The sequence below is a fragment of the Streptomyces sp. NPDC015127 genome (assembly GCF_043080095.1).
Classification (GTDB): Bacteria; Actinomycetota; Actinomycetes; order Streptomycetales; family Streptomycetaceae; genus Streptomyces.
In genome coordinates, this window is record NZ_JBIBVE010000002.1 from 1 (window position 1) to 56238 (window position 56238).

Consider the following 56238-nt stretch of genomic DNA (forward strand, 5'->3'; position numbering starts at 1 on the left):
GGGCATACTCAAAGGCTTGCTCCGCGCCCCGAAAACTGGTGCCAACCCGCGACCATGATCGGGGCTCGCGTACCAGCCTTCGCGTCCCATTAGGCGTACTCGTCACGCCGGAACCGGCGTCACCTGCGCAGACGCCAGATCAAGCACACGATCCCCACCCCAGAGACCAGAGGGCCAACCGTCGGTGCCGCGGCAGCCAAGGCGGCCGGCCCGCAGGGTTCGACAAGACGATCTACCGCCGCCGCAACGAAGTTGAGCGGACCACCAACCGGCTCAAGAACTTCCGGTCCATTGCCACGCGCTACGACAAGAGGGCGTACGTCTTCCACGGAACGGTCACCCTGGCCGCGATCCGGCTGTGGCTCCGTCCCTGAACAGCCGCCAAGGATACGTCTCCTCCGGCACGAGCACGCCCAGCTCGACTTCCTCGAACACTCGTGACCACCAGGATTCCTCGTCCGAGAAGGCCCGCGGATCCGCTTGCCGAGCCCGGTCGATCACGTCGTGTGCCCAGTCGTCGTAGGCGTCCTCCAGGTCGCTCTTGCCGGAGTAGACGAACGCCTCCCAGACCCGCAATACCTCCACCAGGTGGTCCACCGATGAGTTGACCAGGCCGTACTGGTCGTCCGGATCGCATTCGTAGCCTCTGACCATCCAAACCTCACCGCTGTCGGTCAGCAGTCAGTACGAGTTGACACCGTCCTCGAAGGAACCGAGGAACACTGCCCGGCCGGCGGCAAGCTGGCGGACAGACAGCTCCTTGTCCGGGTCGCGCATCTCCCGGTGCGGGACGTTCTCGCGGCCCACGGCCGGCGACGGCGTCCGCGAGGCCCGCAGCCAGGTCTCCGTGGTCTGTAGAGTGCGGAAATGACAAGAAGCGAGCGGCTCGCGGGGCAGTTGGACCGGCACTGGCGCAAGAACCTGCGGCCGCGGCTGGACGGTCTTGCCGATGACGAGTACTTCTGGGAGCCAGTGCGCGGCTGCTGGAGCATCCGCCCACGTGGCAGGTCGGCCGCACCGATGTCGGCAGGTTCGGGGGAGTGGAGGATGGACTCCGCGTCCCCTGACCCGGTGCCGGCGCCGGTGACCACGATTGCCTGGCGGCTGGCGCACATCATCGTCTCGTGCCTGGGCTATCGGGTCGCATGGCACTTCGGCGGCCAGGACGTCGACTCCCAGACATTCGCCTACGCGGGGACCGCTGACGAGGCGCTGAAACAGCTCGATGAGATGTACGGGAGATGGAACGCGGGGGTCCGCGAACTCTCGGACGCCGACCTGGAGAATCCGCCCGCGGTGGGTCCCGAGCGGATTCCCATGGAGGTCATCGTCCAGCACGTCAACAGGGAGCTGATCCATCACGGCGCCGAGATTGCCCTGCTGCGCGACCTCTACCGCTGGCAGGACGGAGCCGTACCGCGCCGAATATGACTTTTCGCTTAGTCAACGAGGAGCCGTAGTACTCCACCGCTCACACGGCAGGCAACGAGACGGTGTTCGTCATACGGCAATCAGGTCGCGTCACCCATGTCCATCATTCCGTCCTTCGCGTTCGACCGCTGCGGACTGATCTTTCCGGGCCAGCCGCACGACCCCATGGCGGTGCGCAGCCCGGCTCCGGTCGATCGCCCTCGCCCCCGACCGCCGCCCAGACCGCCGGAGTGACGGTGATCAGGGATGCCCGTCGGAGGGTGCTGCGTAGGCTTGTGCAGTCGTCGCGGTGGGGTCCAGCAGGGCGGGTGAAGCTCTCCTGCAATCGCCTGACGATGTGTCAGAAAAGTAGGCAAGTGGTCAGCATCATTCCCTGAAAAACCTGGGGAGGGCTGACCGGAACTGCGATTCGCTGTAGGGTAGGGAAACCGCCCTTGACCTGCATAAACGCAGGCAGGGAGCCTAGTTTCGGGAGTGCCTTCATGCTGCGCACCATGTTCAAGTCCAAGATCCATCGCGCGACCGTCACCCAGGCCGACCTGCACTATGTCGGCTCCGTCACCGTCGATCGCGATCTCATGGACGCCGCCGATCTCCTGCCCGGCGAGCTCGTGCACATCGTCGACATCACCAACGGCGCCCGCCTGGAGACCTACGTCATCGAAGGCGAGCGCGGCAGCGGGGTCATCGGCATCAACGGGGCCGCGGCCCATCTCGTCCACCCCGGCGACCTGGTGATCCTCATCAGTTACGCCCAGGTCGACGACGCCGAGGCACGCACCCTCGTGCCCAGCGTGGTCCACGTCGACGCCGACAACAGGATCGTGGCCCTCGGCTCCGACGCGTCCGCCCCCGTGCCCGGCACCGACACCGCGCGCAGCCCCCACGCCATCGTCTGACCCTCCCGTCCCACCGCCGGCGGGGACCGCCCGCCGGCGGCCCCCCGTCCGACCCGTCGAGGAGAGAGCCGCCGTGGGAACGATCGAGATGCGCGACAACCGGCCCGCAGGGCTGCTGGAAGCACACGTGGACGGGGAGGTGGCCGGCCGCATCGCGTACTTCGTGCTGGCGGGGGACACCGCCGCCCTCGTCGCCGTGCACACCGTGGTCGAGCCGGCCCACGAGGGCAAGGGCATCGCGGGCGCCCTCGTGCGCGAGTTCTACGCGACGGCGGCCCGCGAGAACGTCCCCGTCGTACCGCTGTGCCCGTACGCCGCCAAGTGGGCGCAGAAGCACCCTGACGAGGCGCCCGCCGCGCCGGCCGCACTCGTGGCGGAGGCAGAGGAACAGCTCAAGGCCCACCCCGAACTCTGACGGCCGCGGCACCATGAGCCCCGGGACCGGCGTGACCACCGCCGGTCCCGGCGCATGCCAGGGCCCCCTGCGGGCAGCGGGGCCGGGCCCGCAGGAGGACACTGTGAAACAGAACTCATGATGACGGCCCGGGGGCGGCATGCCTGTCCGGCACGGGGCCTGTGCGCGACCGCGGCACCATGAGCCGCGATCCGATCCCTGCTCGTGGGGGTTCCCGGAGAAGTCATGGCCATTCACAGAATCGGACACGAGATCAGCGTCCTCGGCGACCACCTGCCGGTACCCGGCATCGGCTACCTCACCGTCAACGCCTTCGTGCTCCACGCCGCCGAACCCGTCGTCGTCGATACGGGACTCGGCCTGTCGGACCGCACCTTCCTCGACATGGTCGGCAGCGTCGTGGATCCCGAGGACGTGCGCTGGATCTGGCTCACACACCCCGACCGCGATCACACGGGCGGCCTGTTCGAACTGCTGGCCGCGGCCCCTCGGGCGCGCCTCGTGACCACGTATCTGGCGGTCGGCATCATGTCGACCGAGAAGCCGCTGCCGCTGGACCGGGTCTTCCTGCTCAACCCGGGCCAGTCCCTCGACGTCGGTGACCGAGTCCTTCACGCCTTCCGGCCACCGCTGTTCGACAACCCCGCCACGGTCGGCTTCTACGACGACAAGTCGTCCGCCTGCTTCAGCTCCGACTGCTTCGGCGCCCCCATCGCCAGCGCCGACCTCGCATCGGGAGCCACCGCGGGCGACATCAAGGACGACGAACTGCGGGCGGGGCAGCTGCTGTGGGCGGCCGTGGACAGCCCCTGGATCCACTGCGTCGACCGGGACCGGTACGAGGCATGGGTGCAACCACTGCGCGAGATGGCGCCCGAAGCCGTCCTGAGCACCCATCTGCCGCCCGCGGTCGGCCTCGCCGCGCAGATGATCGACAACATCGCGGCGGCACCCGAGGCGGACCCGTTCGTCGGTCCCGACCAACAGGCGCTGGAGCAGTTGCTCGCCGAATTCGAACCGGGAGCCGCCGCTCGATGAGCTGCCGCTCGATGAGCTGCCGTGCCGCCCTCCGCCGTGCGGGGCGGCACCGCCTAGGATCCGGGCATGCTGGCACTGCTGCACACCTCCCCGGTCCACGTCCCGGTCTTCGACGCCCTGCGCGACACGCACCACCCCGCCCTGCCGCTGCGTCACCACGTCCACGAGGACCTGCTCGCACGCGCCCGGCGCGACGGTCCTGAGGCCGTCGCCCCCGCCGTCGCGGACGTGATCGCCGGCGCCGTCGCGGACGGCGCCCGTGCCGTGCTGTGCACCTGCTCGACGATCGGCGGCGTGGCGGAGGCGGCCGCGGAGCGGGCCGGCGTCCCGGTGCTGCGCGTCGACCGGCCCATGTGCGCCGCCGCGGCCCGCGAGGAGCGGATCGTGATCGTGGCCTCGGTCGCCAGCACCCTGGAACCGACCGCCGCCCTCATCCGCGAAGAGGCCGAGAAGGCCGGGGGCCGGGCGCCGCGGCTGCGGACGCTGCTCGTCGAGGACGCCTGGGAGCGCTTCGAGGCGGGGGACCGGGACGGCTACCTGAACGCGGTCGCGGCCGCCGTCGACGGGGTGCGCGACGCGGATGCCGTCGTGCTTGCCCAGGCGTCCATGGCGGACGCGGCGGCCCGTACGCGCACGGCGCTGCCGGTGCTCTCCAGCCCGGAGCCCGGCCTACGCGCCGCGGCCGAGGCCGTCACGTCCGAGGCCGTCGCGTCCCAGGCCCCGGGCCTGGCGTCCGAGGCCGTCACGTCCGAGGCCGTCGCGTCCCAGGCCCCGGGCCTGGCGTCCGAGGCCGTCACGTCCCAGGCCGTCGCGTCCGAGGCCCTGGCCCTGGCGTCCCAGGCCGTTGCGCCTGGTGGCGGGGCGTCGGGCAGGTAGCGCGTACGGCGGCACAGCGTCTGGTGGCAGGCACCGGGGGCAAGGGCGTCCGGCGGCGGGCATCCGCGGCACAGCGTCGGCGGCCGGCGATCCCGCGACACGGCGTCCCCTGGCACGCCCAGCGACACAGCTGCCCCTCGTGCCGGACGCGGGTACGACGACTGGACCCGGCCGGCGTGGGAACGCGCACCGTAGAGAGACTTCGCACCCAGGGAGGTCCGGCATGACCCACCCCTACCCCGATCCCGCACCGCCCGTCCCCACACCGGATCCCGGCGTGCCCCCCGATCCGGGGCCGCTGCCCGGGCCGGTGCCGACGCCAACGCCCCAGCCGGGCCCTGCACCGGATCCCATCCCGCAGCCGCCGGGGCCGAATCCGGAACCCGTACCGCCTCCCGAACCCCAGCCGGGCCCGGCCTGACACCGGACCGGCTGCCCGGCCCGACCGGCCGCACGGCCGTCGGGCCGGGGCCCGGAGCGCACCCGTCAGCACACCCCACGGCCGTCAGGCCGTAAGCGGCCTCAGTCCGACCGCACCTCCGAGCGGTCACCGCCCCACAGCGTGTGGAACGAACCCTTCCGATCGGTCCGCCGATACGTGTGCGCGCCGAAGAAGTCGCGCTGGCCCTGCGTCAGCGCCGCCGGCAGCCGCTCCGCGCGCAGCGCGTCGTAGTAGGCGAGCGCCGCCGAGAACCCCGGCGTCGGCACACCCTGCCGCGCCGCCGTCGCGACCACCTCGCGCCAGTCGTCCTGCGCCGCCCCGATCTCCTCAGCGAACTGCTTGTCCGCCAGCAGGCTCGGCAGCTCCGGCTGTGCCTCGTACGCCGCACGGATACGGTCCAGGAACGCCGCCCGGATGATGCACCCGGCCCGCCAGATCGCCGCGACCGCTCCCGCGTCGACGTCCCAGCCGTACGTCTCGCTGCCCGCGCGCACCTGGTGGAAGCCCTGCGTGTACGACACGATCTTGGACGCGTACAGGGCCTGCTCGACCCGGTCGGCGAAGCGGGCCGCCTCGTCCGCGCCCAGCGGGCGCGCCGCCGGCCCGGGCAGCGCCCGCGAGGAGTCGCGCAGTCCGGCGTGGCCCGACAGCGAACGGGCGAACACCGCCTCCGCGATCCCCGGCACCGGCACGCCCAGGTCGAGCGCCATCTGCACCGTCCAGCGGCCCGTGCCCTTCTGCTCCGCCTGATCGGTGACCACGTCCACGAACGGCCTGCCCGTGGCAGCGTCCGTGTGCGCCAGCACCTCGGCGGTGATCTCGATCAGATACGAGTCCAGCCGCCCCTCGTTCCAGCTGCGGAACGTCCGCGCGATCTGCTCCGGTGAGTACCCGGCGACCGCGCGCAGCAGGTGGTACGCCTCGGCGATCAGCTGCATGTCGGCGTACTCGATGCCGTTGTGGACCATCTTGACGAAGTGGCCCGCGCCGTCCGGACCGACATGGGTGACGCACGGTGTGCCGTCCGGGGCCTTGGCGGCGATCCTCTCCAGGAGCGGGCCCAGCGAGGCGTACGACTCGGCCGATCCGCCCGGCATGATGCTGGGCCCGTTCAGCGCGCCCTCCTCGCCGCCGGAGATGCCCGCGCCCACGAAGTGGATACCGCGCTCCCGCAGGTCCTTCTCCCGGCGGCGGGTGTCGGCGAAGTGGGCGTTGCCGCCGTCGATGATGACGTCGCCCTCGTCCAGCAGCGGCGCGAACTCCTCGATCACCGCGTCCGTCGCCTCGCCCGCCTTGACCATCACCACCAGCCGTCGGGGCCGCTCCAGCGCCGCGACGAACTCCTCCGCCGACTCGGCCGCGACGAACGCGCCCTCGTCACCGAACTCCTCGACCAGCGCGCGCATGCGTGCCGCTGTCCGGTTGTGCACGGCCACGGTGAGGCCGTTGCGCGCGAAGTTACGGGCCAGGTTGCGGCCCATCACCGCGAGACCCGTGACACCGATCTGGGCTGTACCACTCATGCGTGTGCTCCTGGATGTCCGTCGGAAGATCCGTCCGTGCCGTCACTGCCTGCCCGCCCGTACGGATACGCATACGCGCGGGCGGGCCGGGCCACTCACCGATCGTCGGCGTACGGGCGGCGTTCCGCACCCTGCCCCGGCCCCTGTGCCCGCACCCGGGCGCCGTTCGGACTCCGTCAGGTGCGAAGCGGGCGCCGAAAGGACCCGTCGCGCCCGCACGGAGGTCGCTGACCAGCGACGACGTGCTCGGAGAAACGGGCAGGAACGGGCACAGGGCACCGGGCGAAGACGCTGGTCCAGCGGCCCCGGTTGCTTGTACAAACGACGCATGGGCCCGAACGGACGACGGGCCGCTCATGCAGTACCAGCACAGCAGGGATGTGTGCCGTGGACACCGAGGAACGCCGACGGGCCCTTCTCGACACGGCCCGGCAGGACGGGTCGGTCGAGGTCAACGCGCTGGCCGACCGGTTCGGTGTGGCCAAGGAGACCATCCGCCGCGACCTCCACACCCTGGAGGAGCACGGACTGGTCCGGCGCACGCACGGCGGGGCGTACCCGGTCGAGAGCGCCGGCTTCGAGACGACGCTCGCGATGCGCACGACCCGCCACGTGCCGCAGAAGTCGAGGATCGCGGCGGCCGCCGCCGAACTCCTCGGTGACGCGGAGACCGTCTTCGTCGACGAGGGGTTCACCCCCCAGCTCGTCGCCGAGCACCTGCCGCGGGACCGGCCGCTGACCGTGGTCACGGCCTCGCTGGCGGTGGCGACCGTCCTCGCGGACGCGGAGCAGACGGCCGTCCTGCTGCTCGGCGGCCGTGTCCGCGGCCAGACCATGGCCACGGTCGACCACTGGGCCACCCGGATGCTGGCCGACTTCGTCATCGACCTGGCGTACGTCGGGGCCAACGGCATCTCCCGCGAGTACGGCCTGACCACGCCCGACCCGGCCGTCGCCGAGGTCAAGGCGCAGGCCATGCGCAGCGCACGGCGGCGGATCTTCGCCGGCCTGCACACCAAGTTCGGGGCGGTCAGCTTCTGCCGCTTCGCCGACGTCGGGGACTTCGAGGCCGTCGTCACCGACACGGGCCTGTCCTCGGCGGAGGCCCAGCGCTACTCCCTCATGGGGCCGCAGGTCCTCCGCGTCTGACGCGCGCCGCCGAAGCCCCGCACCACATCACCTACCTCATCAGCCGCACCCGGGCAGCCGGGCGGGTCCGGCGTGCCCCGAAACGCCCGGCCCAGGCTCCGAGCCGCTACGAACGATCAGGAGAACACATGCCCCACCAACGACGACGACGTGGCATCCGCGTGCGGGTGGGGGCGGGCGCGGCAGCCGTCGCCCTCGTCGCCACGGGATGCGCCGGAGCCGGCGGCACCTCCTTCGGCGGCGGCGACGCGCTCAACGTGCTGATGGTCAACAACCCGCAGATGGTCCAGCTCCAGAAGCTGACCGCGCGGCACTTCACGAAGGAGACCGGCATCAAGGTCAACTTCACCGTCCTGCCGGAGAACGACGTCCGCGACAAGATCAGCCAGGACTTCTCCCACCAGGCGGGCCAGTACGACATCGCCACGATCAGCAATTTCGAGGTCCCGTTCTTTGCCGACAACGGCTGGCTCCGCCCCCTCGATGCGTACGCCGAGAAGGACACGGCCTTCGACCAGGACGACATCCTGGAACCGGTGGCCCAGTCACTGACCCACGACGGCACGGTGTACGCCGAGCCGTTCTACGGCGAGTCCTCCTTCCTCATGTACCGCAAGGACGTCTTCGCCGCGAAGGGCCTGACGATGCCCGCGAAGCCCACCTGGCGCCAGGTCGCCGACCTCGCCGCGAAGGCGGACGGCGCCGAGAAGGGCATGAAGGGGATCTGCCTGCGCGGACTGCCCGGCTGGGGCGAGGTCATCGCCCCGCTCACCACCGTCGTCAACACCATGGGCGGCACCTGGTTCACGAAGGACTGGCGGCCGCGGCTGGACTCGCCCGAGTTCACCAGGGCCACCGAGTTCTACGTGGACCTGGTGCGCGAGCACGGCGAGTCCGGTGCCGCCCAGTCCGGCTACGCCGAGTGCCTCAACAACATGACGCAGGGCAAGACGGCCATGTGGTACGACGCCACCGCCGGAGCCGGATCGCTCGAAGCGCAGGGCTCCCCGGTGAAGGGCCGGATCGGATACGTACCGGCGCCCGTCGAGAGGACCGACAGCTCCGGCTGGCTCTACACCTGGGCCTGGGGCATGCAGAAGGCGTCCAAGAAGCCGGACCAGGCATGGAAGTTCATCTCCTGGGCCTCCGGCAAGGAGTACGAGACGCTGGTCGGCGAGACGAGCGGCTGGGCCGACGTCCCCGCCGGAAAGCGGGCCTCCACCTACGACCACCCCGCCTACCTCAAGGCGGCGGGTGCCTTCGCCGAGGTCACCGAGCAGGCCATCGCGGGCGCCGATCCACTGGATCCGGGCACCCAGCCGCGCCCCACGGCCGGCATCCAGTTCGTCGGCGTCCCCGAGTTCACCGACCTCGGGACCAAGGTCTCCCAGGAGATCAGCGCGGCCATAGCCGGCCGCCAGTCCGTAGCCCAGGCCCTGAAGACCTCGCAGTCTCTGGCCGAGAAGGTCGCCAAGGAGTACCGGTGAGTACGTCCCTCAGCACACCGTCGGGCCCCCGGGCGCGCACCGCGCCCCCGGAGCCCCCGAAGTCCGCGCCGCACACCGCGCGCCGTGCCGGGAGAAAGCACGCCTGGGCCACCCGGGCACCGCTGCTGCCCGCACTCGTCTTCCTGATCGCCGTGACCCAACTGCCCTTCGTGGCCACGCTCGTGATCTCGCTCTTCGACTGGAACTCGCTCGATCCCGACGAGCGCGCCTTCAGCGGCCTGTCCAACTACGCCTCCCTGTTCACGGATGCCGCACTGCGCGAGTCCGTTGTCACCACCGTGCTGCTGACCGCCGGCGTCGTCGTCACCTGCGTGGTCCTCGGACTCCTGCTGGCACTGCTGCTCGACCGCACCTTCCTCGGCCGCGGAATGGTGCGCACCCTGCTCATCACGCCGTTCCTGCTGGTGCCCGTCTCCGCGGCGCTGCTGTGGAAGCACGCCCTGTACAACCCCGAGTACGGCCTGCTCAACGGCGCCCTCACCTGGGCCTTCGGCCTGTTCGGCGCCGAGAATCCGGCGCAGCCCGACTGGATCTCCGAGATGCCGCTGGTCGCCGTCGCGGCGGCTCTCGTGTGGCAGTGGACGCCGTTCATGATGCTGATCCTGCTCGCCGGACTGCAGAGCAGACCCGCCGAGACGACGGAGGCCGCCCGGCTCGACGGCGCGAGCGCCTGGCAGATCTTCCGGTACCTGACGCTTCCGCACCTGCGCCGCTACCTCGAACTCGGCATCCTGCTGGGCTCGGTGTACATCGTGCAGAACTTCGACGCCGTGTTCACCCTCACCTCGGGCGGCCTCGGCACCGCCAACCTGCCGTACACGATCTATCAGACCTTCTACCAAGCGCACGAGTACGGACTGGCCTCCGCCGCGGGAGTCGTCGTGGTGATCGGCACCATCGTCGTCGCGACCTTCGCACTGCGGGTGGTCTCGTCCCTCTTCCGTGAGGAGGCGACCCGCGCATGACCACGGCCGCAATCACCCCGCGCCCCCTGCCGCCGGCCGCCCGCCGGGCCCGGTACCGCTCCGCCGCCCTCGGCCTGCTGGCCTGGACCGCCGGCATCACGTTCTGCCTGCCCGCCCTGTGGATGGTGCTCACCTCCTTCCACTCGGAGGCCGACGCCGCCACCAACCCGCCCTCGCTCGCCGCCTCGCTCACCCTCGACGGCTACCGGTCGTTCTTCGGCGGCGCGGGCGGGCCCACCCCCTGGCCCCCGCTGATCAACTCCCTCTCCGCGTCCGTCTTCTCGACGCTCCTCGTCCTGGTGCTCGCCCTTCCGGCCGCGTACGCGCTCTCCATCCGGCCGGTACGCAAGTGGACGGACGTCATGTTCTTCTTCCTGTCCACCAAGATGCTGCCGGTCGTCGCCGGACTGCTCCCCGTCTACCTGTTCGCGAAGAACGCCGGGATGCTCGACAACATCTGGCTCCTGGTCCTCCTCTACACCTCGATGAACCTGCCGGTCGCGGTGTGGATGATGCAGTCCTTCCTTGCCGATGTGCCGGTCTCGATCATCGAGGCCGCCCAGGTCGACGGCGCCCGGCTGCCCACCGTGCTGGCGCGGGTCGTCGCGCCCGTCACCGCGCCGGGCATAGCCGCGACCGCACTCATCTGCTTCATCTTCAGCTGGAACGAGCTGCTGTTCGCCCGGGTGCTCACCGGCGTCGTCGCCCAGACCGCACCCGTGTACCTGACGGGATTCGTCACCAGCCAGGGCCTCTTCCTCGCCCAGCTGTGCGCCGCGTCCGTCGTCGTGTCCCTGCCGGTGCTCGCCGCCGGTTACGCCGCCCAGGACAAACTCGTCCAGGGCCTGTCTCTTGGAGCCGTCAAATGAGGGCAGCGCTCGTCGAAGCACCCGGCAAGGTCGTCGTCACGACCGTGCCCGACCCCACGCCGGGCCCGCGCGACGTCGTCGTCGCCGTGGCGTCGTGCGGGCTGTGCGGCACCGATCTGCACATCCTCCAGGGGGAGTTCGCGCCCACCCTGCCGATCGTGCCCGGCCACGAGTTCGCCGGCGAGGTCGTCGGCATCGGCAAGGACGTCACCGAGCTGGCCGTCGGCGACCTGGTCGCGGTCGACCCGTCGCTCCACTGCCACGAGTGCCGCTACTGCCGCAGCGGGCGCGGCAACCTCTGCGACCGCTGGGCCGCCATCGGCGTCACCGTCCCCGGCGGCGCCGCCGAGTACGCGGTCGCGCCCGTCGCCAACTGCGTGAAACTGCCCGGCCACGTCGACGTCAGGGACGCCGCCCTCATCGAGCCGCTGTCCTGCGCCGTGCGCGGCTACGACGTGCTCAGCGGCACCCTCGGGGCCGAGGTCCTCGTCTACGGTTCGGGCACGATGGGCCTGATGATGCTGGAGCTCGCCAAGCGCACCGGCGCGGCCGGTGTCGACGTCGTCGACGTCAACCCGGACCGGCTCGCCACCGCCGGCCTCCTCGGCTGCTCGCGTACGGCGGCCAGTGCCGACGAACTCGAACGCCCCGGAGGCTGGGACGTCGTCATCGACGCCACCGGCAACGCCAAGGCCATCCAGGACGGCCTCGGCCGCGTCGCCAAGGGCGGCACCTTCCTCCAGTTCGGCGTCGCCGACTACGCGACGACCGCCGTCATCGAGCCGTACCGCATCTACCACCAGGAGATCACCATCACCGGCTCGATGGCCGTGCTGCACAGCTACGAGCGGGCCGCCGCGCTCTTCGCGACCGGAGTGCTCGACCCGTCGGTGTTCATCAGCGACCGGCTGCCGCTGGAGCGGTACCCGCAGGCCATGGAGCAGTTCCGGGCGGGCCGCGGCCGCAAGATCGTGGTGGAGCCGTAAGCCTCGCCCGGCCCCGGCGGGTGACGTGCCGCCGGGGCGGGGGAAGCTTTCCGGACACTCTCGGTCTGAAACCTTGTCACGCTCCGTATTCCGCCCCTACGTTGGCCGCCTGCGGTATGACCTGCATGTGTGATTTACGGGTAGTGGGGGAGTACGCCATGGCCGGAACCGGTCGGCACCGTCGTTATCAGCCGAGTCGCATCAACCGCGCTTCACTCACCGTCACCGCAGGCGGCGCCGGGATGGCGCTGCCTCTCATCGGTGCAGGATCGGCCCACGCGGCTTCCGTCGACGCCTGGGAGAAGGTCGCGGCCTGCGAGTCCACCGACAACTGGAAGATCAACACCGGCAACGGCCACTACGGCGGACTCCAGTTCAGCCAGTCCACGTGGGAGGCATACGGCGGCACCCGGTACGCCGCGCGCGCCGACCTCGCCACCAAGGACCAGCAGATCGCCGTCGCCGAGAAGGTCCTCGAAGGGCAGGGTCCGCGCGCGTGGCCCACTTGTGCGCAGCGCGCCGGACTCACCCGGGGCGGGGAGGCGCCGGGCATCGCGCCGGCCGGACCCGCCGAGCCGGAGCGGCTGCGCGGATCAGAACGTGCCGCGTCGCCCACGACCGTGCCGACGCGGCGCGAGGGGTACACGGTCGCCCGCGGGGACTCGCTGTCCCGCATCGCCGAACAGGAGAGGGTCAGCGGCGGCTGGCAGCGGCTGTATGCGCAGAACCGCGCGGTGGTCGGCGACGACCCCGACCTGATCTTCCCCGGCCAGCGGCTGGTCCTGCGCGCCCCGGCCGCCCCGGTGAAGGAGCGTCCCGGCGCCCGGGAACGCACCACCGGAGAACAGCGCACCGACACCCAGCGCTCCGGCAGCTGGGAACGAACCGCCGCCCCGCAGCCCAGCGGGCCCGCCGCGAAGCCGAACGACGCGAAGCCGAAGGAGCGGACGGCGCCCCAGCGGCAGGCACCGAAGCCGCGGACCGGGCGCGAGAAGCGGACCGGGACCGAGCCGGGGCGCGACCGGCGCGCCGGTTTCAGCGCCCCCGTGGCCGCCGGCCCGTCGACCGCCTACCGCAAGGCGGGCTCCTCCTGGTCGAGCGGGTACCACACGGGGGTGGACTTCCCCGTGCCCACCGGGACGTCGGTGAAGGCCGTCGCCGCGGGCACGGTCGTGTCGGCCGGCTGGGGCGGCGCGTACGGCTACGAGATCGTCATCCGCCATCGCGACGGCAGGTACAGCCAGTACGCCCATCTGTCGGCGCTCACCGTGCGCACCGGCCAGCAGGTGACGTCCGGTCAGCGGATAGCCCGGTCAGGATCCACCGGCAACAGCACGGGACCGCATCTGCATTTCGAGATCCGCACCGGACCCGGATACGGATCCGACATCGATCCCCTCGCCTACCTCAGGGCCGGCGGCGTGTCGATCTGACCCGGTGCGCGAGGCCGCGACGCGATCTCCCCGCACTGCCGCGCCTCCCTCCGGCCGAACCCGGGGGGCGTGGCGGTGCGGGGGGTGCACACCATTGCCCAGCCGCTCGATCGTCAGCAGGATCAGGCCGCCCGCTGCCACGACACCGCAGCCGAGCGCCAGCACCGTCCCCGCCACGCCGTAGCGGAAGTCCTCGCCGAACAGCGTGAGCCCGACCGCCGCCGCGACCACGGGGTTGACCACCGTGACGGTGGCGAGGGGCGCCGCGAGGCCCGCTCCGCGATACGACGCCTGGGACAGCAGGAGGCCGCCGACCGCGAACACGGCCATGACGAGAAGGCTCGGCCACTGGGTCAGCGGCGTGCTCCAGTCCCAGTCGACCGCGACGGTCTTGGTGAACACCGAGGCGATACCGAAGGCGACGCCCGCCGCGCCGGCCAGCAGGACGCTGCGGACGATCGGCCGGTGCACGCCCTGCGCGCCCAGGAACAGCAGGGTCACCGTGCCGAGCGTCACCGCCGCGAGCACCGCGCGTTCCGCGCCGCCCAGCGACTGGGACGCGGAGCCCCCGGTCAGCGCGAGGAGCCCCGCCAGTCCCACGGTCGCCATGATCGCGCCGCGCCACGCGGTCGCCCCCGCCCCGCGCCGCACGAACATCGCCGCCATCGGCAGCGCGAACACGATCGTGAGCGCGCCGAGCGGCTGCACGACACTGAGCGGCCCGTACGCCAGCGCCATGACGTGGAGCACCGCGCCCGCGCCGTTGAGCACGACGGCGACCCACCAGCGGGCGTTGTTCAGCGGCGCGTAGGGGCGGGACGGCGTGGTGGTCGCCACGTACTCCTGGAGGATGGCCCCGGCCGCGTAGGCGACCGCGGAGACCAGTGACAGGAGCACGGACAGCGCGAGGGAGCTCATGGTGACCACCCTGTCCCCCTTCTGCTTTCACGTCGTCGTTCTCCAGCACGCACTTGTCCGTACTGCCGGGGTAGTACGGGAGGACGTCCCGGTCCCCCTTCCGGCGGGGGTGCGGGCGGGCCGGGGGGACCACCGGCCCGCTCGGCGCACGGTTTCATCCCCAGTATCCGATTTGCGCCTCTGCCGCGCGCGCGGCATGGCCGGTGACGATCGCATGCGCGAGGCACCGGTGTCGTCCGCCGCCGGACACCGCGCCATCCTTACGGTGATCCGGTGCGGCGTCACCGGGTTTTCGGAGGCCCGGTGCGGGCGGGAGAGCGGGGGAGCGGCATGGATCCGGCGCTGTTGGCCGAGACGGCGTCCGTGGGCGGGTTCTTCGCGCTGCGCGCCGGCGAGCCGGAGCCGGGGCACCGTCCGCTCGCCGACGTCTACGCGGGCCGGAACTCCGTGCTCACCGCACGGGTCGACACGGTCGCCGCGAGGCTGCGGGCGCCCGAGCGCCGCGTCGCCGCGTCGGTCGCCCATCTCGGGCTCGCCGCCCGGCTGTGGTCCGTGGCCCTCGGGTCCGCGGCGCTCCACGGCGCGGTGCCCGACCTGGACCCGGCCCTGCTGCACTGGGACCCGCGCCGCGCCGCCCCCGACGATCTGGTGCTGCGGGAGGTGCGCGGGCTTCCCGGGGACGCGGACACCGTGCGCGCGACCGTCCAGCTGTGCAACCTCGTGCCCCTCGCCGACGCGCTGCGCCGCGACACCCGCGTCTCGGCGCCGCTGCTGTGGGGCAACGCCGGCTCCGCCCTCGCCGGAGCCGTGCGGGAGCTGGCGGCGTGGTCGCGGCGGACCGGGCGGCCGGAGGCCGCCGACCGTGCGGTCGCCCTCGCGCGCGAGCTGTTCGCCCACCCCGAACTGGCCGGGACGGTGCAGGGGCCCGCGCTGCGGCGCCGTACCTGCTGCCTGTACTACCGCTGTCCGTCCGGCGGTCTGTGCGGGGACTGCGTGTTCGACCGGCCGCCCGGGCCCCGGTAGGGAGACCGGTCCCGTCCCGCGGGCATGCCCGGCCCCGACGTGACGCCCGTCATTTGGTCGCCACCCCATCACTCGGTAAAATCGCGCTTTTGAAACTCCGGCATTCGAGTGATCGAGGAACAACACAGGCCATGACCGTCACAGAGGACAGCCCGGTATACGGACCGGGCATCGACCCCGAGCGTCTGGCCGTCTGCCTGAGCGTGCTCGAAGAGCTCGACAAGCTGGAGATCGACCACCCCGACGCGATCGCCGTGCGCCGTGCGACCGCGGGCATCTACCGGACGGTCAAGCAGCGCCGCAGGCAGGAGCGCCGCGCCGCCAAGACCGCGCACGACAGGGCCGTCACCGAGGCCACGGCCACCGGCTCCGCCGAGCGCATCGACGACGAGACGCAGGGGCTGCTGCCCTCCTCGTCCGTCGTCGGTGAGATCGCGGGCATACTCCAGCGCCCCCGTTCCTGCTACATCTGCAAGGCCCGCTACGTCGAGGTCGACGCCTTCTACCACCAGCTGTGCCAGAAGTGCGCCGCCGACAACCGTGCCCGCCGCGACGCCCGCACCGACCTGACCGGCAAGCGCGCCCTGCTCACCGGCGGCCGGGCCAAGATCGGCATGTACATCGCGCTGCGGCTGCTGCGCGACGGGGCGCACACCACGATCACCACGCGGTTCCCCAACGACGCCATCCGCCGTTTCAAGGCCATGCCGGACAGTGACGAGTGGATCCACCGGCTCAAGATCGTCGGCATCGACCTGCGTGACCCGGCGCAGGTCGTCGCCCTGGCCGACTCCGTCGCCGCCGAGGGCCCGCTCGACATCCTGATCAACAACGCGGCCCAGACCGTGCGCCGCTCGCCCCAGGCGTACCGCGAGCTCGTCACCGCCGAGTCGGCCCCGCTGCCGGCGGGCGAGCTGCCGCCCGCGCAGGTCATCGGCACGTTCGGCAGCGGCGCGGTGGACGCCGTCGCCGCCCTGCCCTCGTCCCGCGGTGAGGGGCTGAGCGCCCAGGACGTCACCGACCTCGCGCTGGTCAGCGGCTCGGCGTCGCTGGAGCGCATCGCGGCCGGTACCGCCATCGACGCCGGCGGCCTGGTCCCCGACCTGCACGACACCAACAGCTGGATCCAGACGGTCTCCGAGGTCGACCCGGTCGAGCTGCTCGAAGTGCAGCTGTGCAACTCCACGGCGCCGTTCATCCTGATCAGCAGGCTCCGCCCGGTGATGGCGGCCGCCGCGGGCCGGCGCAAGTACGTGGTGAACGTCTCCGCCATGGAGGGCGTCTTCAGCCGGGGCTACAAGGGCGCGGGTCACCCGCACACCAACATGGCCAAGGCCGCGCTCAACATGCTCACCCGCACCAGCGCGCAGGAGATGTTCGAGTCCGACGGCATCCTGATGACCGCCGTGGACACGGGCTGGATCACCGACGAGCGCCCCCACCCGGACAAGATGCGCCTGGCGGAGGAGGGCTTCCACGCCCCGCTCGACCTCGTCGACGGAGCCGCCCGCGTGTACGACCCGATCGTCCGGGGCGAGAGCGGTGAGGACCTGTTCGGCTGCTTCCTCAAGGACTACTCTCCCGCAAACTGGTAAAAGTCGGGCAACTCGCCCTTTCTTCCCTCCTCTTCGGCCGGTGCACCAGCAGGTGCACCGGCCGTTGTCCATTCAGAGGGGGTTGTTGGCGTGAATTGAGCCGAATTACTGGCCCCATCGAGCACGGGTCCGCTCATTTGGTTACCCTGGGGTGAACGGACGGCCTCCAAGGGATCTACCAGTCCCCTACGGCCCTCCTGGGACAGGTCTGCAACCAGGCCGCGGTCCCGCCCGAGTTGACGGCGCCACCGCGACCCAACTGCCCCTGTCCCACATACGCGACACAGAGGAGTGCGCGGTGACACCAGATGTGAAGCATGAGAAGCGGCCGTCGGAGAACGGCACCGAACGGCCTGGCAAGGCCGAGGAGATCCGCAACCTCGAGGTCTGGGCCCGTTCGGCCCCGATCCGGCTGGCCGGATACGAGGACGACCTGGCCGAGCCGCACATCCTTCCCAGCGTCGACTGATCTGCGCTTCGCCCCGTGCCCCCTGCCCTCCGGCAGGGGGCACGGACCTGTCCAGGGTGCCCTCGCACGAGGCCGACTGCGTGCTCCCGGCGCACGGTCACGGCCGGGCCGCGTTCAGCGCAGCCGCGTCGGCGCCAGGAAGTCCCGTACGAGGGTCCGGTGCCACCACGCGCCCGTGGCCCGCCACTCCTGCCAGGTCGTGAAGCGGTAGCGGTACAGCCGCGCACGCACCTGCGCCGGCGGGGCGTCCGGGAAGGGATTGTGCGCGAGCAGCCGCAATGTGTCCCGGTCGCCGTCCAGCAGGCGTTCCACGAAGGGCAGGAACCAGGAGCGGGCGAAGGCGGGGGAGAGCGCGGCGAACCACATCATCCAGTCGAGCCGCAGGTGGTACGGCGCGAACTGGCGCGGCAGCCTGCGCACATCGCCCGGTTTGCCCTTGAAACCGTACTCGCGCCACACCGTGCCCTCGTGGGCCACGCGCTCGTCCGTGCCCTCGACCACGATCTCGTGGCGGATCCGGCCCACCGTCCCGAACGCCCCGTAGGAATTCACCAGGTGGAGCGCGTCGTAGGAACGGTTCATCGCCTGCCGCCGCGAGAACAGGTTGCGCACGGGCCGGTAGCTGAGGGCCAGCAGACCCGCGGCCACGGTGAGCACCAGAACGGCGTACCACAGCGGGGCGTCCGGCAGTTCGGGACCGTAGACGATCAGGGAGCCGTCGACGGCGGGCAGGGCGAGCACGATCGTCAGCCAGTTCAGCCAGGCGAAGTTGCCCGAGACCACCAGCCACAGCTGGGTCACCACGATCAGTACCGCGGCAACGCTCGCGACCGGCTGGGGAGTGAACAGCAGGACGGGCACCCCCAGCTGCACCACATGGTTGGCACCCGCCTCGACACGGTGCGCCGGCCTCGGCAGATGGTGGAAGAACCAGCTCAGTGGCCCGGGCATCGGCTGGGTCTCGTGGTGGTAGTACAGGCACGTCAGCTCGCGCCAGCACGGGTCGCCGCGGAGTTTGATGAGCCCGGCGCCGAACTCGACCCGGAACAGCACCCACCGCAGCAGCCACAGCACGACCACCGGCGGCGCGGTGCGCTCGTTGCCGAGCCAGATCGCGAGGAACCCGGTCTCCAGCAGCAGCGACTCCCAGCCGAAGCCGTACCAGGTCTGTCCGACGTTGACGATCGACAGGTACAGCGCCCACAGCACCGCCCACCACGCCATCGCGGCGGCGAGCGGCACATGGTCGGCCGCCCCGGCGACCAGCGCCGCCGACAGCAGGACGCCGGTCCAGGCGACGAGGGCGAAGAAGCGGTCGGAGTAGTGCAGCCGGAACAGGGTCGGCGCGTCACGGGCCGTGACCCGGCGCAGGAACTCCGGCACCGGCAACATCCCCCGCTCGCCGATCAGCGCGCGGAACTGCAGCGCCGCCGACAGGAAGGCGACCAGGTACACGGCGGCCAGAGCCCGCTGGAAGACCAGCCGGCTCAGCCAGTAGGCATCGTCGCCGAACCACTCCATCCCTCCCAGTATCGGGCAGCTCCCGCCCCGGTGATCAGTCGGCCGGGCGCGCGGCCCCGGCGGCGATGCCGCGCAGCGCGCGCCCGAGCCGCATGGCGTACAGCCGCTGCGCCACGGGCACGAGCGGCCCGGCCAGCCGGGTGTACCAGGCGGCGGGCCGGCTGAAGGCCAGCACCGTGAACCACACCGAGCCGTCGTCGTGCAGGTCGACCGTGAACGCCTCCTCGCCGCACTCCGGGTGACCGGTCAGCGTCCCGTACGCGAAGCCCGTCCGGTCCTTCTCGTACACGGCCCAGATCACCTCGCACGGCGCGGTCAGCCGCAGCGGCCCGGCGCCCGGCGACACCAGGACGCGCACCCCGGCCTCGGCCCGGTCCGCGGTGGCCTGCATCCGGGCCCCGGAGGCGCGGTGCATGCGCCAGCCGGTGACCGCGGCCCCGGCCGCCTCGAAGGCGGCGCGGCCGCGGCCGACGCGGGTCGTGTGGTGCAGATGGTGGTAGCCGTCCGGCAGCGGGCCGTGCCGGGTGGCGCCCGTCTCGGGGTAGGTGAGCGCGCCTCGCGTGTCCGGGCGGTTCATACGGCGGTCTCCTTCAGTCGTCGCCAGGCGAGCAGCGAGCAGAGGGCGAAGCCCAGTGCGTTGCCGAGGCCGTGGGTGGCGGCCATCCAGGTCAGGTTCGGGTGGGGCAGGTCCGCGGCTTCGCCGGCGGCCCAGCTCAGTGCCGGCAGCATCGTCGCAACCAGGACGGCCGCGGAGACACCGAGCAGCGTCCGCGTGCCGCGGTCCCGTTCGGCGCCGCGGACGTCGCGCCAGGTCAGCAGCGCCACGGCCCACATGCCGGCGGTCAGCACCAGTGCGCCGGCCAGCTCGGCCCAGTCGCCCGCGAAGTAACCGCCGAGGACGAGCAGGGTGCCGGCCGGCACGCTCAGGGCCGCGAACCGGGCGAGCCCGGTTCCGCGGGCGGCTCCGCACACCAGGCCCGCCACCAGTGCGGCCGCGAAGCCCGCGAAGTGGAAGTGGGGCACGGTGAGCGCCAGGATCGGCAGGGAGAAGCCGAACAGTTCGTGTCCGGCCCGCTCGGCCACCAGTGCGACGCCCGCGACCGAGGGCGTGACCAGCGCGGTGAGCACCGCGAACTCGGCGGGGGCGAGCGATCGCGTGCGAAGCAGCCGTCTCGGCGCCTGCGCGGCCAGGAGCAGCGTGCCGACGGCGTAGATGCCGGCGAGTGCCACGGCGGCGGTGCCGCGGGGCAGCCACAGGGCGACCGATCCCGCCACCGCGAACAGCGGCCATGTCCGCCGAATGGGCGCGAGCCGGACCGGGTCGATCAGGCGCAGGCCCGCGGGCACCACGAAGAGCATTCCGAGCATCACGATCAGGTTGACCAGTGCGGACATCAGGCACCCACCCCAGGGCTTGAACATGTTCAATTCCTTGGACTGAACCCTAGGGGGTGAACTGAACGCGTTCAAGTCGCGGCTCGTCTGTCGATCCGTCAGAAATGGAGGCACATGTCGAGCTGCAGGAGGCGGGAGATCTTGGTGCGCTCACCGATGCGTCGTCTGTTCGCGGCGGTCGCCGTGCTGAGTGTGGGGCCGCTGGCCGCCGGATGCGGCGGCGAAAGCCGGGCGGAGGACTCGGAGGAGGTGCTCCTCCAGCCCTCGGCCGCCAAGGGCGCTGACCCTTTCACGGCATCGACCGCCTACCCCACACCCGCCTTCGAACCGCCGCCCGTCACCCCGGCGCCCACGAGCCCGTCGGGCGGGGGTACGACCCTGCGCACCATGCTGGGCTCCACCCCCGGCCTGTACGGCGGCACCCAGGAGGTCGCGAGCTGCGACGTCGAGGCCCAGGTGCGCCTCCTCAGCGGCCACGACAGCAAGGACGAGGGGAAGGGAAAGGACAGGGACCGCGCGTTCGCCGAGGGGGCCGGCATCGACCGGTTGGAGATCCCCCAGTTCCTGCGCGGCCTCACCCCGGTCCTGCTGCGCGCCGACACCCGTATCACCGGCCACGCCTTCCGTGACGGCGAGGCATCGGCGTACCAGGCCGTCCTCCAGGCCGGCACCGCCGTCCTCGTCGACCAGTACGGCGCCCCCCGGGTGCGCTGCGCCGGCGGCACCCCGCTGAAGCCGCCGGTCCCCGCGAAGGGCGCGGTCGTGACCAAGGGAGAGGCGTGGCCCGGCTACCGCACCGACCGCGTCCTCGTGATCAAGCCGGCCACCCAGGTCGTCAACAACCTGGTGATCGTCAACACCGCCGACCACACCTGGATCGAACGGCCCTCCGGCACCGACGGGGAGGAGGACGCACGCCCCGAGGTCCTGCCACCCGTCGACCCCGACGAGGTCTTCTCCGACCTGACGCGTACGGAACCTGTCGACCCCGCCGACCCGGGCGGCTCCTCCGGCGAGGGCGAGTCCGGCCTCCCCGCCGGTCCCGACGGCACGCCCTCCCCGCAGGACCCGGTGCCGAACGCCCCGGTGCCCGACGCCCCGGTGCCCGACGCCCCGGTGCCCGACGGCCCGGTTCCGGACGGCCCGGTTCCGGACGGCCCGGTGCCCGACGGCCCGGTTCCGGACGCCCCCGCACCCGAGGACATGGCGCCCGAGCCGCAGCTGCCCGGCGACCCGGCGGACGAGGCTCCCGGGCCCCTGCCCGAGGAGCCGCAGGACCCGGCCGCGCCCCCGCCGGACGATCCGCCGGTCCCGGGAGCGGGGCCCCCGCTCCCGGTCGAACCGGACCCCGTGCCGCTCTCCGAGGAGCCGGCCGCGCCGGACCCCTTCCAGGGCTGAGCGAGCCTGCCCGATCCGCTCGTGGAATGCGCCGAATGATGGCAGAGTGGCTCCATGGCTGATCGGGCAGCGGGTGCCCTGTCGCTCCCCGACGACTGGCCGGCGCACGCGGACGTGAGTCTGACGCTCAATCGCATGGGCTGTTTCGACTGGGACCTCACCAGCGGCCTGATGCACATGGACGAGCCTGGCCTCGACGTGTTCGATCTGCACCCGGACGAGTACGACGGCCACCCGGCGAGCCTTGCCGTACGGGTGCCGGCGGACGAAGCCGTCCGGCTCGACAGCATGGTGGCGCAGGCCCTCAAGCGCGGGAGCGACCACTACGGCGCGTACTTCCGCATCCGCTGCCGCGACGGCACCCTGCGCTGGACGCACACCCAGGCGTGTGTGCGGCGCGACGAGAGCGGTCGTCCCGTCCGCATCATCGGCATCGTGCGGGACGCCACCCAGGAGCTCGCCGACTCGAGCGCACGCATCGAGGTGGACCAGGAGCGGCGCCGCCAGACCAGCGTCGTCGAGACCACGACGGCCGCGCTCGCGCACGCCCGCACCGTCCAGGACGTCATCGAGCTGCTGAAGAACTCGCACGGCCTCGAACATCTCGGCGCGACCAGCCTGGTGATGGGCCTGCTCGAATCCGGGCGGATCCACCTGGTGGCCGAGGGGCCGGATGGCTCCTTCGTGCCGGGCACCCGCTACACCCGCGTCGACGATCAGTACCCGATGAGCGAAGTGGTGCGCACGCTCGCCCCCCGGTTCATCGAGTCAAAGGAGGACTTCGCCGAGTCCTACCCGCAGCTGTGGCCGCACATCAGCGGCCTCGGCATCTCCGCCGCCGCCTATCTGCCGCTCATCGCCCAGGCCCGGCCCATCGGGGCGCTCGGGCTGCTGTACCGGGACAAGAGCGGTTTCACGCTGGAGGAGCGCAATCTGCTGGTCGCCCTCGGCAGCAGCATCGCGCAGAGCCTCCAGCGGGCCGTCCTGTACGAGCAGGAGCACGACCTCGCCGAGGGGCTGCAGCAGGCGATGCTGCCCCGCCGCATCCCCGAGGTGCCCGGCGCCCAGATCGCCGTGCGCTACCGCTCCGCCCGCCTCGGCCGGGACATCGGCGGCGACTGGTACGACATCATCGCGCTGCCGGGCGGCCGGGTCGGTGCCGTCATCGGCGACGTACAGGGCCACGACACGCACGCGGCGGCCGTCATGGGCCAGCTGCGCATCGTGCTGCGGGCCTACGCGGCCGAGGGCCACACGCCCGCCACCGTGATGGCCCGGGCATCGGTCTTCCTCCACGAGCTCGACACCGACCGGTTCGCGACCTGCACCTATGCCGAGGTGGACCTGTCCACAGGTGTGGTCCAGATGGTGCGCGCGGGCCATGTCGATCCCCTGATCAGGGCCCAGGACGGCAGCTGCCGCAGACTCCCGGTGCCGGGCGGGCTGCCGCTCGGGCTCTCGGCCGAGTTCGGCCGGCTCGAGTACCCGGTCAGCACCCTCGAACTCGACCCGGGCCAGACATTGCTGCTCTACACGGACGGCCTGGTGGAGCAGCCGGGCGCCGATCTCGACGACGGGATGCAGCTTCTGACCGCCCTGGTGCACGGCGGGCCCCGGGACCTCCAGCTGCTCGCCGACCGGCTGTGCGAGGTCGTCGACGAGCGCGCCGGGGACGACGACGTGGCCCTCCTGCTGCTGCTCCGCAAAGGCGTCTACGCGCGCCAGACGTTCGGCCGCCTCCAGCAGCACGTCGGACAGAACGACCCCGAGGCGCTGCGGTCGTCGCGGCACATGGTCGGGGCGGCCGTGCGGGCGTGGGGCGCGCGCGAGCGGGCGGACGAGGTCGAGCTGGCGGCCGACGAGCTGATCACCAACGCGCTGGTGCACACGGACGGCGGGGCCATCGTCACCGTACGGGTGCTCTCCGGCACCGAGCGGCGCCTGCGGGTGGAGGTCGAGGACCGCTCCAGCGCGCTGCCCCGCAGGCGGGACGCGGGGGTGTCGGGGGTCTCAGGACGCGGCCTGATGCTCGTCGAGCGGCTGTCCGAGTCGTGGGGCGTGGAGTCCCGCGGCAGCGGCAAGTGTGTGTGGTGCGAGTTCGTCATTCCGGACCGGGCTGAGATCTGATGGTCGCCGACTGTTAACTGACAGTGAATCGATCGTACTTGACCGTAACCGACGGGAAGCTGTTGACTGCGACTCCCGGCCTCCCAGGAGACATGAGGACCACGTGAGCTCTGAGCTTCTCGCCCCGCTGGACCTGGCGTTCTGGCATCTGGAATCCACCGGCCACCCGATGCATCTCGGCGCCCTCGCCCTCTTCGGCCCCCGGCCCGGCGGCGAGGCGGCCGACGGCGTCCTCGGCCTGCTCGCGGACCGCGCCGCCGCCATTCCGCGACTGAGGATGCGGGTGCGCGACGTCCTGCTTCCCGTCGGCGGAGCCGCCTGGAGCACCACCAAGGACTTCGACGTACGCCGCCACGTCCGGGAAGTGGGTCTGACCGGCGACGACTTCGCCGCCGAGGTCACCGCGGCGGCCGGTGAACTGATGGAACGTCCGCTCGAACGGGGACTGCCCCCGTGGGAGATGTACCTCCTGCGCGGCCCTCGCGACGAAGGCTTCGCCGTCCTCGTCAAACTCCACCACGCCCTCGCCGACGGCATGCGCGCCGTCGCCATCGGCGCGGGCATCTTCGACGAGATCGCCGACGCCCGCCATACCGGGAGCCGCCGTGCGCGCCCCGTGCCCCCGCGCTCCTGGCTCGCCGGACCCCGTGTGCTCGCCGACCTCGCCCAGAGCCGTATCGAGGAGCTGGGCCGCGCGGTCGGTGTCGGCGCATCCGTCGTACGCGCCAGCCGGCTCGACCCGCGCGGACTGCCCGCCCTGACCGCGGCCCCGAGCGGCACCCGCCGGCTCGGCACCGCCGTGCTGCCGCTGGACGACGTGCAGCAGGTGCGCCGCGTCGCGGGCGGCACAGCCAACGACGTCCTCCTCGCCGTCGTCGCCGGCGCGTTGCGGCGCTGGATGCAGGAGCGCGGCGAACGGCTGCCCGCCGCCGGCCCACGCGCCCTGGTGCCGGTCTCACGCCGCCGCCCCGGCAGCCCGTCCGGCTCGGGCAACAAGCTGTCCGCCTACCTGCTCCAGCTGCCCGTCGCCGAACCCGACCCCCTGGCGCGCCTCGCCTCCGTCCGGAGGGCGATGGACCGCAACAAGGCGGCGGGCCCGGCGCGCGGCGCCGGTGCCGTCGCGCTGCTCGCCGACCAACTGCCGCCCTTGGCACACCGGTTCGGGGCCCCGCTCGCCGGCGGTGCCGCCCGGATGCTCTTCGACGTCCTCGTCACCAGCGTGCCGCTGCCCCGTTCGGCCCTGTCCCTCGGCGGCTGCCCCCTGCGTGAGATCTACCCGATGGCGCCGCTCGCGCGGGGTCAGTCGCTGGCCGTGGCCATGTCGACGTACGGCGGTCAGGTGCACATCGGACTGGTCGCCGACGGCAAGGCGCTGCCCGACCTCGACCGTCTGGCGGACGCGACGCGGGAGGAGCTCGACGTGCTGCTCGATCTCGTCGGCGGCGAGGTGGCACGCGAGGGCGCGGTGCGATAGATCGGACCGATGGCCGGTATGGCTCGGGGATTTGCCGTGCATGGGTGTTGACTCCGCCGTAGTGGTCCGATGAATATGCGGTGACCGAAGGTCGCCCGGACCCACGGCGAAGGGGCAGCAACGGGATGCGACGCAGCATGCTCGGACGCGGCACGGTGGAGATCACCCGACTCTCCTTCGGCGCGGCGGCGATCGGCAACCTCTACGCCCCCGTCGACCCCGACGCCGCGGCCGCCGCCGTCGACGCCGCCTGGGACACCGGTATCCGCTCCTTCGACACGGCACCCCACTACGGGCTGGGCCGGTCCGAACGGCGCCTGGGCGAAGCGCTGCGCGGACGGCCCCGGGACAGCTACACCCTGTCCACCAAGGCCGGGCGGCTCCTCGAACCCTGCCCGGCCGAAGGCGACGACCTCGCCCACGGCTTCGCCGTCCCCGCCGACCACCGCCGTGTATGGGACTTCAGCGCCGACGGCATCCGCCGCAGCATCGAGGACAGCCTGGCCCGCCTCGGCCTCGACCGCGTCGACATCGTCTATCTGCACGATCCCGACGACCACGAGGACGATGCCTTCCGGTACGGCTACCCGGCCCTGGAGAAGCTGCGCGCCGAAGGCGTCGTCAGGGCCATCGGCGCCGGCATGAACCAGTCCGCGATGCTCACCCGCTTCCTGCGCGACACCGACGTCGACGCCGTCCTGTGTGCCGGCCGGTACACCCTGCTGGACCAGAGCGCCCTGACCGAACTCCTGCCGGAGGCGGCGGCACGGGGCAGGAGCGTCGTCGTCGGCGGAGTCTTCAACTCCGGACTGCTCGCCGATCCCCGCCCGGGCGCCCGCTACGACTACGCCGCTGCCCCGCGGCCCGTCCTCGACCGGGCGCTGAGGATGAAGGAGATCGCCGCCCGCCACGGCGTACCCCTGCGGGCCGCGGCCCTGCACTACTCCCTCGGGCATCCCGCCGTCGCCGGTGCGGTGATCGGCTGCCGCAGCGCGGCCGAGGTGCGCGACACGGCGCGCCTGTACGCCGCGCAGGTGCCGGCGGCCCTCTACGACGAACTGCGCGCCGGGGGACTCCTGCCCACGGCGCCACCACCACCCGCGCCCGGCCCGTCGGGTCCGCCGCTTCCGTCAAGTCAAGGGCGCGGTCCGTCGAGTCAGGAGTCCGGCCCGCGCGGTGGGGCCGCGCCCGGCCCGGACCGCAACCCGGAGGTCACCGGATGAAAGTCGCCCTGCACACCAAGGTCCGCGCCGACCGTGTCGACGCCTACGAACAGGCCCACCGCGAGGTCCCCGAGGCCCTCACCGACGCCATCCGTGCCGCAGGCGTCACCTCCTGGACCATCTGGCGCAGCGGCACCGACCTCTTCCACGTCCTCGAATGCGACGACTACGCCCGCCTGCTCGCCCAGTTGGAGCACCTGCCCGTCAACGTCGCCTGGCAGACCCGCATGGCCGGCCTCCTCGACGTCGCCCACGACTACTCCTCCGACGGCACGAACGCCTCGCTGCCCGTCGTGTGGGACCTTCGCACGGACAGCCGGTGACCGTCGTCGACGCCCACCACCACGTGTGGGACCTCACCGTCCGGGACCAGGAGTGGATCACCGGCACGGACATGGCCCCCATCCGCCGCAGCTTCTCGGTCGACGACCTGCGCCCCGAGGCGCACGCCGCCGGAGTGGACGCGACCGTGCTCGTCCAGACGGTGTGCGTCGCCGAGGAGACCCCCGAGCTCCTCGCCCTCGCGGACTCCGACGGCCTCGTCGCCGGGGTCGTCGGCTGGACCGACCTCACCGCGCCCGACGTCGCCGACACCCTGGCCGCCCTGCGCGAACTCCCGGGCGGCGCACGGCTCGTGGGCATCCGCCACCAGGTGCAGGGCGAGCCCGACCCGCGGTGGCTGGTGCGACCCGACGTGCTGCGCGGACTGGAGGCGGTCGCCCGCGCGGGGCTCGCGTACGACCTCGTCGTGCTGCCGTCCCAGCTGCCCGCCGCCGCCGAGGCCGCGGCCCGGGTCCCCGAACTCACCTTCGTGCTCGACCACCTCGGCAAGCCGCCCGTCGCCTCCGGCGCACTCGACCCCTGGGCCGGGGCGGTACGCGCGCTCGCCGCGCGGCCGAACACGGTCTGCAAACTCTCCGGACTGGTGACGGAGGCCGATTGGAGCCGCTGGACCGTGACCGGCCTGCGGCCGTACGCGGACACCGTGCTCGACGCCTTCGGACCGGACCGGCTGATGTTCGGCTCGGACTGGCCGGTGTGCCGGCTCGCCGCCTCCTACGGCGAGGTCCTCGACGCGGCCCGGCAGCTCACGGACGCCCTCGGCGAGGACGAGCGACGGGCCGTGTTCGGCGCGACGGCCACCCGCGTCTACGGCCTGTGACTTCCGCCCCGACCGCCCGCGGCACCGGTACGGGCCGCAGTCGGTGCGGCGGGCCGCCCCATGCGGCAGTGTGGAGACATGCCCGAACTGCCCGAGGTCGAAGCACTCCGAGAATTCCTCGACGGCCACCTCGTCGGCCGCGAGATCGCCCGCGTCATGCCGCTGGCCGTCAGCGTCCTCAAGACGTACGACCCGCCGCTGACCGCGATCGAGGGGGCCGCCGTCACGGCCGTCGACCGGCACGGGAAATGGCTCGACATCACCGCCGGCGAACTGCACCTGGTCGTCCATCTCGCCCGCGCGGGCTGGCTCCAGTGGAAGGACGAGTTCCCCGCGACGCCGCCCCGGCCGGGCAAGGGGCCGCTCGCCCTGCGTGCGGTGCTGACGGACGGCGCCGGCTTCGATCTCACCGAGGCGGGCACCACCAAGCGCCTCGCCGTGCACCTCGTACGCGACCCCGCCGATGTGCCCGGCGTGTCCAGGCTCGGCCCCGACCCGCTCGCCGACTCCTTCGACCGCGCCGCCTTCGCCGCCGTACTCGCGGGGGAGCGGCGCCAGATCAAGGGCGCGCTGCGCGACCAGAGCCTGATCGCAGGCATCGGCAACGCCTACAGCGACGAGATCCTGCACGCGGCGAAGATGTCGCCCTTCAAGCCGGTCCACAACCTGGACGAACACGAGACCGACGTGCTCTACGAGGCGCTGCGCACCACGCTCTCCGAGGCCGTCGCACGTTCGCGGGGCGTGGCGGCCGGGCGGCTCAAGTCGGAGAAGAAGAGCGGCCTGCGGGTGCACGGGCGTACGGGGGAGCCGTGCCCGGTGTGCGGCGACACCATCCGCGAGGTGTCGTTCAGCGACTCGTCCCTGCAGTACTGCCCCACGTGCCAGACGGGCGGGAAGCCGCTCGCCGACCGGAGGCTGTCGCGCCTGCTGAAGTGACGGTGTCGTCCAGTGACGGCGTCGTCCGTCCACGGTGGACGACAAAAACAAAGGCAAGGAGGTTTCCCACTCCTTGCCACTCTCAACTTATAGCGCACCGGGGGGCTTGCGGCAAGGCCCCGGTCGTACCGCAGAATCATCGACTCAAGGCCAGGAGCTGCGGATATGGGGGATACACGACGTGCGTGTGGTGTTGTCGACGTATGGGTCGCGCGGGGACGTCCAACCGATGGCGGGACTCGCGGTGCGGTTGCGGGAACTCGGCGCGGAGGTGCGGGTGTGCGCGCCGGCGGACGAGGAGTTCGCGAAGCTGCTGGGCGGCTTCGGCGTGGAACTGGTGCCGGTCGGCCCGTCGGCGCGCGCGCTGACGACGGAGGCGCCGCCGCCGTCGTCCCTGCCCGAGCGCGCGGCCGCGGTGATCGCCTGCCAGTTCGACGCGGTCATCGCGGCGGCCGAGGGATGCGACGCGATGGTGGCGACGGGCATGATGCCGGCCGCGGCCGGCGGGCGGTCGGTGGCCGAGAAACTGGGCATCCGCTCCGTGTCCGTGACCTTCCAGCAGCTCACCCTGCCGTCGCTGCGGCGCCCGCCGCTGGCGTATCAGGGCCGGCCGTTCCCGCCGGAGGTGACCGACAATCGGGTGCTGTGGGACCTGGACGCCCAGAGCATCGACGCGCTGTTCGGTGAGGCGCTCAACACCAACCGGGCGTCGATCGGCCTGCCGCCGGTGGACAACGTCCGCGACTACGTCATCGGCGACCGGCCGTGGCTGGCGACGGACCCGGTCCTGGACCCGTGGCAGGAGACACCGGACCTCGACGTCGTGCAGACCGGCGCGTGGATCCTGCCGGACCAACGTCCGTTGCCTGCCGAGCTGGTGTCGTTCCTGGACGCCGGCGAACCACCGGTGTACGTGGGCTTCGGCAGCATGCCCATGCACGGCTCGAAGGACGCCGCCCAGGTGGCCATCGAGGCGGTCCGCGCGCAGGGCCGCCGCGTACTCGTCGGGCGCGGCTGGGCCGACCTGGGCCTGATCGACGACCAGGACGACTGCTTCGCCGTCGGCGAGGTCAACCATCAGGCACTGTTCGGCCGGGTGGCCGCCGTCGTGCACCACGGCGGCGCGGGCACGACGACGACGGCCGCCCGGGCAGGCGCGCCCCAGGTGGTGGTACCCCAGCTGGCTGACCAGCCGTACTGGGCCCACCGGGTGGCCGACCTGGGCATCGGGGCGGCACACGACGGTCCGACTCCGGCCTTCGCGTCCCTCTCGGCCGCGCTCGGGACGGCCCTGACCCCCGAGACCCGCGCCCGGGCGAGGGCGGTGGCCGGCGAGATCCGCACCGACGGGGCGACGGTGGCCGCGAAGCTGCTGCTCGAAATGATCGGCCGAGAGAGGCCGACAGCGTCCGCGTGAACCCCGCGGATCATCCCGCCAGGACCCGTAACACGAGAACCTGCGAACCCTGGCGACCTGTACCGGCAACGACCACGGGGTCCACGTCAGGCGGAGCGTTGCCCGCCGTGGCCACCCCGTTCGTCACGCCGGTCCAGGCGCCTTGCCGCGCGCCATGGCCGCACGCGGCCGCACATCGGAGCTGATGCCGTGAACCCCCTGACCACCAGCGCTTTCGACCTTCCCGACCACCTCTCCCCCAAGGCCGATCCGACGTTGATCGCCGGCGACGAGCAGCACTTCGCGGCCATCGCGGTGTGCCTCGAGCAGTCGATCGCCGAACTGTCCGACCGCCTCGAAGCCGAGCGCAGGGCGCCCGGCGGCATCGGTCAGCAGGCGATGGACCGGGACGCGGAGATCCACCGGCTGACCGCTCGCCTGCGCGCGCTGCGCCGCTTCGGTCTTGACCTGTGCCTCGGGCACATGGTCGGTGCGGACCACCCCGAGCCCGTATACGTAGGACGGCTCGGCCTCACCGACAGCACGGGTCGTCGGCTGCTGGTCGACTGGCGCTCACCCGCGGCCGAGCCGTTCTTCGGAGCCACCCACGCCAACCCGATGGGACTGGCAAGCCGCCGCAGGTACCGCTGGACCCGCGGCCGGATCAGCGACTACTGGGACGAGGTGTTCACCTCGGACGGTCTTGTCGGAGACGAGCTGATTGGGCGCTGCGCCGGGCACGCCGCGCTCGACGACCAGTCCGCCTTCATCGCAAGCCTCGGCAGCAACCGGTCGCCACGGATGCGCGACGTGCTCGGCACCATCCAGGCCGACCAGGACGCCGTCATCCGCGCGGGATCCCGCGGTGCTCTCGTCGTCGACGGCGGTCCGGGTACGGGGAAGACCGTCGTCGCCCTGCACCGCTCCGCCTACCTCCTCTACTCCGACCCCCGCCTGGGTCACCGCCGGGGCGGCGTGCTGTTCGTCGGTCCGCACCGGCCCTACCTGAACTACGTCGCCGACGTCCTGCCCAGCCTCGGAGAGGAGGGCGTGCAGACCTGCACCCTGCGGGACCTCGTCGCCGAAGGAGCCGCGGCAGCGGTCGAGGCCGACTTGGACGTGGCCCGCCTGAAGTCCTCAGCGGACCTGGTGAAGGCGATCGAGACGGCCGTCAGGTTCTACGAGGAGCCGCCCGCCGAGGGGATGACGGTCTCGACCGACTGGTCCGACATCTGGCTGAGCGCAGACGACTGGGCCGTGGCGTTCGACGCGGCGGAAGGTACTCCGCACAACGAGGCGCGCGACCAGATCATGGAGGAGCTGGTCGCGATCCTGGTGGACAAGTACGACGGCGACACCTCGCCCGACCTCGTCCGCAAGTCGCTGCTGCAGAACAGGGATCTGCGCACGGCCCTCCACCGCGCGTGGCCGCTGATCGAGGCGGCCGACCTCGTCGGAGACCTCTGGTCGGTGCCCGCCTACTTGCGCAAGTGCGCTCCCTGGCTCAGCCGCGACGACGTGCAGAGGCTGCAGCGCGCGGACGCCCAGGCCTGGACGGTGTCCGACCTGCCGCTCCTCGACGCGGCCCGGCAACGCCTCGGCGACCCGGAGGCATCACGACGCAAGCGCCGGCGTGAGGCCGCACTCTCCGCCGAACGCGAGCGCATGGCCAGGGTCGTCGACGACCTGATCGAGGTTGCCGACGACGAGTACGGGACGGGCCTGGTGACGATGCTCCGCGGCGAGGACTTCCAGGACGCCCTGGTCGACGCGACCGCGTCGGCCGGCACCGACCTGGACCGGCTCGCCGGCCCGTTCGCGCACATCGTCGTGGACGAGGCCCAGGAACTGACCGACGCGGAGTGGCAGATGCTGCTGCTCCGGTGCCCGTCGAGGAGCTTCACCGTCGTCGGGGACCGTGCCCAGGCCCGGCACGGGTTCACGGAGTCGTGGCAGGAACGGCTCGAGCGGGCCGGGCTCGACCGGATCACCCTGGCATCGCTGAGCATCAACTACCGGACGCCGGAAGAAATCATGGCGGAGGCCGAGCCGGTCATCCGGGCCGTGCTCCCGGACGCCAATGTGCCGACCTCCATCCGGAGCGGCGGCGTCCCCGTCGTCCACGGATCCGTTTCGGACCTGGACTCGGTCCTCGACACCTGGCTCGCCGCACATGCCGACGGGATCGCCTGCGTCATCGGCGCCGGTGACATCGGGGAGGACACATACCGGCCGACGACGTCCCGCGTCCGGTCGCTGACCCCGGAGCTGTCGAAGGGGCTCGAATTCGATCTGGTCGTCCTCGTCGACCCGGAGGAGTTCGGCACGGGCATCGAAGGTGCGGTCGACCGCTATGTGGCGATGACCCGGGCGACCCAGCAACTCGTCATCCTCACGAGCCCCTGACCTCGGCCGCGGGGACACCCGCGCCCGGCCGCCTCGGACGGCCGGGCGCGGGTTCCGTTCGCTCGGGTCCCCCCGAAGGAGCGCCGGGCCGGCGGCGCGGCACCCGTCCCTGCTCACCCGCCGATGGACAGCAGCCGCTCGCCGCGGTCGCCGCGCACCTCCCACCTGCCGATCTCCGCCGTGTGCAGGCCGGTGGTCCCCTCGATGTCCAGGGGGCCCGCGTGTCCGGGGCCGTCGGCCACGCCGTACCCGCCGGCCGGCACCCACCAGCTGAGCACCGGATGCTCCACCCCGTCCTTGCCGATCGCAACGAGCCGGCAGGTGCGCGGCCCCGGCAGCCCCGCCAGGCGCATCGCCACCGACGTCCCCCACCCCCGGTCCTCCAGGGCCACCGACGCCCGCACCCCGGTGACCGGGTCGGCCGCCACCACCCGCTGCGGTGCGGGCCGCGCGCCGTCCCGCGCCGCCACCACGGCGGCGGGCAGGCCGACGATCAGCACGGCCGCCGCGGCCGCCAGCCGCATCCGCCGCCTGCGGCCGCGCCGCCGCTCCAGCGCCACCTGCCGGGTGAGCCGGTCCAGCAGCCGGGGGGAGGGGCGGGCGTCGGTACGGGTGGGTCCGGCGAGTTCGGCGACGGCCTGGGCGACGGCGGTGAAGTCCGAGAGCCGGACCGTGCACATCACGCACTCGGCGAGATGCTCCTCGAAGCGGAATGCGTCGGCGGGTTCCAGGACGCCCAGTGCGTAGGCTGCCACATCCTCGTGCGGCTGCTGGCGGCTCATGGGGGTCCCTCGATTCCTGATGTTACGGGCGGTCACCCTGGAATACGCAGCAGGAAGGCGCTCTGCTCAACCCGGCGGCCGAGGCGTCCGACGCGATCGCAAACCCGTACCGGAAGGGGACGTGGTCCCGGTCCCGAGGCACGCCTACACTCCGCACCATGCTGCGCGTACTGGCCGTCGACGACGAGAAACCGGCGCTCGAGGAACTGCTCTACCTCCTGCGGGCCGACTCCCGGATCCGCAGCGCCGAAGGGGCCACCGACGCCACCGAGGCGCTGCGGCGCATCGGACGGGCACTGGAGGCGGGGCCGGACGGCGACGACGCCATCGACGTCGTCTTCCTCGACATCCACATGGCCGGGCTGACCGGGCTCGATGTCGCGCGACTCCTCGCCGGGTTCGCCAGGCCGCCGCTGATCGTGTTCGTCACCGCGCACGAGGGCTTCGCCGTGCAGGCCTTCGACCTCAAGGCCGTCGACTACGTGCTCAAGCCGGTGCGGCGGGAACGGCTGGCGGAGGCGGTTCGCAGGGTCCGGGACCTGATCGTGCCGCAGCGCGACACGCAGCGCGCCCAGCCCGTGCCGGCCGCGCCGCCCACGGTCGTGCCCGGGCCCGGCCCCGAGCAGATACCGGTCGAACTGGGTGGTGTGACCCGATTCGTACCGGTCGACGACATCACCTACGTCGAGGCCCAGGGCGACTACGCGCGGCTCCACACGGCCGAGGGCAGCCACCTGGTGCGCATCCCGCTGTCCACGCTGGAGGAGCGCTGGGCCTCGCGGGGCTTCGTACGCATCCACCGCAGCCACCTCGTCGCCCTCGGCCGCATCGACGAACTCCGTCTGGACGCCGGGACGACGACCGTCCGGGTCGGCACCGCCGAACTGGCGGTCAGCCGCCGCCATGCGCGCCAGCTGCGCGACCTGCTGATGCTGCCGCGTGGCCACAAGGGCACGGGCGGGCCGGCTCCGGACGCCCGCGGCTGACCGTTCGACGGCCGCGAGGGGCCGTTCGTCGCAGGCTGCGGGCCGTACGGCGACGCACCCGGCCCGCTGGGCGAGGCACCCTCCACCGCGCTCCCGGCCGCCGCGCCGCGGACCCTAACCTTGATCGCGCCGGGGGAAGAAGGGGCCTGATGTCCGACATCGAAGCACTGCTGGACGAACTGAACGGACTGCCCTCGGCGCGTCCCTCGGGCCCGGCCGAACTGGAGGCGCTGCTCGCCGTCGCCCGCAGCGCGGCGGGCCGCTGGGCGGACGTCCTGGAGGACATCCGCGAGGCGTCCAGGGGCCTCGCGGGTCCGCGTACGGAAGCGGCTCTGGAGGTGGCGTTCCGCAGGGCGGAGGAGTCGTACGTGGAACTGGAGATCGCCCTCAGCGCGTGCGCCGGCCCCGGGACCCGCTGACCCGGCGGCCTCCCGGGACCCACTGACCGGCACCGGCCCCCGGACCCGCAGGGCCCCCTGGCTGCTCTCACGGCTCGCCCCTACCGGGCCTGATCGACGCTGCGTAGACTCCCCATCCACCCGCCTTCGCCGACAGACGCTGGAGCGGACGGAACATGTCAGCAGAGCAGCCCCCGCGCCGCGAGGTGGTCACCGGGGTGCCACGGGCCGCCCGGCGGCCTCCCGGGCACGCGCCCGCGCGGTACGAGATCAGCGAGCAGACCACGCTCGGCACCACCTACGTGCGCTCCTTGATGCGCAGCCAGCTGCGGGCCGCGCTCTGGGCCCTCGGCGCCCTCGCGGTTCTCGTCGGTACGCTGCCGCTGCTGTTCGCCCTGCCCGCCGCCCTCGGCGGGCCGTCCGGCTCCCCGGCCCCCTTCGTCTGGGCCGCCCTCGGCTTCGGCGTCTACCCCGTCATGTGGCTGGTCGCCCGCCGGTACGTGCGCCGGGCCGAGCGCAACGAGCGCGACTTCACCAGGCTCGTCGAAGGCCGCTGACCGTGAACCAGACCTACGCGGTGGCCGCGGTCACCGTCGTGGTGCTCGCCACCGTCCTCATCGGCGCCCTCGGCCTGCGCATATCCCGCACCACCTCCGACTTCTACGTCGCCTCGCGCACGGTCAAGCCCGGCCTCAACGCGGCGGCGATCAGTGGCGAATACCTGTCCGCGGCCTCCTTCCTCGGGATAGCCGGGCTGGTCCTGCTCCAGGGGCCGGACATGCTCTGGTACCCGGTCGGCTACACGGCCGGCTATCTCGTCCTGCTCGTGCTCGTCGCCGCCCCGCTGCGCCGCTCGGGCGCCTACACGCTCTCCGACTTCGCCGAGGCCCGCCTGGAGTCCGCCGCCGTCCGCAGGCTGGCGTCCCTGTTCGTCGTCGGCATCGGCTGGCTGTACCTGCTGCCCCAGCTGCAGGGCGCAGGGCTGACCCTGGAGATCCTCACCGGCGCCCCGGACTGGCTCGGCTCCCTCGTCGTGGCCGTCGTTGTCACCGGTGCCGTCGCGGCCGGCGGGATGCGCAGCATCACCTTCGTCCAGGCCTTCCAGTACTGGCTGAAGCTGACCGCGCTGCTGGTGCCCGCCCTGTTCCTTGCCGCCGCCTGGGTCGGCGACGACGCCCCCCGCGCCCGCTTCGACGCGCCCGCGGTGCTCCGCGAGGCCACCGACGTCCGGATCGGCGACACCGTACGCGTCGACCTCGACGGACCGCTCACCCTCTCCGTGACCGGCGCGGTCGACAGCACCCGCCACCACGGCGAGAAGGTCACGCTCGGCGAGGGCATCCACCGCATCGAGGCGGGGACCGTGCTGCGGCTGCCGAAGGGCGCGGAGGTGCCCGAACGGACCGGCTCCGGCACCGACCCGGTCAGCTGGTCCCAGCCCCTGTCCGGCGGGCGGGACGGCTACCAGCTGTACGCGACGTACGGGCTCATCGTCGCCACGTTCCTCGGCACCATGGGCCTGCCCCACGTCGCCGTCCGCTTCTACACCAGCCCCAACGGCCGGGCCGCCCGCCGCACCACCCTCGTCGTGCTTGGCCTGATCGGCGCCTTCTATCTGCTGCCCCCCGTCTACGGGGTCCTCGGCCGCGTGTACGCGCCCGAACTGGCGTTGACCGGCGCCGCCGACGCCGCCGTGCTCGTGCTCCCCGAGCGGGTGATCGGCGGGCTCGCGGGGGAGCTGCTCGGCGCGCTGCTGGCGGGCGGGGCCTTCGCCGCCTTCCTGTCCACCGCGTCCGGGCTCACGATGTCCGTGGCCGGGGTCATCAACCAGGACGTCCTGCCCTCGCGCGGCGTACGGCACTTCCGGCTCGCGACCCTGGTCGCCATGGCCGTCCCGCTGGGGCTGTCCGTGGTGACGAGCAATGTGCCGGTCGCCGACGCGGTCGGGCTCGCGTTTGCCGTGGCCGCGTCGTCCTTCTGCCCGCTGCTCGTGCTGGGCATCTGGTGGCGCCGGCTCACCCCGCCCGGAGCCGCCGCCGGCCTGGTCCTCGGTGGCGGCGCGGCCCTGACCGCGGTCATGGCCACACGGGCGGGTCTCGCCCCGGACGGCTGGCCGCACACGCTGATGGCATGGCCCGCGCTGTGGTCCGTACCGCTCGGCTTCCTGACGATGGTGGCCGTCTCGCTGGCCACCGCGCGCCACATACCCGCCGGCGCCGCCGCGATCCTCGCCCGGCTGCACCTCCCCGAGGACCTCGCAGGCCGCCCGCAGCCCGAAGGAGCCGAGCGATGACCGGTACGGAAGCGGCCGCGCTGGCCGCGGCGGGGGCGGTGCTGCTCGCCGTCGGGGTCGCGCTGGGCCTCGCCCTGGGCAGGGCCGGTGCCCGGCGCGGCGTGCGGCCGGACCTCGACCTCGGCACGCCCGTCGAGCACGCCACCTTCCACACGCTGCACACCGCCTCCCTCGCCGCCCCGCCGCTGCGCGCGGGGCTGACCGAGGACACGGCGCGCAAGGCGGCACGGCGGCTGCGTTCCCTCCTCGGCACCGAGGCCCTGTGCCTGACCGATCGCGACCGGGTCCTCGCCTGGGACGGATCCGGCGCCGACCACCACGAGCGGCAGGTGATGGTGCGGGTGGCCCAGGTCCTGGACTCGGGGCGCAGCCAGAGCGTGCGCTCCGAGTGCGACGACCTGGAGTGCCCGCTGCGCTGGGTGGTCATCGCGCCGCTGACCGGCGAGGAGGGCGTGCTCGGCGCCCTGGTGGCCTACGGCTCGCGCGAGTCGGCCGTGCTGGTGCGGGCGGCGACCGAGGTCGCCCGCTGGGTCTCCGTGCAACTGGAGCTGGCCGAACTCGACCGCTCCCGCACCCGGCTGATCGAGGCGGAGATCCGCGCCCTGCGCGCCCAGATCTCCCCGCACTTCATCTTCAACTCGCTCGCCGCGATCGCCTCGTTCGTCCGGACGGACCCGGAGCGTGCCCGCGATCTGCTGCTGGAGTTCGCCGACTTCACCCGCTACTCCTTCCGCCGGCACGGCGAGTTCACCCACCTCGCGGACGAGCTGCGCTGCATTGAGCAGTATCTGGCGCTCGCGGGCGCCCGCTTCGGCGACCGGCTGAAGGTGACGTTGCAGGTCGCCCCCGAGGTGCTCCCGGTGACCCTGCCGTTCCTGTGCCTGCAGCCGCTCGTCGAGAACGCCGTCAAGCACGGCCTGGAGGACTCCCGGCACGAGTGCCGGATCATGATCGCGGCGCAGGACGCCGGCCCGGAGGCCACGGTGACGATCGAGGACGACGGCGTGGGCATGGACCCCGATGTGCTGCGCGCCGTCCTGGCGGGGGAGCGGTCCACCTCGTCGGGCATCGGCCTGCTGAACGTCGACGAACGGCTGCGCCAGGTGTACGGCGACGACTACGGGCTCGTCATCGAGACGGCCGTCGGCGCCGGCATGAAGATCACGATCCGGATCCCCAAGTACCGCGCGGGCGTCCACTCCTCGGCGGTCCGGCGCGCCGACTGAGGACGCAGCGTCACGTCCGTCCCGCGGGCGTCACCACAGGTGGATCGCCAGATGGCCCAGTGGCAGCCCCAGCTGCCAGGCCGGCGTCCACACCTTGCCCGCCTCCTCCCCGCCGCCGACGAGCGGGAGGGCCGGATGCCACGGCTCCGGGTCCCCGAGGTCGTCCGCGAGCAGTTCGGTGGCACGCAGCCAGTCCCAGGCGGCGGACGCGAGGGCCAGATCGGGGTCCGGTCCGCCGTGCCGTTCACGGGCCGCCCGGGAGGCGAGCCGCTCCTCGACCCACTCCTGCCACGGATGCCCGTAGGACGTCAGCGACAGCCACTCGTCGATCGTGGCCGCCGAGCGCACCGCGTCCGGCGGCCCCGGGCCGTCGCACAGGTGGATCGTCAGTGCCAGGGTCAGGCGCCCCGCACGGAACTCCAGGGAGCCGTACTCCACGAGCGCGCCGGCCCGCAGCATCTCCTCGGCCGTGTACTCGGCGCACAGCCACGCCATGGGGACTGCCAGCCCCGGTCCCCCGGTGCCGTTCGCACTCTCGCGCTGCACGCCGTCCACCCACTTCCTCTCGACCGTGTCCGGGTCTCGATGACGAGCCTCCTCCGTCGAACACGGCCGGGGGCGCTTCTTTGCTCAACTCCGGCGTGACGTTTGGCATACGGACACGCCGTGGTCGTGGTCCGTGGGGGAGACGCGCTGCACCGGGGCGGGTGGGGCGGACGGGACGGGGCGCCTGCTGTAGCCGGGCAGGCACCGGGCCAGGGCGCGCAGCGCGTAGTGCGAGCGCGACTTGACCGTCCCGGGCGGAATGCCGAGCGCGTGCGCGGCCTCGTTCACGCTGAGCCCGCGGAAGTAGATCTGCACGAGCACGGCTCGGTGCTCGGGGCTCAGCGAGCCGATCGCGGCGCGGACGTCGAGGGCCAGGGCCGCGCTCTCGCTTGGGTCGGCCGGGTCCGGTGTGGTGGCGAGGACGCCGTCGCCGATCTCCGTGGGGCGCGCGAGCCGGGAGCGCCGGGCGTCGATGGCGAGGCGGCGGCCGACGGTGAAGAGCCAGGGCCGCATCGACTCATACGGGCCCTCGAACGCCTCCGGGTGCTGCCACGCACGCACCAGCGTCTCCTGGAGCAGGTCCTCGGCGCGCTGCTGGTCCCCGTAGGTGAGGCCGAGCAGAAAGCTCATCAGGGCGGGGCCGTGGTCACGCTGCAGGTCCGCCATGGCCCGCTCGTCGGTCGTCGCGGTCGCCGTTGCCATCGCCAAACACCCTTTCACCCGTCGGTCGCTGCCACGTGCCGTATACGAACGCATCCGGGCGCACAGCGACAGACGCCGTACTGCGGTCGTCGACGAACGGTCGCACCGAGCGGCGAGTGGTGCGGCGAGCGGTCGGCCGGACCGGCGGCCGCCTCACGCCGCCGGACGGACGAGGGCCGTTCCGGGGACATCACGGCTCCGTCGCTTGACTCGGCCCGGGGTGCCCTGTGGATTCAGGAGGCCCGATAAGTATGAAATCGCACAATATGGAGGCTGTTCGGCATGCCCCGTACACCCCCCGCACGACGCGGACCACGCCCGAGACAGACGACGACCGCCCTGTCCGCCCTGCTGCTCGCGGCCCTGGCCGGATGCACCGACCGGCCCGCCCCGCCGCGCGCCGACGGGACCGCCCCCTCCGCCACGGGCGGCTCCGCCCGCGCGCCCCGCCCCTTCACCCTCGTCGCCAGCGGCGACGTCCTCCCGCACAACACCGTGATCGAGCAGGCCCGGCGCGACGCCGGCGGCAACGGCTACGACTTCCGCCCCATGCTCGCCGGGGTCAGGCCGGTCGTCTCACGCGCCGACCTCGCCCTCTGCCACATGGAGACGGTCTACGGCGAGCGGGGCGACTACAGCGGCTACCCCACCTTCAAGTCCCCGCCCGAGATCGCCCCGGCACTGGCGGCCACGGGCTACGACTCCTGCTCCACCGCCTCCAACCACTCCCTCGACGACGGCACGGAAGGAGTGCGGCGCACTCTGGACGCCCTCGACCGGGCGGGCGTGAAACACGCGGGCTCCGCCCGTACGGAAGCCGAGGCGGGGCGGCCCGCCAGACTGACGGCGGGCGGCGCCGACATCGCGCACCTCGCCTACACCTACGGCACCAACGGCATCCCGCTCCCCCTGGACCGGCCCTGGACGGTCGAGCTCATCGACGAGCAGAAGATCGTCGACGACGCACGGGCCGCCCGCCGGGCCGGCGCCGACGTCGTCGTGGTCAGCCTGCACTGGGGCACCGAATGGCAGACCGCCCCCGACGAACAGCAGCTCACCCTCGGCCGCGCGCTCACCGCGTCGGACACCGCCGGACGCCCCGACATCGACCTGATCCTCGGCACACACGCCCATGTCCCGCAGGCGTACGAGAAGGTGAACGGCACCTGGATCGTCTACGGGATGGGCGACCAGATCGCCGGAGCGATGATCAACCACGCCGGGTTTTACGACCCCCGCGGCAACCAGGGCTCCATCGGCCGCTTCACCTTCTCGCCACCGGCGAAACCGTCCGGGCGCTGGGAGGTGACACGGGCGGAGTTCGTCCCGCAAGGGATGGACACCGTCGCAGGACGCGTCGTCAACCTGCCCGAGGCGCTGCGGACGGACCCCGGACGCGAGGACTACCGCACGGCCCTCGCCGACATCAGCGCCGCGGTGCTCGGCCGTGGCGCACGGCACGACGGCCTCACCATGGGCCGCTGAGGGCCCCGGCCACCGGCCGTCCTTGCGGGACGACGGTGACCGGCCACCGGCCCGCCTTCACCAGCCGCACCGCGACCGAGCCGACGATCCGGTGACCCGCCGCTCGGCCGCCAGTAAGCGTCCCGGCGGCCAGACATTGCGGCGGTCTCCCCGGTCGTGTCGGCCACCGGCACGACCGGGCGCCGCACCTGCCGGCATCACCGGCTGGACTCGAATCTCTCTCCCGCCCGCAAGTCGGAAGATTCCTCCTGGATCGCTCCGGCGGGTTTGACGGCACTCATGTCCGTCCGGCGACGATCCTTCCGAGCGGCGGGCAGGTCGGTGACCTGCCGATTTCGCCAACTAGGCTGTTGCCGACGGAGGTTCGCACTCCAGTAGGGAGCTGCGGTGCTTCGCGCCACAGCGGCATGGGATGGTTCCAGGCACGACGAGGATCACGTCGGGCCCGTCCGTGCGGCGTTCGAACCGGTGAGACGCATGCTCGGTCACGCCACCGAGGCCAGAACCCCCCGGCCGGACGGCCGTCCTCGGGCCCGTCCCCCCGGTACCCGCGTCCGGCGGGCGGCGCTGCTCCCATCGGGTCATTCCGCCCAGCAATACGGTGTCGATCGGTTACCCGGTGGATCGGAGGTGTGAGCCATGGGCCATGGACAAGGATCAGCTGCTCCGCGGACGCCGCTCGGTGCTCCGCCTCGCCGCCTGCCTCGGCGGTGCCGCTGTCGTCGGCGGGCTGTTCGCCACCGAGCGGACCACGGCACCCGGGCGTACCGCGCCCTCGCCCGCCCCCGCACCGCCCGGCCGCGGCGCGAGCCCGCGGACCGCGGCGCGGCTTCCGCAGGCGTCGTCCTACCGGCTCCGGCCCATGACCGCGTACGTGCCCACCGGCCTGCGGCGCGCGGCACCGCCGGTGCGTTCGAGACCCTTTCTCCGGGTGCCCGCGAAGGACCGCACGATGGTGCTCACCTTCGACGACGGGCCCGACCCGCGGTACACCCCCGCCATCCTGGCGACTTTGCGCGAACACGGCGTGCAGGCGATGTTCTTCGTCTGCGGGGAGATGGCCACGCAGCACCCGGATCTGCTGCGCAAGATGGCCGACGACGGCCATGTGATCGGCAACCACACATGGTCCCACCCCCTCGTCCCGGGCCTCGCGCCCTCGCGGATCCGGGACGAACTCGGCAGCACCAGCGAGGTCGTCGAGCAGGCCGTGGGCGCCGCACCGCTGTGGTACCGGGCACCCTACGGAGCCTGGAACCGGCACTCCTTCGAGATCGGCGCCGAACTCGGCATGGAACCGCTCGCCTGGACCCTCGACACCCTGGACTGGACGGAGCCGGGCACCCGCACCATCATCCGGAGGGTGCTGGAGGGCGCGGCCCCGGGTGTCGTCGTGCTTTCCCACGACGCGGGCGGCAACCGCTCCCAGAGCGTCGCGGCCCTGCGCAGGTACCTGCCCGAGCTGCTGGACGACGGGTACCGCATGACCGTCCCGCGCCGCTGAGCGGGAAGCCGGCCGCGCACGTGCGGACGGCCGCCCCCGGGCCGGGTCGCGGGGGCGGTAACGGGCGGCGGCTCAGTAGGTCTTGACCATCCGGGCGAAGACGACGACATTGCCGTCGTAGCCGTGCACCTTGGAGTAGCCGCCCCCGCAGGTGATGACGCGCAGTTCGGGCGAACCGGTGTCGCCGTAGACGCGGACCCCGGGGAAGTCCGTCTTGGAGAACACCTCCACGCCGTACACCTCGAAGACCGCCGTCCGCCCGTCCAGCCGCGGCACCTCCACCAAGTGACCCGGCTTCACCGTGCCGAGACCGTAGAAGACCGCCGGGCCGGCCTGGTTGTCGACGTGCCCGACGATCACGGCCGTGCCACGCTGGCCGGGGGCCACGCCGTTCTGGTACCAGCCGCCGAGATTGGGGTCCTGCGGCGGGGGCGCCGCGATCCACCCCTTCTCGTCCAGGCCCACGTCCATGATGGGCGCGTCCACCTTGATCGAGGGGATGCGCACCCGGGCCGGCGGCGCGTACGGCAGCGGTTCGAGCGGCACGGGCAGGAACGTCTCGCCCGCGCGGCCCGCGAGCGACGCCGCGGCCGCGGGCTGCGGCGGCCCGATCCCCACGTCGGCGCCGTTCCTCATCAGCGCGATCCCGCTGAGCATGACAAGGGCCAGCACGCCCCAGGGTGAGCGTCGCCTCGGCTCCGAGCCGTAGCTGTCCTGGCCCATGGTTCTCCCCTTTGTGCGCATGCGGTCACGCTAAGTGCGGTCCGCGGAGGCTGCGAGAAGGGAAAGGCGAACGGGTGGCGACGGCCACTCGGGGTGGCCCATCCGGGTAATCGGCAGATAAAAATTTCTGACGGTCTGTGACCTGCGGCTCCATCAGGCGGCAGGCGGCATGCACGGCGTGTCGCCTCACCGGGGTGGACCAAGGCCGAAATGCGGCAGATGTCCCTCGCAGTGAGGGTTCGTCATGGGAGGCGTACTCGTCGAATATCCCGGAGCGCCGCTCCGGAGCGTCTTCCGCTGGAGGTTCAACGATGCGTGCTACACGCGCCTTCGCGGTGACCGCGACCGCCTTCGCGGCCGTCGGGCTCTGCGCTCCGCTGGCCGCCGCCGGCGGTGGCGACGGCCCGAGGAACGTCCACGTCAGCCCGTCCCGTGTGTTTCCAGGGGGGACCCTGACGATCACCGTCGACGGCTGCCACCGCGGTGGCGTCGTCAGCTCGAACGCCTTCCCCGACGCCGTGCTCTCCCGCAGCGACCGCGGGGACCGCGGGGACCGCGGCGGCCGCGCCGACCGCAACGATCGCGACGACCGCGACGACCGCGACGACCGCGGTGATGACGGCGGCGGTGGCCGCGGTGGTGACGGAGATGGTGGTCGCGGTGGTGACGGCGATGGCGGCCGCGGTGGTGACGGAGATGGTGGTCGCGGTGGTGATGGCGGCGGTGGTCGCGGTGGTGACGGAGATGGTGGTCGCGGTGGTGACGGTGATGGCGGCCGCGGTGGTGACGGAGATGGTGGCCGCGGTGGTGATGGCGGCGGTGGTCGCGGTGGTGACGGTGATGGCGGCCGTGGTGGTAATGGAGATGGTGGCCGTGGTGGTAATGGCGATGGTGGCCGTGGTGGTAATGGCGATGGCGGCCGCGGTGGTGATGGCGGCGGTAACCGCGACCAGTTCGCGGGCACGGGCACGGCCACGGCCATCGCCCGCGTCCGCAACAACGCCGCGCCGGGCAGCTACCACCTGACAGTCCGGTGCAACGACAGTCCGCGGACCGCCAGCGCCTCGTTCACCGTGATCCCCGGACGCGGTGCGGCGGGCGGTCTCGGCGGATCGATCGGGCCCACCACCGCCGAGATGGCGGTCGGTGCCGGCCTGGTCGCCACGGCGGCCGTCGGCGGCTGCATCTTCATCGCCCGCCGCCGCCGCACGGTCAGCGGTCAGGCCTGACCGGCCGAACCTCCCGGTCGGACCCAACCGCCCGTCGCCCCGAGTCCCGCGCAGGACTCGGGGCGACGGGCGGTTGGGTCCGACCGGGAAGCCGGTACGGCGCGGGTGCGGCAGGGCGGGTGCCGCCCATCAGTGACGGCGATCCGCCGAGCGCCTGCGGACGACGAAGACGGTCGCCGTGGCGGCGGCCGCGACCAGCGCACCGCCCGCCGCGATCTCGGCGGTGTTCATGTCCTTGAAGCTGCCGCCGATGCCGCCGCGTACACCCGAGGGGGCGACGGTCGTGGTGGAGCCCGCGGTCGGCGTGGCCGTGCCACCGGAGATCCGCAGGTCGAGGGTGCCGATCCGTCCGATGCAATTGAACTGGACCGAGTACACGGCGCCCGGCTTGGCGTCCCAGTCGACCACGGCCGTGGCCGCGCCGTTCTGGGGGATGGTGACGGTGTCGAAGACACCGGACGTCACGGTGGTCGTGCTCGGGCAGCCGCCCGCGGTGAGGGTGACGCGGCCCCCCGGGGCGACGGACGAGGGCGTCACGCGGAAGTCGTACGGCGTGTTGTTGACGGCGAACGCTGCGGTGGGAGCGGTCAGGGCGAGTGCGGCCGCTCCGAGCAGAGCGGCGGACGCGGCACGTATCGCGCGCATGGTCGGACCTCCGGGTCCCCGAGGAGCAGTAGCGGAACCGTTCCGCACAGGTCGGGGAGTGCTCCTCGATCACCGAAACGCTAAGAGCGGCGTGGGACGTACGCGATCGGTGTAGGGCAAATGGGGCATGACGCTGCGCCGACCGGGGGAAGCGCCCGCGTGTCGCGGTGCCTGTCACGGCCGCGGATGAGAAAGGGGTCGCGGCCGTGATCCGGACCGGAGCGGCTTCCCGACGGCGACCCGCTCGAAGAGGGGCGATCCTGCGGGACGCGCACCGGCTGAACGGCATTCCGGGCGCAAGGGCAGTGCCGACGGAGCACACGGTGCGGCCGTACTCGACCGCCTCCGCTGATGTGCGCGGCACCGGAGTGATAGATGGGCTGCATGGTTCAGTTGAGTTCAAGCCAATTCCCATGCGGCCGTCCTGGGGTGAATTCGCCTGGTGCCCATAGGATTTCCACCATTCGTGTCCACCGCTTCGAAGATTTTTTCCCGGGCATTGAACACGGGTCGCTCTCCCGTCCGTACCTAGGGCCATGAACGGCGCCCCCAGGCGCCGGAACCGGCTGGAAGAACTACGGGAGTGGACATGAACACCTGGCGGAACGCCTCGCTCGCGGTGACTGCGGCGGCCGTACTCGCGCTGACGACGGCGTGCGGTCAGGACCAGGGCACCGAAACCCCCAACGGCCAGGCGGTGGGCGCCGCGAATCCCGCGCAGCCCGGCAGCGGAGGCTACGGAGCGGACGCCGGGTACGGCTCCGACGCCGGGGGAGAGGCGGCCGCGGCGAAGCCCGCGGGCCAGCTCGCCGTCTGGGAGAGCAAGGACCTCGGCAAGGTCGTCACGGACAGCGCGGGCTTCACGCTCTACCGGTTCGACAAGGACACCGCCAAGCCGCCGAAGTCCAACTGCGAGGGCGACTGCGCGAAGGCATGGCCCGTCGTGGCCGCCGGCGGCGCGACCGCGGCGCCGGGCGTCGACCCGTCCCTCATCGGCGAGGTGACCAGGGCGGACGGCACCAAGCAGCTCACCATCGGCGGCTGGCCCATGTACCGCTACGCCAAGGACACCAAGGCCGGTGACGTCAACGGCCAGGGCGTCGGCGGCACCTGGTACGCGTCCGCCCCCGACGGCAAGAAGGCGGCGCCCGGCGGCGGTGCCGAGGACGGCGGTGCGGAGGGCGGCGGTGCGGAGGGAGGCGAGGCGGCGGATCTCGCGGGCCTGTCCGTACGCAACGACCCCAAGCTCGGCGAGATCGTCGTCGACAAGAACGGCATGACCGTCTACCGCTTCATGAAGGACTCCGCCTGGCCCATGAAGACGGCCTGCACCGGCGACTGCCTCGAGAAGTGGCCCGTCGTCGAGCCCGTCGACAAGAACGACACTGTGGGAATCCTCAAGAAGGGCTTCGTCACCTTCGACCGGCCCGACGGAATCAAGCAGCAGACCATCGACTGCTGGCCCATCTACACCTTCTCCGGCGACGCAAAGCCCGGTGACACCAACGGCCAGGGCGTCGGCGGCACCTGGTACGCCGTGTCGCCGGAGGGCAAGCCGGTCGGAGCGCCCAAGTAGTCCCCACAACGCGCCCGGCCACGGGGGCATTCCTCGGGAAAGGCCCCCGCCGGCCCGCCTCACACCCTCCGGGGTGAGGCGGGCCGGTCGCATGTGCGGGGCGACCGTGCCCCGGGCCCGTGACGAACGGTCATGACCCGTGTACATGACGAAGACGTGTGACCAAGAACGGACCGCTAATTTCCGTTTGGGCTCGCCCTCTTGGCGGGCGATCAGTAGCCTCGGCTCGAACGCTGGCCATGGACATGGCCGATCCGCCGTGGCGACTTGTTGGAGACATCGATGGAGCGTCCCGCCTGGGCCCCGCAGAGCATCGACATATCGGTGCCGAGCGTGTCCCGCATTTACGACTTCTACCTGGGCGGCTCGCACAATTTCGAGGCCGACCGGGAAGCGGCACGCAAGGCGATGCGCTTCATGCCGGGCCTCCCCAAGATCATGCAGGCGAACCGTGCGTTCATGCGCAGAGCGGTGAATTACGCCGCCGCCGAGGGCATCGGCCAGTTCCTCGACATCGGCTCCGGCATTCCCACGTTCGGCAATGTGCACGAAGTGGCCCGCGCGGCGGACCCCGAGGCCCGGGTCGTCTATGTCGACCACGACGCCGTGGCCGTCGCCCACAGCCAGAGCCTCCTCGCCGAGGACGAGCGGGCGGGCGTGCTCTGCGCCGACCTGCGCAAGCCACGGCAGATCCTCGACAGCCCCGAGGTCACCGACCTGCTCGACCTGGAGCGGCCGGTGGCCCTGCTGCTCGTGGCCGTACTCCACTTCCTCGAGGACGCGGACGATCCGTACGCGGCGGTGGCGGAACTGCGCGAGGCGCTCGCGCCGGGCAGTCTGCTGATCCTCACCCACGCCTCGTACGAGGGGGTACCGGTCCCCGAGGACACGGCCGGCGGCGCGGTCGCCGTCTACGAGGAGATCCGCAACCCCCTGGTCATGCGCACCCGCGAGGAGATCGCGGCCTTCTTCGAAGGATACGAAATGGTCGAGCCCGGACTGGTCGCCATGCCCCACTGGCGGCCCGACAGCCCCGTCGACCAGGAGGACCCATATGCCTTCTCGGGCTTCTCCGGGGTGGGGCGCAAGGCGTGAAGCCGTCGTCGCAGGCGCCCGGTGCCGATGCGGAGCCGGACGCTCTTGAGGACAGACTCAGGCGGTTCGCGACGATCTGGAGCCGGGCCGTCTTCCCGGTGACGGCCACGTCGCTGACCCGGCCCGAGTTCGAACAGCATCTGCTGCCGCTCGCACGTGACCTGAGCCGCGTGCTGCGCGAGCGCACGTTCGACGCGCAGGGCGCGCAGCGGATCGGCAGGGCGCTCGTCGACGCCCACTGCACGGACCCCGACGCGCTGAGCCGCACGCTCGGCGTCGTCGACTCCTACCTCGTGCTGTACTGCGGCGACCAGGAGCAGACCGCCGAGGAGAACAGGGCGCGCTGCGCCCGGCTCCAGCACGCCGTCGCCGCCGGGTTCGCGGCGGCGCTGCGCGAACGCACCCTGGCCGAGCAGGAGTCCATCGCCCGCTCCTCGCTCCTCGCGCGCAACGACGCCCTGGAGGCGATGCACGCCACCGAGGTCCGCTTCCGGGCGGTGTTCGACGGGGCCGCGATCGGCATCGGGATCGCCGACCTCGACGGCAATCTGCTGGAGGTCAACGACACCCTCATGCAGATGTTCGGCGGTCTCGAACACCATGTGCGCAGCCGCAGGGTCACCGAGTGGGTGCACCCCGAGGACCGGCCCCAGGTGTGGGAGCTCTACGGGGAACTGGTGCGCGGCGAGCGCGAGCACTACCGGATAGAGAAGCCGTTCTACCGCAACGACGGAACGGTTCTGTGGACCAACCTCACCGTCTCGCTGCTGCGCGACGCCGAAGGAGCCCCGCAGTACCAGCTGGCACTCCTGGAGGACACCACGGAGCGCCGGCTGCTCAACCTCCGGCTGCGCTACGAGGCCACGCACGACGCGCTGACGGGTCTGCCCAACCGCACCCTGTTCGTCGAGCGGCTCGAGAAGGCCCTGTCGGCCGGCGAGGGCGCCCGCTTCGGGCTGTGCTACCTCGACCTCGACGGCTTCAAGGCCATCAACGACAGCCTCGGACACGCGACCGGAGACCGGCTGCTCGTGGAGGTCGCCGACCGGCTGCAGAGCTGCGCCACCGCACCGGGCGAGATGGTCGCCCGGCTCGGCGGGGACGAGTTCGTCGCGCTGACCACGGGCCCCGACACCGAGCGCGAGGTCGACGAGCTCGCCGCCCGCATCCTCGGCTCGCTCGCCTCGCCGGTCACCATCGACGGACGCGAGTTCACCGTGCGCGGCAGCATCGGCATCGTCGAGGGCCCGGCGGGCGAGCGGACCAGCGCCGAGGTGCTGCGCAGCGCCGACATCACCATGTACCGGGCCAAGTCGGCGGGCGGCAACCGCTTCGAGCTGGCCGACCCGGAGGCCGACGCCCGCGCCATCACCCGGCACGGGCTGACCAATGCGCTGCCCGCCGCGCTGGAGCGCGGCGAGTTCTTCATCGAGTACCAGCCGCTCGTCCATCTCGGCGACGGCAGTGTGCACGGCGCCGAGGCACTCGTGCGCTGGTGCCACCCGCAGTACGGCGTGCTCGGCCCCGACCGCTTCATCCCGCTCGCCGAGCGCACCGGGCTGATCGTGCCGCTCGGGCGCTGGGTGCTCCAGGAGGCTGTACGGCAGGCACGGTACTGGAGCAGACGGCACACCGACGGCGGCCCGCTGCGCATCAACGTCAATCTCTCCCCGGCCCAGCTCCAGCATCCCGGGCTCGTCGCGGACACGGTCGACGTGCTGGAGCGCTCGGGGCTGGAGCCGGGCGCGCTGTGCCTGGAGGTCACCGAGTCCGCGCTCATCGGAGCCGACGAGGACCTGCTCAAGCCGCTGCGCCAACTCGCCGAGATGGGCGTGGACATAGCGCTCGACGATTTCGGCACCGGCTACTCGAACCTGGCCAATCTGCGCCGGCTGCCGGTGAGTGTGCTGAAGCTGGATCGTTCCTTCACGCAGGGGATGCAGCAGCACCCCGCCGACCCCGTCGACCTGAAGATCGTCGAGGGCATCGTGTCGCTGGCGCACAGTCTCGAACTCGCCGTGACCGTGGAGGGCGTGGAGACCGGCGCCCAGGCGGAGCAACTGCGCGAGCTGGGCTGCGACACGGCCCAGGGCTGGTACTACGCCCGCCCCGGGGCGCCGGACCGCATCCACGCCCTGGTCCTCGCCGACGCGATCTGAACCAACGGGGCCCGGGGCCACGCAAGTTCGGCAGGGGCGGGGCCGCGCAGCCCGGTCCGGCCGAGGCCGGGCGGAGGCCGGGGCCCGGGCCGGGGCTGCCGCCTGGCAGGGGCGGGAGCCGCAGAGTTGGGGCGCGGGCCGCCGCCCGGTGGGGCCGCACCCGCGGAGGCCCGGGCCGCCACCCGGGCTCGGAGCACCGCGCCGCCGGGGGCTTGCCCGGCGGGTTCCAGCCGGGCAGGTCAAGCCGGCCGGGCCAGGACCCGCCGAACTCCGGCCCCAGGCCGCGGCCCGGAGGGTCGCACCAGGCGGCCCAGGCCGCCTGCCGGCCCAGCCGGGGACGCTCAGGATCGACCGGGGCCCAGCGGTCCGTCGGTGGGGGCCCGGGAGTTCAGCAGGACTCGCTGGAGCTCACGCGCCGCCCGTGGCGGCGCCACGTCGCTGCGGTGGGCGAGCGCGATCGTGCGGCGCAGGCCGGGGTGGGCGAGCGGGGTGACCCGCAGGTCCCCTCCGGCGCCCTCGGCGACCATGCTGGGCACGACGGCGACGCCCAGTCCCGCCCGGACGAACCCCAGCACGGCGTCCATCTCGCCGCCCTCCACCGTGAACGACGGCTCGAAGCCCTCGGCGCGGCACGCGGCCACGGTCAGCTCCCGCAGGTCGTACCCGTGCCGGAACATCACCAGCGGCTCGCCCGCGAGGTCCGCGATCCGTACCGGCGCGGGCGGCGCCGCGGCCGCCGGCGGGGAGATCACCACCAGATCCTCCCGCAGCAGTTCGACCGTGCTGAGCGCCGGCGACGGCGACGGCAGGGGCAGCACCACGAGCGCCAGATCGAGCGCACCGCGTGCCAGCTCCCGTACGAGATCGTGCGACCCGGACTCCTCGATCAGGATCTCGATGCCCGGATGGAGATCGTGGAAGGTCCGCAGCACCTGCGGCAGCAGACCGGTGCACAGGCTCGGGGTGGCGCCGAGGCGCACCCGGCCCCGGCGCAGCTGCGCCAGTTCCTGCACCTCGCGGCGGGCCGTCTCGGTGTCGGCGAGGATGCGGCGCGCCAGCGGCAGCAGCGCCTCACCGGCGTCGGTGAGGGCGATGTTGCCCCGGGCCCGGCCGAACAGGTCGGCACCGAGCTCCTGCTCCAGGGCCCGGATCTGCTGGGAGAGGGACGGCTGGGAGACATGGACGCGCTCGGCGGCGCGTGTGAAGTGACGGGTTTCCGCGACGGCGACGAAGTAGCGGAGCTGCTGGAGCTGCATGGCACCACTCTAAGGGCTCCATAGGCCATGCCTATGGTCCCCAGCAGCATCATGTCTTGGACCTCTTGTGGGGTCCGGCCCTAGCGTCGGTGCCATGGCTCTGGCAACGCGGACGGAACGACAACCGTCCAGGACGCGCACCTTCTGGGCATCGACCATCGGCAAGAAGACGGTCATGGCCGTCAGCGGCCTGATCATGCTCGGCTATCTGGTCGCGCATGTGATGGGCAACCTGAAGGTCTTCTTCGGCCCCGGTGAGTTCAACGCGTACGGGCACTGGCTGCGCACCATGGGGGAGCCCGTCCTGCACTACGAGTGGGGCCTGTGGATCGCCCGCGTGGTGCTGCTCACCGCCGTGATCGCCCACGGCGTCTCCGCGTACCAGCTCAGCAGGCGCGACATCAAGGCCCGCCCCACCGCATATGTGCACAAGCGGCGCCGCTCGAGCTACGCGACCCGCACCATGCGCTGGGGCGGCGTGATCGTGGCGCTGTTCATCGTCTGGCACATCCTCGACCTGACGACGCTGACCGTGAACCCGAACGCCCAGCCGGGCCATCCGTACGAGAACGTCGTCGCGACCTTCTCCACCTGGTACGGCAACGCCATCTACATCGTCGCGATGCTCGCCGTCGGCCTGCACATCCGGCACGGCTTCTGGTCCGCCGCGCAGACCCTCGGCGTGGGCAACGCGAGGCGCGACCGCGCGCTCAAGGCCGTCGGCGACGTCCTCGCGCTCGTGCTGACCGCGGGCTTCGTCTCCGTACCCGTCGCCGTCATGACCGGAGTGGTGAGCTGACATGAGTTACCTGGACTACGAGACCGGCGCGCCGCTCGCCGACACCAAGGCGCCCACGGGCCCCATCGCCGGGCGCTGGGACACGCGCCGCTTCGAGGCGAAGCTGGTCAACCCGGCCAACCGCCGCAAGCACACGATCATCGTCGTCGGCACCGGTCTCGCCGGCGGCTCCGCCGGCGCGACGCTGGCCGAGCAGGGCTACCACGTCGTCCAGTTCTGCTACCAGGACTCGCCGCGCCGGGCCCATTCCATAGCCGCCCAGGGCGGCATCAACGCGGCCAAGAACTACCGCAACGACGGCGACTCCGTCCACCGCCTCTTCTACGACACCGTCAAGGGCGGCGACTTCCGGGCCCGCGAGTCCAACGTCCACCGCCTCGCGCAGATCTCGGTGGAGATCATCGACCAGTGCGTCGCCCAGGGCGTGCCCTTCGCCCGCGAGTACGGCGGCCTGCTCGACACCCGTTCCTTCGGCGGCGTCCAGGTGTCGAGGACCTTCTACGCCCGCGGCCAGACGGGCCAGCAGCTCCTCCTCGGCGCCTACCAGGCGCTGTCCCGGCAGATCGCGGCGGGCAACGTCGAGATGCATGCCCGCACCGAGATGCTCGACCTGATCGTGGTCGGCGGGCGGGCGCGCGGCATCGTCGCCCGCAACCTCGTCACCGGCGAGATCACCACCCACTTCGCGGACGCGGTCGTCCTGGCCACCGGCGGCTACGGCAACGTCTTCTACCTGTCGACGAACGCCATGAACTCCAACGCCACCGCCGTCTGGCGCGCCCACCGGCGCGGCGCGTACTTCGCCAACCCCTGCTTCACCCAGATCCACCCCACCTGCATCCCGCGCACCGGCGACCATCAGTCCAAGCTGACCCTGATGAGCGAGTCGCTGCGCAACGACGGACGCATCTGGGTGCCCAAGGCGCGCGGCGACCAGCGGCCGCCCCACGAGATCCCCGAGATCGAGCGCGACTACTACCTGGAGCGGATCTACCCCTCCTTCGGCAACCTGGTGCCCCGCGACATCGCCTCCCGGGCCGCCAAGAACGTCTGCGACGAGGGCCGCGGCGTCGGCCCCGGCGGCCAGGGGGTGTACTTGGACTTCGCCGACGCCATCCGGCGCATGGGCCGGGCGAAGGTGGAGGAGAAGTACGGCAACCTCTTCGACATGTACGAGCGGATCACCGCGGAGAACCCCTACGAGGTCCCGATGCGGATCTACCCCGCCGTGCACTACACGATGGGCGGCCTGTGGGTCGACTACGACCTCCAGACCACTGTCCCCGGCCTGTTCGCCATCGGCGAGGCGAACTTCTCCGACCACGGAGCCAACCGGCTCGGCGCCTCCGCCCTGATGCAGGGCCTCGCCGACGGCTACTTCGTGCTCCCGTCCACCGTCAACGACTACCTCGCCCGCCATCCGCAGGAGGACGAGGTCACCGCGGACCACCCCGTCGTCCGCGAGGTGGTGGCCGAGACCGAGGACCGCCTGAACCTGCTCCTCGCTGTCGACGGCGACCGCACCCCCGATTCCTTCCACCGCGAAGTGGGCGAGCTGATGTGGGAGTTCTGCGGCATGGCCCGTACCGCGGACGGACTGCGCAAGGCACTCGACCGGATCCCGCAGATCAGGGAGGAGTTCTGGCGGCGGATCAAGGTACCGGGCACCGGAGCGGAGTTCAACCAGTCGCTGGAGAAGGCCAACCGGGTCGTCGACTACCTGGAGCTCGCCGAGCTGATGTGCCTCGACGCCCTTCACCGCTCCGAGTCCTGCGGCGGTCACTTCCGCGAGGAGTCCCAGACCCCGGACGGCGAGGCCGCCCGCAAGGACGAGGAGTTCTCGTACGCCGCCGCCTGGGAGTTCACGGGCGCCGCACCGGTCCTGCACAAGGAAGACCTCGTCTTCGAGTACGTCCACCCCACCCAGCGGAGCTACGCATGAAGCTCACCCTGCGCGTCTGGCGCCAGAAGAACGCCGACGCCGAAGGCGCCATGGCCACCTACGAGGTGGACGGCATCTCCCCGGACATGTCATTCCTGGAGATGCTCGACACCCTGAACGAGGACCTCATCGTGCGCGGCGAGGACCCGGTCGCCTTCGACCACGACTGCCGCGAGGGCATCTGCGGCGCCTGCTCGCTCGTCATCAACGGCGACGCCCACGGCCCCGAGCGCACCACCACCTGCCAGCTCCACATGCGCTCCTTCCGGGACGGCGACACCGTCGACGTCGAGCCGTGGCGGGCGGCCGCCTTCCCGGTCGTCAGGGACCTGGTCGTCGACCGCACCGCCTTCGACCGGATCATCCAGGCCGGCGGCTACATCAGCGCACCCACCGGGTCCGCGCCCGAGGCCCACGCGACGCCGGTGCCCAAGCCGGACGCCGACGCCGCGTTCGAGCACGCCGAGTGCATCGGCTGCGGTGCCTGCGTGGCGGCCTGTCCCAACGGCTCGGCGATGCTCTTCACGTCGGCGAAGGTCAATCACCTCAATGTGCTGCCGCAGGGCGCGCCCGAGCGCGAGACCCGCGTGCTCGACATGGTCGCGGCCATGGACGACGAGGGCTTCGGCGGCTGCACCCTGACCGGCGAGTGCGCGACCGCCTGCCCCAAGGGCATCCCGCTGCCCTCCATCGCGGCAATGAACAAGGAGTGGCTGCGGGCGACCCGCAAGGTCAAGCGGTAGGCCGCAGGTCCGCCCCGAAGACCGTCGTGTAGTCGGGGACGACCACACGCGAGGCGGGGCTGCACCTGTGGACCTCGGCGACGAAACCGTCGAGGTCCATCACCGGATCACGCAGCGGCGGCCCGCTCAGCGGCCTCTCGAAGTGGTCCCAGTGCACCGGGACGACGGTCGCCGGTGCGCCGAGCGCACCCAGCAGCCGCGGCACATAGCGGTGCGTCGCCCGGCTGGAGGGCACCGCCGCCATCAGGACGTCCGGCCGCAGCCCGGCCACCGCGCGCTCGTCCACGTCGCTCGCCCCCATGAGGAACATCGAGGGACCGCCCGCCACCGACAGCTGGAACGCGAGCGTGTCGCCCTCCGGCAGGTCCGAGATGGTGCGCGGGGCGCGCGGCGGCGGCGCGTTGAGGGTGCCCGGGGCGAAGTACGACCACTTCGCGTTGCGGCTGTGCCGGCTGGAGACGACCTCGACCGTGTAGCCGTCGAAGTCCAGCACCTCGCCGCCCTTGACCACACTGATCTGGGCGGCGTCGACCCCGAGGGACCGCAGCACGTGGTACGTCGTCTCGGTGCCGAAGACGCGTGCGCCCGTGGACTTCGCGATGTACGGGACGTCGCTGATGTGGTCCCAGTGGGTGTGGCTGACCAGGACGGTCTCCGGCCTGCCCGCGTGCCGGGCGACCGTCTCCTCGTCGCACGTCAGCTCGGTCGCCGGATCGAAGCTGCCCTTCGGGCCGAACAGGCCCGTCTCGAAACGGGTGATGTACGGGTCGAAGAGGATCCCGCGACCGCCGACGTCGATGCGCCAGCCCGAGGTGCCGAGCCACCGCAGCGTCGCGCTGTCCGCCCGTACACCCGTGGCAGCGGCGCCGCTCCGTTCCGCCGCTGCCGCCCCCGCCGCCCCCGTCGCCGCGGGCAGCAGGGGCACCGCGGCTCCCAGCGCGGCGCCGCGCAGCAGCGTCCTGCGGACCAGCGACCGCCGGCCGCCTTCTTCCGTGCGGTTCGTGTGTTCGCTCATGGACGGCAGGAGATCAGCCCCCGGCCCTCCGCGTCCAAGACCGCCGTCGCCCACGACCCATACCGCCGGGTGCATGCGACCTGGTCACAGGCTCGGGACGCGGGCTGTCCCGCGCAGAAGATCCACCGCAGTGCGGGCCGCCGTGCCGATGGCCACGTCCGTCCGCGTCCGGTTCGCCACCGGTTCCGGTGTGCGGGCGAAGACCGCGACCGCGTACCGGCCGCCGTCGGGGTACTCGGCCACACCGGCCTCGTTGTGCAGCCCCGGCAGGGTGCCGGTCTTCGCCGCGATCCGCACGCCGTCACCGAACCCCGCCGCGAGACGGTGCCGGAACACCTGACGTGCCATCAGAGTCCGTACCTCGGCGCATGCCTGTGCCGGACCGGCCTCGTCGCGCCAGATCATCCGCAGCAGCCGCGTCGTCTCCCGCGGTGTGCTCGCGTTCGTACGCGCCGGGTCGAAGACGCCGAGCGCGCCGATCTCGGCCGGGGACAGCGCCGGGAACAGGGCGGCGAACTCCTGCTCGTCACGCGCCCCCACCTCCGCGAGCATCG

Annotated in this window: 52 protein-coding genes and 2 pseudogenes (1 of these 54 only partly in view); 38 read left to right on the plus strand and 16 right to left on the minus strand. The window is 72.2% G+C overall.

Annotated elements, in window-relative coordinates; all coding sequences use genetic code 11:
* Nucleotides 1-93: 93 nt before the first annotated feature.
* A pseudogene (locus ACF08N_RS03410) lies at nt 94-374 on the plus strand (transposase); the annotation flags it as partial.
* Here the strand turns inward: ACF08N_RS03410 and ACF08N_RS03415 are convergent.
* Together ACF08N_RS03415 and ACF08N_RS03420 are read right to left on the minus strand one after the other, a co-directional pair.
* Nucleotides 337-681 (minus strand): SUKH-4 family immunity protein, encoded by a 345-nt coding sequence (locus ACF08N_RS03415; RefSeq protein ID WP_392323413.1) that lies wholly within the window; start codon nt 679-681, stop codon nt 337-339. The pseudogene ACF08N_RS03410 and the gene ACF08N_RS03415 sit on opposite strands and share 38 nt — an antisense overlap.
* On the minus strand, nt 682-807 hold the full coding sequence (locus tag ACF08N_RS03420) for a hypothetical protein (RefSeq protein ID WP_392322888.1): 126 nt from the start codon (nt 805-807) through the stop codon (nt 682-684).
* A gap of 60 nt (nt 808-867) precedes the next feature.
* Here ACF08N_RS03420 and ACF08N_RS03425 point away from each other — a divergent pair, with 60 nt between their 5' ends.
* The 5 genes and pseudogenes from ACF08N_RS03425 to ACF08N_RS03445 form a co-directional block, all read left to right on the plus strand.
* Nucleotides 868-1431 (plus strand): DinB family protein, encoded by a 564-nt coding sequence (locus ACF08N_RS03425; RefSeq protein WP_392322889.1) that lies wholly within the window; start codon nt 868-870, stop codon nt 1429-1431.
* Nucleotides 1432-1913: 482 nt separating this feature from the next.
* Nucleotides 1914-2330 carry an aspartate 1-decarboxylase gene (gene panD, locus ACF08N_RS03430; protein ID WP_392322890.1) on the plus strand — a complete coding sequence of 139 codons (417 nt, stop codon included), beginning with the start codon at nt 1914-1916 and terminating at the stop codon, nt 2328-2330.
* 88 nt (nt 2331-2418) lie between these two features.
* Nucleotides 2419-2745: a GNAT family N-acetyltransferase gene (locus ACF08N_RS03435; RefSeq protein ID WP_392323414.1), complete on the plus strand. Its 327-nt coding sequence runs from the start codon at nt 2419-2421 to the stop codon at nt 2743-2745.
* Nucleotides 2746-2970: 225 nt separating this feature from the next.
* Entirely contained in the window at nt 2971-3783 is an 813-nt protein-coding gene (locus ACF08N_RS03440; RefSeq protein WP_392322891.1) for an MBL fold metallo-hydrolase, read from the plus strand.
* A gap of 66 nt (nt 3784-3849) precedes the next feature.
* A pseudogene (locus ACF08N_RS03445) lies at nt 3850-4476 on the plus strand (aspartate/glutamate racemase family protein); the annotation flags it as partial.
* 705 nt (nt 4477-5181) lie between these two features.
* Here ACF08N_RS03445 and gndA read toward each other — a convergent pair.
* Entirely contained in the window at nt 5182-6624 is a 1443-nt protein-coding gene (gndA, locus tag ACF08N_RS03450) for an NADP-dependent phosphogluconate dehydrogenase (protein WP_392322892.1), read from the minus strand.
* A 387-nt stretch (nt 6625-7011) separates the two neighbouring features.
* Between gndA and ACF08N_RS03455 the strand changes: the two genes are divergently transcribed.
* From ACF08N_RS03455 to ACF08N_RS03480, 6 genes are all read left to right on the plus strand, one after another.
* Nucleotides 7012-7773 carry a DeoR/GlpR family DNA-binding transcription regulator gene (locus ACF08N_RS03455; RefSeq protein WP_392322893.1) on the plus strand — a complete coding sequence of 254 codons (762 nt, stop codon included), beginning with the start codon at nt 7012-7014 and terminating at the stop codon, nt 7771-7773.
* 128 nt (nt 7774-7901) lie between these two features.
* Complete coding sequence (locus tag ACF08N_RS03460; RefSeq protein WP_392322894.1) at nt 7902-9260, plus strand: ABC transporter substrate-binding protein; 1359 nt, start codon at nt 7902-7904, stop codon at nt 9258-9260.
* Nucleotides 9257-10246, plus strand: coding sequence for a carbohydrate ABC transporter permease (locus tag ACF08N_RS03465; protein ID WP_392322895.1), 990 nt, complete (start codon nt 9257-9259; stop codon nt 10244-10246). Before ACF08N_RS03460 ends, ACF08N_RS03465 begins: the two co-directional genes overlap by 4 nt.
* On the plus strand, nt 10243-11115 hold the full coding sequence (locus ACF08N_RS03470) for a carbohydrate ABC transporter permease (protein ID WP_392322896.1): 873 nt from the start codon (nt 10243-10245) through the stop codon (nt 11113-11115). Before ACF08N_RS03465 ends, ACF08N_RS03470 begins: the two co-directional genes overlap by 4 nt.
* Nucleotides 11112-12101: a zinc-dependent alcohol dehydrogenase family protein gene (locus tag ACF08N_RS03475; protein WP_392322897.1), complete on the plus strand. Its 990-nt coding sequence runs from the start codon at nt 11112-11114 to the stop codon at nt 12099-12101. Before ACF08N_RS03470 ends, ACF08N_RS03475 begins: the two co-directional genes overlap by 4 nt.
* 158 nt (nt 12102-12259) lie before the next feature.
* Nucleotides 12260-13534: a transglycosylase family protein gene (locus ACF08N_RS03480; protein ID WP_392322898.1), complete on the plus strand. Its 1275-nt coding sequence runs from the start codon at nt 12260-12262 to the stop codon at nt 13532-13534.
* On the opposite strand, the gene ACF08N_RS03485 is transcribed toward ACF08N_RS03480, so the two are convergent.
* Nucleotides 13415-14452, minus strand: coding sequence for a DMT family transporter (locus ACF08N_RS03485; protein WP_392322899.1), 1038 nt, complete (start codon nt 14450-14452; stop codon nt 13415-13417). The two genes, ACF08N_RS03480 and ACF08N_RS03485, sit on opposite strands and share 120 nt — an antisense overlap.
* A gap of 330 nt (nt 14453-14782) precedes the next feature.
* Between ACF08N_RS03485 and ACF08N_RS03490 the strand changes: the two genes are divergently transcribed.
* The 3 genes from ACF08N_RS03490 (at nt 14783) to ACF08N_RS03500 (ending at nt 17539) form a co-directional block, all read left to right on the plus strand.
* Nucleotides 14783-15475 carry a (2Fe-2S)-binding protein gene (locus ACF08N_RS03490; protein WP_392322900.1) on the plus strand — a complete coding sequence of 231 codons (693 nt, stop codon included), beginning with the start codon at nt 14783-14785 and terminating at the stop codon, nt 15473-15475.
* 131 nt (nt 15476-15606) lie between these two features.
* A complete protein-coding gene (locus tag ACF08N_RS03495; RefSeq protein ID WP_392322901.1) occupies nt 15607-17070 on the plus strand; it encodes an SDR family NAD(P)-dependent oxidoreductase in 1464 nt (487 codons plus the stop codon).
* A gap of 298 nt (nt 17071-17368) precedes the next feature.
* Nucleotides 17369-17539 carry a hypothetical protein gene (locus tag ACF08N_RS03500; protein WP_392322902.1) on the plus strand — a complete coding sequence of 57 codons (171 nt, stop codon included), beginning with the start codon at nt 17369-17371 and terminating at the stop codon, nt 17537-17539.
* A gap of 114 nt (nt 17540-17653) precedes the next feature.
* On the opposite strand, the gene ACF08N_RS03505 is transcribed toward ACF08N_RS03500, so the two are convergent.
* Genes ACF08N_RS03505 through ACF08N_RS03515 form a run of 3 tightly spaced genes read right to left on the minus strand, consistent with a single transcriptional unit; the run spans nt 17654 to nt 20455 of the window.
* The gene (locus tag ACF08N_RS03505; protein ID WP_392322903.1) at nt 17654-19060 is read right to left on the minus strand and encodes a lipase maturation factor family protein; all 1407 of its coding nucleotides are present in this window, start codon (nt 19058-19060) and stop codon (nt 17654-17656) included.
* A gap of 34 nt (nt 19061-19094) precedes the next feature.
* Nucleotides 19095-19637: a DUF1990 family protein gene (locus tag ACF08N_RS03510; protein ID WP_392322904.1), complete on the minus strand. Its 543-nt coding sequence runs from the start codon at nt 19635-19637 to the stop codon at nt 19095-19097.
* Nucleotides 19634-20455, minus strand: a complete 822-nt coding sequence (locus ACF08N_RS03515; protein WP_392323415.1) for a YndJ family protein — start codon at nt 20453-20455, stop codon at nt 19634-19636. Before ACF08N_RS03515 ends, ACF08N_RS03510 begins: the two co-directional genes overlap by 4 nt.
* Before the next feature lie 156 nt (nt 20456-20611).
* On the opposite strand from ACF08N_RS03515, the gene ACF08N_RS03520 reads away from it, so the two are divergent.
* The 9 genes from ACF08N_RS03520 to helR all read left to right on the plus strand — a co-directional run bounded on the left by ACF08N_RS03520 (nt 20612) and on the right by helR (nt 32580).
* Nucleotides 20612-21853 (plus strand): DUF6777 domain-containing protein, encoded by a 1242-nt coding sequence (locus ACF08N_RS03520; protein ID WP_392322905.1) that lies wholly within the window; start codon nt 20612-20614, stop codon nt 21851-21853.
* A gap of 54 nt (nt 21854-21907) precedes the next feature.
* Nucleotides 21908-23980 carry a SpoIIE family protein phosphatase gene (locus ACF08N_RS03525; protein WP_392322906.1) on the plus strand — a complete coding sequence of 691 codons (2073 nt, stop codon included), beginning with the start codon at nt 21908-21910 and terminating at the stop codon, nt 23978-23980.
* Nucleotides 23981-24083: 103 nt separating this feature from the next.
* Nucleotides 24084-25454: a wax ester/triacylglycerol synthase family O-acyltransferase gene (locus ACF08N_RS03530; RefSeq protein ID WP_392322907.1), complete on the plus strand. Its 1371-nt coding sequence runs from the start codon at nt 24084-24086 to the stop codon at nt 25452-25454.
* A gap of 125 nt (nt 25455-25579) precedes the next feature.
* Complete coding sequence (locus tag ACF08N_RS03535) at nt 25580-26677, plus strand: aldo/keto reductase (protein ID WP_392322908.1); 1098 nt, start codon at nt 25580-25582, stop codon at nt 26675-26677.
* Nucleotides 26674-27000 carry an L-rhamnose mutarotase gene (locus tag ACF08N_RS03540; RefSeq protein ID WP_392322909.1) on the plus strand — a complete coding sequence of 109 codons (327 nt, stop codon included), beginning with the start codon at nt 26674-26676 and terminating at the stop codon, nt 26998-27000. The genes ACF08N_RS03535 and ACF08N_RS03540 overlap by 4 nt, the downstream gene beginning before the upstream one ends.
* Nucleotides 26997-27839, plus strand: coding sequence for an amidohydrolase family protein (locus ACF08N_RS03545; RefSeq protein WP_392322910.1), 843 nt, complete (start codon nt 26997-26999; stop codon nt 27837-27839). The genes ACF08N_RS03540 and ACF08N_RS03545 overlap by 4 nt, the downstream gene beginning before the upstream one ends.
* Nucleotides 27840-27917: 78 nt before the next feature.
* A complete protein-coding gene (locus ACF08N_RS03550; protein ID WP_392322911.1) occupies nt 27918-28778 on the plus strand; it encodes an Fpg/Nei family DNA glycosylase in 861 nt (286 codons plus the stop codon).
* A 181-nt stretch (nt 28779-28959) separates the two neighbouring features.
* A complete protein-coding gene (locus ACF08N_RS03555; RefSeq protein WP_392322912.1) occupies nt 28960-30195 on the plus strand; it encodes a glycosyltransferase in 1236 nt (411 codons plus the stop codon).
* A 189-nt stretch (nt 30196-30384) separates the two neighbouring features.
* Nucleotides 30385-32580 (plus strand): RNA polymerase recycling motor ATPase HelR, encoded by a 2196-nt coding sequence (helR, locus tag ACF08N_RS03560; protein WP_392322913.1) that lies wholly within the window; start codon nt 30385-30387, stop codon nt 32578-32580.
* 113 nt (nt 32581-32693) lie between these two features.
* On the opposite strand, the gene ACF08N_RS03565 is transcribed toward helR, so the two are convergent.
* Complete coding sequence (locus ACF08N_RS03565) at nt 32694-33362, minus strand: anti-sigma factor family protein (protein WP_392322914.1); 669 nt, start codon at nt 33360-33362, stop codon at nt 32694-32696.
* Between the two features lie 158 nt (nt 33363-33520).
* On the opposite strand from ACF08N_RS03565, the gene ACF08N_RS03570 reads away from it, so the two are divergent.
* From ACF08N_RS03570 to ACF08N_RS03590, 5 genes are all read left to right on the plus strand, one after another.
* Nucleotides 33521-34348 (plus strand): LytR/AlgR family response regulator transcription factor, encoded by an 828-nt coding sequence (locus tag ACF08N_RS03570; RefSeq protein ID WP_392322915.1) that lies wholly within the window; start codon nt 33521-33523, stop codon nt 34346-34348.
* A gap of 149 nt (nt 34349-34497) precedes the next feature.
* Complete coding sequence (locus ACF08N_RS03575) at nt 34498-34767, plus strand: hypothetical protein (protein ID WP_392322916.1); 270 nt, start codon at nt 34498-34500, stop codon at nt 34765-34767.
* Nucleotides 34768-34922: 155 nt separating this feature from the next.
* On the plus strand, nt 34923-35303 hold the full coding sequence (locus tag ACF08N_RS03580; RefSeq protein WP_392322917.1) for a hypothetical protein: 381 nt from the start codon (nt 34923-34925) through the stop codon (nt 35301-35303).
* Between the two features lie 2 nt (nt 35304-35305).
* The gene (locus ACF08N_RS03585; RefSeq protein WP_392322918.1) at nt 35306-37039 is read left to right on the plus strand and encodes a cation acetate symporter; all 1734 of its coding nucleotides are present in this window, start codon (nt 35306-35308) and stop codon (nt 37037-37039) included.
* Nucleotides 37036-38265 carry a sensor histidine kinase gene (locus ACF08N_RS03590; protein ID WP_392322919.1) on the plus strand — a complete coding sequence of 410 codons (1230 nt, stop codon included), beginning with the start codon at nt 37036-37038 and terminating at the stop codon, nt 38263-38265. The genes ACF08N_RS03585 and ACF08N_RS03590 overlap by 4 nt, the downstream gene beginning before the upstream one ends.
* A gap of 30 nt (nt 38266-38295) precedes the next feature.
* Here ACF08N_RS03590 and ACF08N_RS03595 read toward each other — a convergent pair whose 3' ends face one another.
* Nucleotides 38296-38760, minus strand: a complete 465-nt coding sequence (locus ACF08N_RS03595; RefSeq protein WP_392323416.1) for a hypothetical protein — start codon at nt 38758-38760, stop codon at nt 38296-38298.
* Between the two features lie 135 nt (nt 38761-38895).
* Nucleotides 38896-39513 (minus strand): sigma-70 family RNA polymerase sigma factor, encoded by a 618-nt coding sequence (locus ACF08N_RS03600; RefSeq protein ID WP_392322920.1) that lies wholly within the window; start codon nt 39511-39513, stop codon nt 38896-38898.
* 282 nt (nt 39514-39795) lie between these two features.
* On the opposite strand from ACF08N_RS03600, the gene ACF08N_RS03605 reads away from it, so the two are divergent.
* Both ACF08N_RS03605 and ACF08N_RS03610 read left to right on the plus strand, forming a co-directional pair.
* On the plus strand, nt 39796-40998 hold the full coding sequence (locus ACF08N_RS03605) for a CapA family protein (protein WP_392322921.1): 1203 nt from the start codon (nt 39796-39798) through the stop codon (nt 40996-40998).
* A gap of 646 nt (nt 40999-41644) precedes the next feature.
* Nucleotides 41645-42502, plus strand: coding sequence for a polysaccharide deacetylase family protein (locus tag ACF08N_RS03610; protein WP_392322922.1), 858 nt, complete (start codon nt 41645-41647; stop codon nt 42500-42502).
* Between the two features lie 72 nt (nt 42503-42574).
* Here the strand turns inward: ACF08N_RS03610 and ACF08N_RS03615 are convergent, their stop codons facing one another.
* Complete coding sequence (locus ACF08N_RS03615; protein ID WP_392322923.1) at nt 42575-43225, minus strand: class F sortase; 651 nt, start codon at nt 43223-43225, stop codon at nt 42575-42577.
* Between the two features lie 305 nt (nt 43226-43530).
* Nucleotides 43531-44247: a hypothetical protein gene (locus ACF08N_RS03620; RefSeq protein WP_392322924.1), complete on the minus strand. Its 717-nt coding sequence runs from the start codon at nt 44245-44247 to the stop codon at nt 43531-43533.
* Nucleotides 44248-44298: 51 nt separating this feature from the next.
* On the opposite strand from ACF08N_RS03620, the gene ACF08N_RS03625 reads away from it, so the two are divergent.
* A complete protein-coding gene (locus ACF08N_RS03625; RefSeq protein WP_392322925.1) occupies nt 44299-44454 on the plus strand; it encodes a hypothetical protein in 156 nt (51 codons plus the stop codon).
* Nucleotides 44455-44583: 129 nt separating this feature from the next.
* Here ACF08N_RS03625 and ACF08N_RS03630 read toward each other — a convergent pair whose 3' ends face one another.
* Complete coding sequence (locus ACF08N_RS03630; RefSeq protein WP_392322926.1) at nt 44584-45099, minus strand: hypothetical protein; 516 nt, start codon at nt 45097-45099, stop codon at nt 44584-44586.
* Between the two features lie 589 nt (nt 45100-45688).
* On the opposite strand from ACF08N_RS03630, the gene ACF08N_RS03635 reads away from it, so the two are divergent.
* The 3 genes from ACF08N_RS03635 (at nt 45689) to ACF08N_RS03645 (ending at nt 49929) form a co-directional block, all read left to right on the plus strand.
* Nucleotides 45689-46675, plus strand: a complete 987-nt coding sequence (locus ACF08N_RS03635; RefSeq protein WP_392322927.1) for an SCO0930 family lipoprotein — start codon at nt 45689-45691, stop codon at nt 46673-46675.
* A gap of 282 nt (nt 46676-46957) precedes the next feature.
* Nucleotides 46958-47770 carry an SAM-dependent methyltransferase gene (locus tag ACF08N_RS03640; protein ID WP_392322928.1) on the plus strand — a complete coding sequence of 271 codons (813 nt, stop codon included), beginning with the start codon at nt 46958-46960 and terminating at the stop codon, nt 47768-47770.
* On the plus strand, nt 47767-49929 hold the full coding sequence (locus ACF08N_RS03645) for a putative bifunctional diguanylate cyclase/phosphodiesterase (protein ID WP_392322929.1): 2163 nt from the start codon (nt 47767-47769) through the stop codon (nt 49927-49929). The genes ACF08N_RS03640 and ACF08N_RS03645 overlap by 4 nt, the downstream gene beginning before the upstream one ends.
* Before the next feature lie 341 nt (nt 49930-50270).
* Here ACF08N_RS03645 and ACF08N_RS03650 read toward each other — a convergent pair whose 3' ends face one another.
* Nucleotides 50271-51185, minus strand: a complete 915-nt coding sequence (locus ACF08N_RS03650; protein WP_392322930.1) for a LysR family transcriptional regulator — start codon at nt 51183-51185, stop codon at nt 50271-50273.
* Nucleotides 51186-51279: 94 nt separating this feature from the next.
* Here ACF08N_RS03650 and ACF08N_RS03655 point away from each other — a divergent pair, with 94 nt between their 5' ends.
* Genes ACF08N_RS03655 through ACF08N_RS03665 form a run of 3 tightly spaced genes read left to right on the plus strand, consistent with a single transcriptional unit; the run spans nt 51280 to nt 54669 of the window.
* Entirely contained in the window at nt 51280-51984 is a 705-nt protein-coding gene (locus tag ACF08N_RS03655) for a succinate dehydrogenase cytochrome b subunit (protein ID WP_392322931.1), read from the plus strand.
* A gap of 1 nt (nt 51985) precedes the next feature.
* Nucleotides 51986-53926: a fumarate reductase/succinate dehydrogenase flavoprotein subunit gene (locus ACF08N_RS03660; RefSeq protein WP_392322932.1), complete on the plus strand. Its 1941-nt coding sequence runs from the start codon at nt 51986-51988 to the stop codon at nt 53924-53926.
* A complete protein-coding gene (locus ACF08N_RS03665; protein WP_392322933.1) occupies nt 53923-54669 on the plus strand; it encodes a succinate dehydrogenase/fumarate reductase iron-sulfur subunit in 747 nt (248 codons plus the stop codon). Before ACF08N_RS03660 ends, ACF08N_RS03665 begins: the two co-directional genes overlap by 4 nt.
* On the opposite strand, the gene ACF08N_RS03670 is transcribed toward ACF08N_RS03665, so the two are convergent.
* Together ACF08N_RS03670 and ACF08N_RS03675 are read right to left on the minus strand one after the other, a co-directional pair.
* Complete coding sequence (locus ACF08N_RS03670) at nt 54659-55684, minus strand: MBL fold metallo-hydrolase (RefSeq protein ID WP_392322934.1); 1026 nt, start codon at nt 55682-55684, stop codon at nt 54659-54661. The two genes, ACF08N_RS03665 and ACF08N_RS03670, sit on opposite strands and share 11 nt — an antisense overlap.
* Nucleotides 55685-55768: 84 nt before the next feature.
* Nucleotides 55769-56238, minus strand: the 3' portion of a protein-coding gene (locus ACF08N_RS03675; RefSeq protein ID WP_392322935.1) for a serine hydrolase. It continues 430 nt past the right edge of the window; the window shows 470 of its 900 coding nt (coding positions 431-900); its start codon lies off the right edge, out of view; its stop codon occupies nt 55769-55771.

Bases quoted from the DNA above. Each gene is read 5' to 3' on its own strand.
- ACF08N_RS03515 (WP_392323415.1), bottom strand. From the start codon at position 20,455: ATGTCCGCACTGGTCAACCTGATCGTGATGCTCGGAATGCTCTTCGTG.
- ACF08N_RS03510 (WP_392322904.1), bottom strand. From the start codon at position 19,637: ATGAACCGCCCGGACACGCGAGGCGCGCTCACCTACCCCGAGACGGGC.
- ACF08N_RS03565 (WP_392322914.1), bottom strand. From the start codon at position 33,362: ATGAGCCGCCAGCAGCCGCACGAGGATGTGGCAGCCTACGCACTGGGC.
- ACF08N_RS03610 (WP_392322922.1), top strand. From the start codon at position 41,645: ATGGACAAGGATCAGCTGCTCCGCGGACGCCGCTCGGTGCTCCGCCTC.
- ACF08N_RS03635 (WP_392322927.1), top strand. From the start codon at position 45,689: ATGAACACCTGGCGGAACGCCTCGCTCGCGGTGACTGCGGCGGCCGTA.
- ACF08N_RS03520 (WP_392322905.1), top strand. From the start codon at position 20,612: ATGCGTCGTCTGTTCGCGGCGGTCGCCGTGCTGAGTGTGGGGCCGCTG.
- ACF08N_RS03485 (WP_392322899.1), bottom strand. From the start codon at position 14,452: ATGAGCTCCCTCGCGCTGTCCGTGCTCCTGTCACTGGTCTCCGCGGTC.
- ACF08N_RS03630 (WP_392322926.1), bottom strand. From the start codon at position 45,099: ATGCGCGCGATACGTGCCGCGTCCGCCGCTCTGCTCGGAGCGGCCGCA.
- ACF08N_RS03575 (WP_392322916.1), top strand. From the start codon at position 34,498: ATGTCCGACATCGAAGCACTGCTGGACGAACTGAACGGACTGCCCTCG.
- ACF08N_RS03670 (WP_392322934.1), bottom strand. From the start codon at position 55,684: ATGAGCGAACACACGAACCGCACGGAAGAAGGCGGCCGGCGGTCGCTG.
- ACF08N_RS03540 (WP_392322909.1), top strand. From the start codon at position 26,674: ATGAAAGTCGCCCTGCACACCAAGGTCCGCGCCGACCGTGTCGACGCC.
- ACF08N_RS03640 (WP_392322928.1), top strand. From the start codon at position 46,958: ATGGAGCGTCCCGCCTGGGCCCCGCAGAGCATCGACATATCGGTGCCG.
- ACF08N_RS03570 (WP_392322915.1), top strand. From the start codon at position 33,521: ATGCTGCGCGTACTGGCCGTCGACGACGAGAAACCGGCGCTCGAGGAA.
- ACF08N_RS03460 (WP_392322894.1), top strand. From the start codon at position 7,902: ATGCCCCACCAACGACGACGACGTGGCATCCGCGTGCGGGTGGGGGCG.
- ACF08N_RS03440 (WP_392322891.1), top strand. From the start codon at position 2,971: ATGGCCATTCACAGAATCGGACACGAGATCAGCGTCCTCGGCGACCAC.
- ACF08N_RS03470 (WP_392322896.1), top strand. From the start codon at position 10,243: ATGACCACGGCCGCAATCACCCCGCGCCCCCTGCCGCCGGCCGCCCGC.
- ACF08N_RS03650 (WP_392322930.1), bottom strand. From the start codon at position 51,185: ATGCAGCTCCAGCAGCTCCGCTACTTCGTCGCCGTCGCGGAAACCCGT.
- ACF08N_RS03425 (WP_392322889.1), top strand. From the start codon at position 868: ATGACAAGAAGCGAGCGGCTCGCGGGGCAGTTGGACCGGCACTGGCGC.
- ACF08N_RS03580 (WP_392322917.1), top strand. From the start codon at position 34,923: ATGTCAGCAGAGCAGCCCCCGCGCCGCGAGGTGGTCACCGGGGTGCCA.
- ACF08N_RS03590 (WP_392322919.1), top strand. From the start codon at position 37,036: ATGACCGGTACGGAAGCGGCCGCGCTGGCCGCGGCGGGGGCGGTGCTG.
- ACF08N_RS03525 (WP_392322906.1), top strand. From the start codon at position 21,908: ATGGCTGATCGGGCAGCGGGTGCCCTGTCGCTCCCCGACGACTGGCCG.
- ACF08N_RS03490 (WP_392322900.1), top strand. From the start codon at position 14,783: ATGGATCCGGCGCTGTTGGCCGAGACGGCGTCCGTGGGCGGGTTCTTC.
- ACF08N_RS03480 (WP_392322898.1), top strand. From the start codon at position 12,260: ATGGCCGGAACCGGTCGGCACCGTCGTTATCAGCCGAGTCGCATCAAC.
- ACF08N_RS03550 (WP_392322911.1), top strand. From the start codon at position 27,918: ATGCCCGAACTGCCCGAGGTCGAAGCACTCCGAGAATTCCTCGACGGC.
- ACF08N_RS03655 (WP_392322931.1), top strand. From the start codon at position 51,280: ATGGCTCTGGCAACGCGGACGGAACGACAACCGTCCAGGACGCGCACC.
- ACF08N_RS03475 (WP_392322897.1), top strand. From the start codon at position 11,112: ATGAGGGCAGCGCTCGTCGAAGCACCCGGCAAGGTCGTCGTCACGACC.
- ACF08N_RS03665 (WP_392322933.1), top strand. From the start codon at position 53,923: ATGAAGCTCACCCTGCGCGTCTGGCGCCAGAAGAACGCCGACGCCGAA.
- ACF08N_RS03505 (WP_392322903.1), bottom strand. From the start codon at position 19,060: ATGGAGTGGTTCGGCGACGATGCCTACTGGCTGAGCCGGCTGGTCTTC.
- ACF08N_RS03535 (WP_392322908.1), top strand. From the start codon at position 25,580: ATGCGACGCAGCATGCTCGGACGCGGCACGGTGGAGATCACCCGACTC.
- ACF08N_RS03595 (WP_392323416.1), bottom strand. From the start codon at position 38,760: ATGGCGTGGCTGTGCGCCGAGTACACGGCCGAGGAGATGCTGCGGGCC.
- panD (WP_392322890.1), top strand. From the start codon at position 1,914: ATGCTGCGCACCATGTTCAAGTCCAAGATCCATCGCGCGACCGTCACC.
- ACF08N_RS03435 (WP_392323414.1), top strand. From the start codon at position 2,419: ATGCGCGACAACCGGCCCGCAGGGCTGCTGGAAGCACACGTGGACGGG.
- ACF08N_RS03605 (WP_392322921.1), top strand. From the start codon at position 39,796: ATGCCCCGTACACCCCCCGCACGACGCGGACCACGCCCGAGACAGACG.
- ACF08N_RS03600 (WP_392322920.1), bottom strand. From the start codon at position 39,513: ATGGCAACGGCGACCGCGACGACCGACGAGCGGGCCATGGCGGACCTG.
- ACF08N_RS03615 (WP_392322923.1), bottom strand. From the start codon at position 43,225: ATGGGCCAGGACAGCTACGGCTCGGAGCCGAGGCGACGCTCACCCTGG.
- ACF08N_RS03660 (WP_392322932.1), top strand. From the start codon at position 51,986: ATGAGTTACCTGGACTACGAGACCGGCGCGCCGCTCGCCGACACCAAG.
- ACF08N_RS03495 (WP_392322901.1), top strand. From the start codon at position 15,607: ATGACCGTCACAGAGGACAGCCCGGTATACGGACCGGGCATCGACCCC.
- gndA (WP_392322892.1), bottom strand. From the start codon at position 6,624: ATGAGTGGTACAGCCCAGATCGGTGTCACGGGTCTCGCGGTGATGGGC.